We start from the raw sequence: 57,671 nt of genomic DNA, 5'->3' as shown, positions 1-57,671 counted from the left end.
GGGCCCGCGCATGGGAGGGCGCCGCCACCCCATGAGGGATGGCGGCGCCTGGGTGATGCAGGGGGGTGCTTACGGGGTTCTTTCAGCCGGTCATCCGGTCGGTCAGCCGGTCACCAGGGTGAGGCCGTAGACCGACAGGATCTCGTTGACCGGCTGGAAGTAGGTGGTGCCGCCGGAGGAGCAGTTGCCGGACCCGCCGGAGGTGACGCCCTGGGCCTGGCTGCCGGAGATGAAGGAGCCGCCGGAGTCGCCGGGCTCGGCGCAGACGTTGGTGCGGGTCACTTCGTAGACCGTGCCCTGGGAGTAGGTGACGCTGGTGTTGCGCTGCTGGACGGTGCCGCAGTGCCAGCCGGTGGTCGAGCCCGACCGGCAGATCGACGCGCCGACGGCCGCGACGGTGGAGCCCTTGACCGTGACGTTGCCGTACGACACGATCCCCCTGGGCGTCCAGTTGCTGTTCACCGCGACCCACGAGTAGTCGTTGGTCGGGAAGGACGAGCCCTGGAAGGTGCCCTGCGAGACCTGGTTGTAACCGGTCGTGCTGTTGCCCGCCCTGCCGCAGTGGCCGGCGCTGACGAAGCCCGGCGTGCTGCCGCGCTTCACCGCGAAGCCGACCGAGCAGCGGGCGGAGTTGTTGATGTAATACGCGTCGCCACCGCGCACGTCGTAGAAGGTCTGCGGCGCCTCGTTCGACTGCTCGATCTTGACCATGGACTTGTCCACGCCGCTGGCGGCGACGAAGGCCTCGGCGTCCGAGGGCTTCGACGTCTGGACGACGACGCTGTTGCTCTGCACGTCGACGTACCACACCGGGCTCGACTTGGGCGTCTGGGTGGCGGCGGCCTTGTCGAGCGCGGCCTTGGCCGCGTCGAGCGTGGCGAGGCTACGGCCGACGACCTTGGCCTGGACGCCGGAGCCGGTGATGGCGGACGCGGCGGCGGCGTCGGTGGTGGCGACGGTCAGCGTGCCGGAGGTGGCTCCGCTGAGCCACGACCCGGCGAAGCTGTCGCCGAGCTGGCCCTTGACCTTGGCCTCGACGCCGGTGAAGCGGGCCTCGTTGAGCAGGCGGGACTCGGCCTGCTCCCTGCTGATGCCGAGGTCACGGCTCATCGCGTCGATCATCGCGGGAGCGGGTTGCGCTGTGACGCCGGTCGCGGCGGCTGGGGCGCGGTCTGCGACAGCTGGGGCGGCCATGATGGTGAGGACACTGACGGCTAGAGCGCATCCGGCGGTAACGGTGCGTCTGCGGAGCATGGGCTCTCCTCGGTGTTCGGGGGTGCCGTCACCGTAACTGCGCTCACGGCAGTCGCGGAGCTATCGTTTGGTCCCTATCGCCGCGTTATGGAACCCTCCGCCGCGATGCCGCGGTCTGTCCGGATTCGCCTGCCGGGCCCTCTCCCAAGATCGGGATCTCACCCGCCGCCGGGGCGTTGAGGGCGATTCACCGTGAATGGGATGGAAATTCGGCGGTCAGAAAAATAGCGGTGCTTTTTATGCTGACTTGCAGACGGAATGCGATTATGTCGCGAATCTGATCGTTGCGGTGGCCGGAGCGGAGCGGACACAATGTTCTGCCGCTTCAAAGCGAAATGCGGCCACTCTCTCCGCATCCCCCTTCCCGAGTTGGAGTAGAAATGTCAGGGTTCTCGATTCGTGCCCGTTATGCCGTGACCGCGCTGGTCATGGCGTTCTCGGGTGCTTCGATCGCCATTCTTCCGTCGGTCACCGCATCGGCGTCCACGACCGCGTCCGCGTCCACCGGCACGTCGGCACCGAAGCGCAAGCCCGCCGAGCTGGTGTTCCACGCGGATAACGTGGTGAACACCCAGCCGGCGCAGATCAAGCCGGGCGATTCATGGGTCACCTACTTCTCCCTTTCCGACGCGAAAAGGAAGCGAGCCGGTGATGGCAGTGCGCGCTGCTCGGCGGTTCAGGCGACCCCGCACGGCGTCATCGCGCAGTGCACGCGCGTGCTGCGCACGAGGCAGGGGCAGATCACGCTGCTGGGCATGGACGACTGGGCGGGCAACCCGCCGTGGACGAGCGGTGCCGCGATCACCAGCGGCACCGGGCACTACGCCGGCATGACCGGCTCGTCCCGCATCACGGTGTCCGGGCAGCACGTCATCTTCACGATCCAGCCGACGGGCTGAGGCTGGGCACGCAGAAGCGGTGCCGCCGTCCCGCGCCGGACGACGGCACCGCCTCATGCCTCGGGGCCTACGGCTTGCTCAGCCCGAAGCTGTAGGAGCCGGAGCCGCTGTAGGCGTAGATACGGTACTGGTAGTAGCCGGCCGTGCCCGAGTAGCTGATCGTCTCGTCCGGGGACGAGGTGGTGCCGCTCGCCACGTTGACCCAGGCGGAGCCGTTCCACTTCTGCAGGTAGAGGTCGAAGTCGGCGCCGGTGGGGCCGTCCAGGCAGGCTCTGTGGGTGCCGGAGACGGTCGACTGGTAGTACGTGCCGTTCGGCTGGTAGACGCTCTGCCCGCTGGTCAGGCTGCCGCTGAAGTTCTGCTGGTAGCCGCTGCAGCCGGTGGGGGGCGGGTTGCCGCCGCTGGTCTTCAGGGTCAGGCCGTACGCCGAGAGGATCTCGTTGACCGGCTGGAAGTAGGTCGTGCCGCCGGAGGAGCAGTTGCCGGACCCGCCGGAGGTGACACCCTGGGCCTGGCTGCCCGAGATGAAGGAGCCGCCGGAGTCGCCGGGCTCGGCGCACACGTTCGTCCGGGTCACTTCGGAGACCGTGCCCTGCGAGTACGTCACGCTGGTGTTGAGCTGCTGGACGGTGCCGCAGTGCCAGCCGGTGGTGGAGCCCGACCGGCAGATCGACGCGCCGACGACGGCGACGGTCGAGCCGCTGACCGTCACGTTGCCGCCGCTGCCGTTGTTGACCCACGGCTGGGGCGTCCAGTTGCTGTTGACCGCGACCCACGAGTAGTCGCTGCCCGGGAAGACCGAGCCCTGGAAGGTCCCCTGGGCGACCTGGTTGAACCCGCTCGTGGAGTTGCCCGTGCTGCCGCAGTGGCCCGCGCTGACGAAACCGTTTTGCGTGCCCTTCGTCACCGGGAAGCCGATGGAGCAGCGTGCCCCGCCGATGTAGTACGCGTCACCGCCGCGCAGGTCGTAGAAGGTCCGCGGCTGCTCGCTTGACTGCTCGATCCGTACGGCGGCCTTGTCGACGCCGCTGGCGGCGATGAACGCCTCCGCCTCCGCGGGCTGGGACGAGAGGACGACGACGCTGTTGCTCCGCACGTCGACGTACCAGACGGGGGTCGACTTGGGCGCCTGGGCGCTCACCTTGTCGAGGGCCTCCTTGGCGGCGTCGAGCGAGGCGAGGCTGCGGTCGACGACCTTGGCCTGCGCTCCCGAGCCGGTGATCGCGGAGGCGGCGGAGGCGTCGGTGGTGGCGACCGTGAGCGTGGAGGAGGTGGGCCCGCTGAGCCACGAGCCGGCGAAGGCGCCGGTGATGCTCTTGCGGAGCCTGGTCTCGACACCGCTGAGGCGCGACTCGTTGAGCAGGCGCGACTCGGCCTGCTCCGCGGTGATGCCGAGGTCCCGCTGCATCGCCTTGACGAGCTCGGGCGGGGGCTTCACGGCGGAGGTTCCAGTCGCGCCTGTGCGGGTGTGTTCTGCGACGGCCGGGGTGGCCACGAGGGTGAGAACGCTGATTGCCAGAGCGCATCCGGCGGTGACCGTGCGTCTGCGGAGCATGGAGTCTCCTCGGTGTTGGGGGGTGCCGTCACCGTAGCGGCGTCCATGCTGGTCGCGGATATATTGCTTTGCCCCTACCGCCGCGCTATGGAACCGCGCCGTACTCCGGGTTGGCGACGAGCCAGTCGGTGTAGCGGGAGCTGCGTCCTATGGCGTCCGCGTAGGCCTCCCGCGCGTGGTGCGCCAGCGAGGGGGCGGCGCGGGCGGCGATGGAGTCCGAATGCCAGCCCAGCAGGTGCCGCCACCGCAGTGGCGCCCCGGCGATCGGCATCATCACCAGCTCGGCGGTCAGCTCGAACGTCGCCTGGCACAGCGCCACGGCCTTGCCCACCTTGACCAGGTGCAGGCAGGTTCCCACGTCGGTCTCGTACATCGTCTTCGGGACGAAGCCCGCACGCGCGCACGTACCGGCGAAGCAGTCGGCGAAACAGCCGTCTCCCGGGGCCACCGCCCACGCCTCGTCCGCGAGGTCTGACAGCTCCAGCTCCTTCTCCCCGGCCATGGGGTGGTCCTTGCGGAGCAGGACGAAGACGGGGTCGGCCCCGACCACGCTCCACGTCATGATGTCGGCGGCGGGGGGCGGGGCGTCCCCGCACGTCCCGATGAGGGCGAAGTCGAGCCGGCCTGCGCTCACCATCGTGGTGAGCTCGCGTGAGGACCACGACGTACGGGTGCTGACGGGCGTGTTCGGGTGGGCGACCGTGAGCCGTTCGACCAGGCCGCCGAGTATGGGTCCGTGGGTGGCGCCGATCCGGAACCCGGGTATTCCTTCATAGGTGTTGGCGAAGCGCACCGCATCTTCTTGGAGTTCCCGCACTGCGGGCAGCAGGACGCGTGCCCGTGTCAGGACGAGTTCGCCGAGGGGGGTGGGGCGGGCGCCGTTGCGGTCACGCTCGAAGAGAGCGCCACCGAGCGTGCGCTCGATCCGTTTGAGCTGCGCGGTCAGCGATGGCTGGGCCAGCCCTAGCTGGGTGGCCGCCTTGGTGACGCTCCCTGCCTCGGCGACCGCGCGCACGATCTTGAGGTGACGGAGCTCCAGGTCCATACCGGGAACGTACGACTAACGTGTTATGTCCGCAATGCCGATATGTCACGAAATTTGACAGTAATTGGTCGGATCATGCCCAACATTTTTTCACCGTCCATGGACAGAGATGTGAGCCGCAGGACTGGAACGTGTTCCTCTCTTCTCCGCTGACGCGATCATGTTCGGGCGACCGGCAGGCCGTACCGACCAAAACTTCTAGCTAGAACGCGTTGCAGCCCTCTTCGCGGGAGCCGTACATTCGTGCCATGCGGACACGTGTCACCGACATGTTCGGGATCGAGTTGCCGATCTTCGCCTTCAGCCACTGCCGGGATGTCGTCGCCGCGGTCAGCCGCGCCGGTGGCATGGGAGTGCTCGGCGCCCTCTACTTCACTCCCGAAGAGCTCGAAATGGAGCTCAAGTGGATCGACGACCACGTCGACGGCAGGCCGTACGGCGTGGACGTGGTCATGCCCGCCTCGTACGAGGGAGCCGACCTCGGCGTCGACTCCCCAGAGGAGCTGGTCGCCAGGCTGCAGGGGATGATCCCCGACGGGCACCGCCGGTTCGTGGAGAACCTGCTGGCCGAGCACGGCGTGCCCCCGCTGTCCGGCGGGGCCGACGCGGGCAGGGTGCTGCTCGGCTGGACCGACGCCACCGCGCGGCCCCAGGTCGAGACCGCGCTGAAGCACCCGATCGCGCTGCTCGCCAACGCGCTCGGCCCGCCGCCCAAGGACGTCGTCGATCTGGCCCACTCCAAGGGGGTCAAGGTCGCCGCCCTCGCCTCCACACCGCGCCATGCCATCAAGCAGGTCGAGGTCGGCGTCGACGTGGTCGTCGCGCAGGGCACCGAGGCGGGCGGGCACACCGGCGAGATCTCCACCATGGTGCTGATCCCGCAGGTCGTGGATGCCGTCGACGTCCCTGTCCTCGCCGCGGGGGGCATCGGGTCGGGCCGTCAGATGGCCGCGGGGATGGCGCTCGGCGCCGAGGGCGTCTGGACCGGCTCGCTGTGGCTGACGGTCGAGGAGGCCGACACCCCCGAGCACGCCCGGCAGAAGATCCTGAAGGCCACCTCCCGCGACACCGTGCGGTCCCGCTCCTGGACCGGCAAGCCCGCGCGGCTGCTCAAGAACGAGTGGACCGAGGCCTGGGAGTCGGCCGAGTCACCGGGCACGCTGCCGATGCCCCTGCAGTTCATGCTGATCTCCGGGGCGCTGCGCAGGATCGGCGACTCCGACGCCGCCGAGCTGGCGACGTTCCCCGCCGGCCAGATCATCGGCTCCATGAACCAGGTGAAATCCGCCAAGGACGTGGTCTTCGGCCTGGTCGAGGAGTACATCGAGGCCATCGAGCGCCTGGACCGCCTCACGGGAGACTGATCGCGTCTCATCGAACACCAAGGGGAAGCCCTGGCCTTCGGGGCACACTTGTTCCGCGTCAGCCCGCCTGCCAGAGATACGACAGGGGAAGCGCGGTGAGCCGGTCCCCGAAGGACAGGGGGATGTCCCCGTAGTGCAAGACGTAACCGTGTACGAAGGCGTCGCCCAGCTTGTCGCGGAGCGCGGCCATGTGCTTGAAGCTCTTCGCGGTGACGGAAAGCCCTGACTTGACCTCGATGGCCACGATCCGCCCGTCCGGTGTCTCGGCTACCACGTCGATCTCGGCGTGCGTGTCTCTGAAGTGGTGAAGTTTGACGCGGCTCCGCGTCCAGCCGAGCTGTTTGGTCAGTTCATTGACCACGAAGGTTTCCGTCAGCGGACCGCGCCGGCGATCCTCCGGCCGGAGCAGTCCTCCTGGGTCCGCACCGAGAAAGTGGCAGGCGAGGCCCGTGTCCGTCAGGAAGATCTTGGGACGCCTCTTGGCGCGGGTCGCGTGGCTGGTCGACCAGGCCGGAAGCTCATGAACGAGATATGTCATGCGAAGGAAGCCGATGTAGTCATCGACGGTGCCACGTGCCAGCCCGGAGTCAGCTTGGACCTGGGAGACCACGACCTCGCCGGCAGTGCGGGCCGCGAGGAGGCGGAGTAGCCCGGGAAGTTCACTCGACCGCCGTGCACCGGTGACGTCGGCGATATCGCGCTGCGTGACCGTGCTCACCAGGCTGTCGAACCAATCGGCGCGGTCGGTTCCATCCATGCGAATGGCCTCGGGATAGCCCCCCGCGCAGATCATCGCCAGATAATCCTCTGGTTGCACCCCGGATGACCGGCCGGACCGCAGGGCTTCTGGATCGTGGAAGGCGAGGTCGAGGAAGCCGTCCGGGGCACCGTGAATCTCTCCTTGGGAGAACGGCCAGAGAGTGAAGAGCACAGCTCTCCCGGCCAAGGACTCGGAGATTCCCGGGACGGTGAGGAAGTCGGCCGAGCCCGTGAGAAGGAACTGTCCCGGAGTCCGGTCCGCGTCCACGTGCAGCTTGACCGCTCGGACGAGCGCGTCGCCGCCCAGCTGGAACTCGTCGATGGCGCGAGGAGGCGGGCCGTACCTGGTGAATCCCACGGGGTCCACAAGCGCTGCGGCCAGGAGCCTGTCGTCGTCGAGGCTTCGCAGCGCGCCGTCTCGCCCGTCCAGAACCTGTCCCACGAGTGTGGTCTTTCCAGACTGGCGCGGACCCGTGACGACGGTGACACGGAAGGCGGACAGGGCCCGGTCGATCCTGGTTCTGAGACGCCGGGGGATCTCGGGCACGGACTGGCCACCCTTCCTGATGTGAATTTCGCACAACTCCTATTGAGCATCCTGTCATAGGGATCTTGATAAAAATGTAGAATCTCTATTGTGAAAAGCGCAGATCTTGAAAAGTTCCGACCAGTACTCGCGGCCATCGAACGCCTGGACCGCCTCACGGGAGACTGATCCCGGCTTCTGGCTCGGCGTGCGGTTTACTGGCGGGTGTGACGCCGAGCGGAGGAGCTGGACGAATGCCGGAGACGATCGACGCGCCTCCCATCATGGGCAACGTGCCGGGCTCGTACGCCCTCGGGGTGTTCCGCGACCGGCATCCGGTTCTGTTGCGGCAGGTCAGGGAGGCGCTGCCGTACACCCCCGACCGGCACGAGGCGCTCGACCGGCTGGCGGACGAGGTCGCGCGCGATGTGATGGAGCCGCTCGGCGCCTCGGCGCACGACTTCGCCGCGTGGGCCGAGTGGGGGCGCGGCAAGCTCGGCGGCCGGTGGGTCGACGTGCCGTTCCTGTGGGCCGAGAGCTACTTCTATCGCAAGCTCCTCGACGCCACGGGCTACTTCGGGGACGGCCCGTGGCGGGGCGTCGACCCGTTCGGGCCGGTCAAGCAGGTCGAGCTGCAGGGCGCCGCGGTGGACGACGAGCTGTCCGCGCTGGACAAGGCCGCCACGCTCCCTGCGGAGGAGCGGGCGAAAGGGCTCCTGCTCGGGTCGCTCTGGGGCAACCGCGCCGACCTGTCGTTCAGGGTCACGCTGACGGACGAGCGCGAGCAGGTCTCCGCCCTGGTCGTCGACGACAGCGCGCTGCTGTGGTCGCTGATCCGCGACGGCGCCCCGGGGAAGATCTGCGTGCTCGCGGACAACGCCGGGCGCGAGCTGCTGCCCGACCTCATCCTGATCGACCACCTCCTGGCCGAAGGGCTCGCCGCCGAGGTGGTGCTGCACGTCAAGCCGCACCCGTACTTCGTGTCCGACGCCACGCCCGCCGACGTGGCGGCCTGCCTGCGGCGGCTCGCGGGCGCGCCGGGTCAGGCGGGCGAGGTCGGCGCGCGGCTGTGGCGGGCGGTGGGGGAGGGACGGCTCGCGCTGCGCGCCCACCCCTTCTCCTGCGCTCCGCTGCCGTACCGCGACATGCCGGACGACCTGCTCGCCGAATTCGCCTCGGCCGCCCTGACGATCACCAAGGGGGACCTCAACTACCGCAGGCTGGTCGGCGACCGGGAGTGGCCGCCGGCCACGCCGTTCCGGGACGTCACCGCGTACTTCCCGGGGCCGGTCGCCGCCCTGCGCACGCTGAAGTCCGACGTGCTCGTCGGTGTCGGCGAGCGTACGCTGGCCAGGCTGGAGGCGGCGGGAGAACCCTGGCGCACCACGGGCACGCACGCCATGATCCAGGCTCGGGCGTGAGCGCGGCGGGCTAGTCGCCCTTGTAGACGGGGGGACGCTTCTCGCGGAAGGCGCGGGAGCCCTCCTTGGCGTCGTCGGAGCCGATCACCGGCCAGCCGATGGCGTCGGAGACCTTGAGGGCCTCGGCCTCGGGCATGCCGAGGGTCTCGCGGTAGGTCCGCAGGATGGCCCGCACCGCGAGCGGCCCGCAGGCCGAGACCTGGTCGGCGATCTCGCGCGCCACCGCCAGGGCCTCACCGTCGGGCACGACGCGGTTGACCAGGCCCATCGACAGCGCTTCCTGCGCGGTGACGGCCCGGCCGGTGAGCAGCAGGTCCATGGCGAACGCGTAGGGGATCTGGCGCGGCAGCCTGATGGCGCTGCCGCCCATGGGGAACAGTGCGCGCCTGGCCTCAAACAGGCCAAGCGTCGCCGACTCCGCGACCACCCGCAGGTCAGTGCCCACCAGCAGCTCCGTGCCGCCCGCGACCGCGTAGCCCTCGACCGCGCAGATGATCGGCTTGGTGGGCAGGGTGTCGCTGTCGCGCAGCAGGCCCTTCCAGTGGAAGTCGGGGATCTCCTGGGCGCGCCTGAGCACGCGGGGGTCGCTGGACGGCGTGCCCATGGCCTTGAGGTCGGCCCCGGCGCAGAAGGTGCCGTTCGCGCCGGTGAGGATGCCGGCCCGCACGCCGGGCTCGGCGGAGATGTAGGCCCAGGCGTCGGCGAGCCCGACCAGCATGTCCGACGAGAGCGCGTTCCTGGCCTCGGGACGGTCCATGGTCACCACCACGACGTGGTCCTCACGCTCGACGCGGCAGTGTGGCGTGCTGATGGGCAGGAGCTCCATGGACACCGTCCTCATAGGTCAGGCGCCTGCCGGCCGGCCGGACGCTCGGTAGTCGTTAATCAAGCGCTTGCTCGGCTCGCGCCGGGCGGGTTAGTCTGCGGCTTGCGAACTAGAACAGATTCTTGTTCGTAACCCTCCCGTAGCGCCAGGTCTTGCCTGAATATCAGGAACGTGCTTCACTGCGGCGGATTCGGGGGACGTTGCGGACGTCAAGGCGGAACCGAACAAGGGAGTTCCGATGGGCTCGCTCGGCTTCTGGAGGCTTGCGCAGGCGGATCCCGGCTGGATCGCGGCGGTGGATCCCGACGGCACCGAATACACGGCCGGGGAGCTGCTCGCCCGGGCCAACCGCCTGGTCCACGGCCTGCGCGACCTCGGCCTGAAGGCGGGCGACGGCATCTGCGGCCTGGTGCCGAACGGAGTCGACGGCCTCACGGTGTACCTCGCCGCGCTGCAGGCGGGCTGGTACTACACCCCGGTCAACTGGCACCTCACCGGGCCCGAGATCGCGTACATCGTCTCCGACAGCGAGGCCAAGGCGTTCTTCGTCCACGAGCGGTACGCCGAGGAGGGCGCGCGGGGCGCCGAGGCGATCGAGGCGGACCGGCGGTTCTCCTTCGGCGCGATCGAGGGGTTCCGGCCGGTGTCGGAGCTCACCGTCGGACGGCCCGCCACGCTGCCGGACGAGCGTACGGCCGGCGCCACCATGCACTACACCTCCGGCACGACGGGCAGGCCCAAGGGCGTCAGGCGGCCACTGAACGGACTCGACCCGGACGACGCGGCCGAGCTGATGTCGTTCCTGCTCTCGCTGTTCGGGGTCACGGCGGGCAGGCCCAACGCCCACCTGGTCACCTCGCCGAACTACCACACGGCGGTCACGCAGTTCGGCGGCACGGCGCTGCACATGGGGCACACGCTCGTCTACATGGACAAGTGGGACCCCGAGGAGACGCTTCGGCTCTGCGAGAAGTACCGGGTGACCAACTCCCACATGGTGCCCACGCACTTCAAGCGGCTGCTCGGCCTGCCCGACGAGGTCAAGCACAGGTACGACCTCTCCTCGCTGAAGTGGATGATCCACGCCGCCGCGCCCTGCCCGGTCCCGGTCAAGTGGGCGATGCTCGAGTGGTGGGGCGACTGCATCTACGAGTACTACGCGGCGACCGAGGGCGGCGGCACCATCGCTACGCCGGAGGGGTGGAAGAAGCACCCGGGCACGGTCGGGACGGCGTGGCCGATCAGTGAGCTGCTGATCGTGGATGACGGCCACGAGCCCGTCCCCACGGGAACCCCCGGCACGATCTACATGAAGATGGCCGGCCTGCGCTTCGAGTACAAGGGCGACCCCGCCAAGACCGAGGAGAACCGGCTCAGGGACCACTTCACCGTCGGGGACATCGGCTACCTCGACGAGGAGGGCTTCCTCTACCTCTGCGACCGTAAGGCCGACATGATCATCTCGGGCGGCACCAACATCTACCCGGCCGAGATCGAGAACGAGCTGGTGATCCATCCCAAGGTGGCCGACGTCGCCGTCTTCGGCATCCCGGACGACGAGTGGGGCGAGCAGATCAAGGCCGTCATCGAGCCCGCCGCCGGCGTCGCTCCGGGGCCCGAGCTGGCGAGCGAGATCCTCCGGTCACTCGAAGGGCGGCTGGCCAGGATGAAGTGGCCGCGCTCGATCGACTTCATCCAGGAGATGCCGCGCGAGCCGAACGGCAAGCTCCTCAAGCGCAAACTCCGTGATCCCTACTGGGAGGGCCGCGACCGTGCCATCTGAACCGCTCATCGCCGAGCATGTGCTGGAGTTCCCCGGGGGGTACACCCGCACGACGGGACCGGTGATCGGGCGTTTCCTCACGGAGTTACGCGACGGGCGGATCGTCGGGGTCCGCACGGCCGACGACCGCGTGCTCGTACCGCCCCTGGAGTACGACCCGGCCACGGGCGAGGCCGTGACCGGCACGTTCGTCGAGGTCGGCCCGGCGGGCACCGTGCTCGGCTGGGCCTGGGTGGAGACGCCGCGCAAGGGACACCCGCTCGACCGGCCGTTCGCGTGGGCGCTGGTCAAGCTGGACGGCGCGGACACCTCGCTGGTCCACGCGGTGGACGCCGGTGACGTCAAGGCGATGCGGCCGGGCCTGCGGGTGCGTCCCCGGTTCAGGCCGGAAGCCGACCGGGTCGGGCACATCACCGACATATCGTGCTTCGTTCCAGAGGTCACCACGATGGTGTCGCACGTCCGCACCGAGTACCGCGTCCAGCCTGGCCGATCGCTCGCCCGCTTCCTCGAAAGCGTCCGCGAAGGCGTCTTCCTCGCCGGGCGCTGCACGCACTGCGACAAGGTCTACGTGCCCTACCGGACCACCTGCCCGCAGTGCGGCTCCTCCATCAGCGAGGAGGTGGAGCTGCCCGACACCGGCACCGTCACCACCTTCGCCATCAACAACCTGCCCGACCCCCGCGCGCCCGAGGTGCCGTTCGTCTCCGCCTACATCCTGCTCGACGGCGCGGACGTCCCGATGATCGCGCTGATGGGCGACGTGCCCGCCCACGAGGTGCGGCAGGGCATGCGCGTGAAGGCCGTCTGGGTGCCTCCCGAGGAGCGAACCCGGTCCATGACCAACATCAGGTGGTTCGCCCCCACGGGCGAGCCGGACGCCGAGCTGTGAGCGGGCCAATTTTATGTGCACGAGCTGTGAGCGAGCGAGCTGTGAGGATCGACGGCGCGAGCCGCGTGAGGGGAGGGTCGCGTGCGTGAGGTAGCGGTGGTCGCGTTCGCCCAGACCAAGCACACCGACCACGACGAGGGGCTGATCGAGCCCGAGCTGATCTCCCCGGTGATCCAGGAGGTCAAGAGGCTCTCCGGCCTGACGAGGTTCGGCTTCACCTGCTCGGGAAGCTGTGACTACCTGGCCGGGGCGCCGTTCTCGTTCGTCTCCGCGCTGGACGCCATCGGCGCCTGGCCGCCGATCTCCGAGAGCCATGTCGAGATGGACGCCGCCTGGGCCCTGTACGAGGCGTGGGTGCGCCTCCAGCACGGCGACGTGGACTCGGCGCTGGTCTACGGGTACGGCAAGTCCTCCCAGGGCGACCTGCGGGAGATCATGACGCTCCAGCTCGACCCGTACTATCTTGCGCCGCTCGGCCTCGACCAGGTCTCCTTCGCCGCCCTGCAGGCCGGCGCGCTGGGCGCCGACCCGGCCGCGCTCCGCGAGATCGTACGGCGCAGCCGCGCCGACGGCAGGGCCAACCCGTACGCGCTGGACCTTCCCGAGCCCGGCGAGGAGGGGTACGAGGTAGAGCCGCTGCGCCCGAGCGACGCCGCGCCCATCACCGACGGCGCGGCGGCGGTGGTGCTGGCCGCCGGGGACCTGGCCAGGGAACTGGTCGAACGCCCGGCGTGGATCACCGGCATCGCCCATCGGATAGAGCCGCACTACCTGGGCATGCGAGATCTCGCCCGGTCGGCCTCCGCCGCCGACGCCGCACGGGCCGCGGGGGTCGGCAAGGGGCCCGTCGAGGTCGCCGAGCTGCACGCCCAGTTCAGCCACGAGGAACTCATCCTCCGCGAGGCGCTCGGCCTGCCGCCGGACACGGTCGTCAACCCCTCCGGCGGACCTCTGGCCGCCAATCCCGTCATGGCCACCGGGCTGATCCGCATCGGCGAGGCCGCCCGGCGCATCATCGACGGCGGCGCGAGCCGTACCGTAGGCCACGCGTCGTCGGGCCCGTGCCTCCAGCAGAACCTCGTCACCGTGTTGGAGGCCTGACCATGGGAAACCGCTGCGCCGTCATCGGGGTCGGGCAGACCAAGTACCAGACCAAGCGGCGGGACGTCTCGATCGCCGGGCTGGTGCGCGAGGCCGCCCTGCGCGCCCTGGAGGACGCCGAACTGACGTTCAAGGACATCGACGCGGTCGTCATCGGCAAGGCGCCCGACCTGTTCGAGGGCGTCATGATGCCGGAGGCCTACCTCGCCGACGCGCTCGGCGCCGCGGGCAAGCCGGTGACGCGCGTCCACACCGCCGGCAGCGTGGGCGGCTCGACCGGGCTGGTCGGAGCCTCGCTCATCCAGGGCGGCGTGCACGACCGGGTGCTGGTGGTCGCCTACGAAAAGCAGTCGGAGTCCAACGCGACGTGGGCGCTGTCGACGCACCTGCCGTTCAACGCCTCGCTGGTCGTGGGCGCGGGAGGCTACTTCGCCCCGCACATCCGCGAGTACATGCGGCGGTCCGGCGCACCAGACCACATCGGCACGCTCGTCGCCGTCAAGGACCGGCGGAACGCCCTCAAGAACCCGTACGCGCACCTGAGGATCCCCGGCATCGACCGGGCGATGGTCGAGTCGACGCCGATGCTCTGGGAGCCGATCCGCTACCTGGAGACCTGCCCGTCCTCGGACGGCGCCTGCGCCATGGTGCTCGCCGCCGAGCACAAGGTGACCGGCACGCCGGCCTGGGTCCACGGCACGGCGATGCGCTCGGAGCCCATTTTCCGCGCGGACCGCGACACGGTGAACCCGCAGGGTGGCAAGGACTGCGTCGCCGACGTCTACCGCCAGGCCGGCATCACCGATCCCCGGCGCGAGATCGACGTCGCCGAGGTGTACGTCCCGTTCTCCTGGTACGAGCCGATGTGGCTGGAGAACCTGGGTTTCGCCGGGGAGGGCGAGGGCTGGAAGCTGACCGAATCGGGGGCCACGGCGCTCGACGGGGACATCCCCTGGAACGCCTCCGGTGGCGTCCTCAGCTCCAACCCCATCGGCGCGTCCGGACTGATCCGCTTCGCCGAGGCCGCACTGCAGGTCAGGGGCCTCGCGGGCGAGCACCAGGTGGACGGGGCACGCCGCGCGCTCGGCCACGCCTACGGCGGGGGCGCCCAGTTCTTCGCCATGTGGATGGTCGGGAGTGACAGACCGTGAGGGCCTTCAGCCGCGACTTCTAAGGAGTGTCCCCGATGGAGTTCAACCACGCTGATCTGTTCGAGGGATTGGCCGACGCGATCGGGGACCGCGTGGCCGTCGTCTGCGCTGACACCCGCATGACCTACGCCGGGCTGGAGGCGCACGCCAACCGCCTCGCGCACTTCCTGCGCGACCGGGGTGTGGAACCCGGGCAGCACGTCGGCATCCATCTGTACAACGGCATCGAGTACATCGCGGGGATCCTCGCGGCGCTGAAGATCAGGGCCGTGCCGGTCAACGTCAACTACCGGTACGTCGAGTCCGAGCTGCTCTATCTGTACACCGACTCCGACATCGTGGCCCTGCTGTTCGACGTGGAGTTCGACGACAGGGTGGGCGCCACCGCCCCGCGGTGTCCCAAGCTGGAGACCCTGATCGCCGTCGGCGGCACCTCGCAGGTCGAGGGCGCCGTGCCGTACGAGCAGGCCGTCGCCGGGCGGCCGGAGGGGCGTGACGGCTTCCCCGCGCGGTCGGGCGACGACGTCTACATCATCTACACCGGCGGCACGACCGGCATGCCCAAGGGCGTCATGTGGCGCACCGAGGACCTGTTCATGGCCTTCGGCGGCGGCAACCCGTACGGGGAGCCGCACCGCGAGCCGGGGCAGGTCATCGAGACGGCGAGGAACTCCGGGCCCATCGTGATGATGCCCGCCGCGCCGCTGATGCACGGAGCGGCGCAGATGGCCACGTTCATCGCCTGGTGGATGGGGGCGACCATCGTCTACACGCCGAGGTTCGACGCCTCCGAGGTGCTGCGCGCGGTCGAGCGCGAGAAGGTGCTGACCATCAACATCACGGGCGACGCGATGGCGCGCCCCCTCGCCGACGAGATCGCCGCCGGGACGTACGACCTGTCGTCGCTCATGGTCCTGAGCTCGACCGGGGCCATCCTCACAGGCGCGGTGCGCGAACGGCTGCAGGAACTGCTGCCGAACGTGATGATCATCGACAGCTTCGGCTCGACGGAGTCCGGCTACACCGCCTCGGCCGTGGCCGGCTCGTCCCCGGAGTCCGGGCTGAAGTACCAGCCCAACGCGAGCGCCACGCTGGCCGTGCTGAACGACGCCCTCGAACCCGTGAAGCCGGGGTCCGGCGAGATGGGGACCGTGGCCAAGACGGGCAGCATCGCCTTCGGGTACTACAACGACCCCGACAAGACGAACAGGACTTTCGTCACCGACGCCGAGGGGACGCGCTGGCTGCTCACCGGGGACCTCGCCAAGATAGAGGACGACGGGACGATCCTGGTCTTCGGGCGCGGCTCGCAGTGCATCAACAGCGGCGGCGAGAAGGTCTTCCCCGAGGAGGTGGAGGCCGTGCTCAAGGGTCACCCCGCCGTGTTCGACGCCGTCGTGACCGGGATCCCGGACGAGCGCTGGGGCAGCCGCGTCGCCGCCGTGATCGAGCCCAGGGAGGGGGCCCAGCCGACGGTCGAGGAGCTGGACGCCCACTGCAGGGGCAAGCTGTCGGGATACAAGGTCCCGCGGACCTACGCCTTCGTGGACCGCATGGTCCGCTCACCCGCGGGCAAGGCCGACTACCGCTGGGCCAGGGAGACCGTCCAGGCGGCGCTCTCCTGAGCCTGCCGGTGCCATCTGGTCTAGTTCGCCGCGCTGGGTCGCGCTCTCAGGCCTTGCGCACGCCGTCGCCGGCGAACGCCGCCACGGCGCCGAGGCCGATGGTACTACCGGCCGGTCACGACGGTTTCTACCACTCACCGGTCACGGCGGCTTGTCGCGCGGTGTCGGCCAGGGCGCGGAGAAGGGCGGCCGTCGCGGGTGGGTCGGGGGGCTCTCCGTAGGTGGCCGCGAAGACGTGCCTGGTGGAGCCGGGGAGCTCGCGGACCTCCACGCCGGCGTGGCGATGCGCGGACAGCGCGAGCCGGGGGAGCGCGGTCACCCCCAGCCCAGCCGCGACCATCGCCTGCACAGCCACGTAGTCGTCGGTCGTGAACGCGATCGCGGGCTCGAACCCCACCCGCGCGCACAGCTCCAGGAGGTGGAGGCGGCACCGGTCGCATCCCGCGATCCACTTGGATCCGGCGTGGGCCGCGAGCGTGCCCGCCGTGGGCGTCGCCGACGAGGTGACCAGGAAGCTCGGATCCTCGAACAGCGCGGTCAGGCGCACCCCTTTGTCCTCGGGCGCCGCTCCGGCGTAGCGAAGCCCCTCGTCGTCGTGCGGGCTCCCGGCGTAGTGAAAGGTCACCGCGACGTCTACCTGCCACGCCCGGCCCGCTGGACGAGCTTCGCCCCGTCTCCGCTTCCAGCCGGGCCAGATGATGGCTCACCGAGGGCTGGGAGTAGTGCAGCTCTCTGGCCGCCGCCGTCACCGAACCGTTCCTCGCCACGGCATCGAGGACGCGCAGACGCAGGACATCGAGCATCCATCAACCGTATCTATGGAACATGGCGCGTGTTGGCATTGGACCTATGGATGACGGTGCCCGAGCGTGGTATCCGTGCATACGACATCGCCATCCATCACCGACGTCCTCGACGCCGCGCGGCTGATCGCTCCACACCTGCCGGAGACCCCCATGTGGTCGTATCCGGTGCTGGACGAGCGGCTGGGGACCGAAACGCTCGTCAAGCACGAGAACGCCCAGCCCACCGGCGCGTTCAAGGTGCGAGGAGGGATCAACCTGCTCGCCCGCATGCCCGAGGACCAGCGGGCGGCCGGCGTGCTGACCTACTCCACCGGCAACCACGCCCAGTCGATCGCGTACGCGGCCCGCATCTTCGGCGCCCCCTGCACGATCGTGATGCCCGAGAACCCGAACCCCGCCAAGGTCGCGGCGGTCGAGGCCCTCGGCGCGACCGTGGACATCAAGGGCGCCACGATGGTCGAGGCGGGCGAGTACGCGGTCACGCTCGCCGCGGACCGGGGGAACCGCCTGATCAGCCCCGCCGACGAGCCCGGCCTGATCGCCGGGGTCGGCACGCTTTACCTGGAGATGCTGACCCGGCGGCCGGACCTCGACGCGATCTTCGTCCCGGTGGGGTCGGGTACGGGCGGGGCGGGCGCGTGCCTGGTCGCCAAGGCGATCGCGCCCCGGTGCCGGGTGATCGCCGTGCAGTCGTCGCTCGCCCCGGCCGCTCACGACTCGTGGCGGGCGGGCGAGCCGGTCAGGCGGCCGGTGGGGACCGTGGCGGACGGGCTCGCCACCGGCTCGGCCTTCGCGCTGCCCCAGGCGATCATGCGGGATCTCGACGATTTCACGCTGGTCACCGATGACGATCTCCGCCTCGCCCAGTGGGTGCTGCTCTCGGAGGCGCACACGCTCACCGAGCTTGCCGGGGCCGCCGCTCTGGCGGCTCTCATCAGCCGGAAGGAGGAGTTCGCGGGACGCAAGGTCGGGGTGGTCTGCAGCGGTGCCAACGCCGGCCCGGCCGAACTCCAGCGCGTGCTCTCCGGGGGCTCTTCCTCGCCTGCGGCCCACGGCTGACCGGCCATGTCCGTGCCGACGGCACGGGGGCTTCCGGCGCGACCGGCCGCGCCCTCCGAACCAGCTCCGAACCGGCTGCAAACAGCTCGCGGAACCAGAGGAGCGACCGGTCTTCGGAGCGGAACCGGTCAGATGGCGCCGTACTCCGCCAGGAACAGGGCCTCGGCGGTGGCGGCGCGGCGCAGCTCCTCCAGGACGAGCCGCTCGTTCGGCGCGTGGATCGACGCGCCGTCGTCCTCGGCGCCGAACAGCAGGATCTCAGCGGCGGGGAACTGCCTGACCAAAGTCGCCACCAGCGGGATGGATCCGCCCGCGCCGATGTCACGCGGCGCCCGGCCGAACGCGCGCTCCATCGCGCGGTTCAGCGAGGCCCTGGCGCGGCCACCGGTGTCGGCGAGGTAGCCCGAGCCGAGCACCCGGTCGGTGACCGACACCTGCACGCCCCACGGCGCGGCCCGGCGCAGGTGCTCCACCACGTCGTCGGCGGCGGTGCCAGGGTCGCCCGCCGGGGGAACCCGGACGGTGACACGGGCGCGGGCCACGGCCTGGACGGCGTTGATCGCACCGTGGACGGTCGGCGCGTCGATGCCGGTGACCGTGATCGCGTACGAGGCCCAGAGGCGGTCGGCCAGCGAGCCAGAACCGACCAGGGACACGCCGTCGAGCACCCCGGCGGTGGCACGGAACTCCTCGTCGGAGGGGCCGGCGCCCAGGAAGACGCCGCGCGGCAGGCCGGGGACCCGGATGTCGCCGTTGTCGTCGTGCAGCGCGGCGAGCATGCGGATCAGCGCGGCCAGGGCGTCGGGGCTGGCGCCGCCGAACGAGCCGCTGTGCAGCGACTCGTTCAGGGTGCGGACCTCGACGGTGAACGCGGCGAGGCCGCGCAGGGACGTCGTCACGGCCGCGTCGCCCACGCTCGGGTTGCCGGTGTCGGCGACGACGATCGCGTCGGCGCGGAACAGCTCGGGGTTCTTCTCGACGAACGCTTCGAGGCGCTCGCCGGCGTACTCCTCCTGGCCCTCGATGATGACCTTGATCCCCACGGGGAACCGGCCCTGGAAGGCCCGCAGCGCGAGGACGTGCGCGATGACGCCCGACTTGTCGTCGGCGGCGCCCCGGCCGTACAGCGCCCCGTCGATCAGGGTCGGCTCGAACGGGGCGGTGCGCCACAGTGCGAGGTCACCGGCGGGCTGCACGTCGTAGTGCGCGTACAGGAGCACGGTGGGCGCTCCGGGAGGCGCGGGCGCCTCGCCGTACACGGCGGGGAAGCTGCCCTCGACGGGGATCTGCCGGACGTGGGGCAGACCCACGCTGCGCAACAGCTCCTCGGTCATCGCGGCGGCCGCGTACACCGGCTCCTCCGGGTGACCGGGGAAGGCGACCGACGGGATGGAGACCAGCCGCCTCAGCTCGTCCACCGCCCGAGGCATCTCGGCTGTGACGGTGTTCTCGATTTGCTCAGGTGTCACGACTATCTGTTCCCCGCATCGTGTGTGTTCTGATTCGACACATTGCATCACAGGCGTGGTACCGACCGTGCCACCAGCGGCGAACCCGTGATCGTCGGCGTTTCGGCGCGCCATCCCCGACGTCTTCGGGGTTGCGGTGAGCGGCGCGAAGCACGACACACTCAAACGGATTTCGTCGTTGTTACATAGCGATATCACGGATTCCGAAGTTCTTGCATAGTGTCGCCACGTAACCAGTTGTAATCCCCGGTGTGGAGCATGCACACTGAGGGCAGTCGAGATCACTGAGGGAAGATAGCCATGACGCGACCTGAAACCGACACGGCCGCCGTCCTGAGGGCAGCGCAGGACAACCTGTGGATGCACTTCACCCGGCACAGCTCCTACGACGCCGGCGAGGTCCCGACGATCGTGCGGGGCGACGGTGCCCATATCTACGACATTCACGGCAAGCGCTACCTGGACGGCCTTTCCGGGCTGTTCGTCGTGCAGGTGGGGCACGGGCGCACCGAGCTCGCCGAGGCCGCCGCGAAGCAGGCACAGGAGCTCGCCTTCTTCCCCCTGTGGTCGTACGCCCACCCCAAGGCCGCCGAGCTGGCCCAGCGCCTCGCGGAGCTCGCCCCCGGTGACCTGAACCGTGTGTTCTTCACCACAGGCGGCGGCGAGGCGGTCGAGTCCGCCTGGAAGCTCGCCAAGCAGTACTTCAAGCTCACCGGCAAGCCGGGCAAGCACAAGGTCATCAGCCGCGCGGTCGCCTACCACGGCACCCCGCAGGGCGCCCTGTCGATCACCGGCATCCCGGCGTTCAAGCAGCCCTTCGAGCCGCTCGTGCCGGGCTCGGTGCGCGTGCCGAACACCAACTACTACCGCGCGGACGAGATCACCGGCTTCGCCGACCTGTCGCCCGAGCAGTTCGGCCGGTGGGCCGCCGACCAGGTCGGCAAGGCGATCGAGATGGAGGGCCCCGACAGCGTCGCGGCCGTCTTCGTCGAGCCGGTGCAGAACGCCGGAGGCTGCTTCCCGCCGCCGCCCGGATACTTCCAGCGCCTGCGCGAGATCTGCGACCAGCACGACGTGCTTCTCGTCTCCGACGAGGTCATCTGCGCCTTCGGCCGCCTCGGCACGATGTTCGGCGGGCAGAAGTTCGACTACGTCCCCGACATCATCACCTGCGCCAAGGGCATGACCAGCGGTTACTCGCCGATCGGCGCGATGATCGCCTCCGAGCGGCTGTTCGAGCCGTTCAGCTCCGGCACCAACAGCTTCTCCCACGGCTACACCTTCGGCGGGCACCCGGTCTCGGCGGCGGTCGCGCTGGCCAACCTCGACCTGTTCGAGCGCGAGGACCTCCTCGGCCACGTCCAGAAGAACGAGCCCGTCTTCCGCGCCACGCTGGAGAAGCTGCTCGACCTGCCGATCGTCGGCGACGTGCGCGGCGCCGGCTACTTCTACGGCATCGAGCTGGTCAAGGACAAGACGACCAAGGAGACCTTCAACGACGAGGAGTCCGAGCGCCTGCTGCGCGGCTTCCTCTCGCAGGCCCTGTACGAAGCGGGCCTGTACTGCCGCGCCGACGACCGCGGCGACCCGGTCGTACAGCTCGCGCCGCCGCTCATCTGCGGCCCCGAGGAGTTCGACCAGATCGAGTCGATCCTCCGCTCCGTCCTCACCGAGGCCTGGGCACGCCTGTAGATCCCGTTTCCCGCGTTTGTGCTGGTAGGGGCACGTCCGCATACCATCACTCGAGCCATTCTGAAAGGATTCCGCGATGAAGATCGGCGTGCCCGCCGAGGTGAAGAACCACGAGTACCGCGTCGCCGCCACTCCGGCGGGTGTGCACGAGCTCGTCCGCCACGGCCATGACGTCCATGTCCAGCGTGACGCGGGCCTCGGCTCGCAGATCCCCGACGAGGACTACCTCTTCGCCGGGGCGAAGATCGTCGAAAGTGCGGACGAGGTGTGGGGCGAGGCCGACCTGGTCCTGAAGGTCAAGGAGCCCATCGCCGAGGAGTACCCCCGGATGCGTGAGGGGCAGGTCCTGTTCACCTACCTGCACCTCGCCGCCTCCCGTGCGTGCACCGACGCCCTTCTCGACCGCAAGGTCACCGCGATCGCGTACGAGACCGTGCAGGTGGGCAACTCCCTGCCCCTGCTGGCCCCGATGTCGGAGGTGGCCGGCCGGCTGGCGCCGCAGGTGGGCGCGTACAACCTGATGCGGTTCAACGGCGGCCGCGGCGTGCTGCCGGGCGGTGTCCCGGGGGTCGCCCCTGCCAAGATCGTCGTCATCGGCGGCGGCGTCTCGGGCCTGAACGCCGCGCAGATCGCGGTGGGCATGGGCGCCGACGTCACGATCCTCGACGTCAACATCGACAGGCTCCGCCAGATCGACGCGATCTACCAGGGCCGTCTCAAGACGATCGTCTCCACGCGGTACGCCATCGAGCAGGCCGTCGTGGAGGCCGACCTGGTCATCGGAGCCGTCCTCATCCCGGGCGCCAAGGCTCCGACCCTGGTGTCCAACGAGCTCGTCTCCCGCATGAAGCCGGGGTCGGTGCTGGTCGACATCGCCATCGACCAGGGCGGCTGCTTCGAGGACTCCCGGCCGACCACGCACGCCGAGCCCACGTACAAGGTGCACAACTCGGTGTTCTACTGCGTGGCCAACATGCCCGGGTCGGTGGCCAACACCTCGACCTACGCGCTGACCAACGCGACGCTGCCGTACGCGGTCAAGCTCGCCAACCTCGGCTGGCAGGAGGCGCTGCGCGGCGACGCCCCGCTCGCGCTCGGTCTCAACACCCACGCGGGGCAGCTCACCTACGAGCAGGTCGCCCAGGCGCACGGCCTGCCGTTCGCGCGGGTCGCCGACCTGCTCGGTTAGCCGCCGCCGGCATCGCCCGCGACGCGCCTCGGATGTCAGGACAATCCGAGGCGCTTGCGGAGCTGCCGTGAGGTGGCGAGCACATGCTCGATCTCGCCCGGGGTCGGCCAGGGGGCGGTGCCTGGCCTCAGCAGGGTCATGCGCACCGAGCTGAGATGCTCGACGGCGGCCGCGTGCAGGCCGCTCTTCTCGGTCAGCCAGGCGATCACGTCGATGGGCTCTCTGAGCCGCCGGGTGAGCAGGTCCCAGGTGCCGAGGATCTCGGTGAGGTCGGCCATGCGCAGCATGGTGCCGCCCCGCCTGCCCGCCGCCGCGACGGCCAGCTCGGCGCGTGCCACCAGCTCCGGCTCCACGGGGCGGTCCCACACCGTCACCACCTGGTCGGACGTCCACCGCGAGGTGTCCGCGGGTCGCGCGCCGACGACCGGCTGCGGCGTGTCCGCGGGCCGGACGCCGATGACCGACTGCAGGGTGCTCAGCTCCGTCGCCGCACCCTGGTGCCCGTACATGGCGGCCTGGCGGAACCAGTGCTGCCCGCCCCGCAGGTCGTTGTGCTCGGCGATGAGGAGTAGGCCGAAGTTGTAGGCCGACTCGGGGTCGCCGCTGGCCGCCGCGCGGCCGAACCAGTGGCTGGCCGCGCGAGGGTCCTCCAGTTCGACGCAGACGAACCCCGCCATGCGCTGGTCCTCGACCCTGCCGAAGTGTGCGGCGCGCTCGAACCAGGCCCGGGCCGTACGCAGGTCGCGGCGCGCGAGGGCGAGCCTGCCGAGCTGCGAGGCGGCGGCCGGATGGTCGACCTTGGCCGCGAGGCGGTAGAGCGTCTCGGCGCCCTCCGGATCGCGGTCGGCGTGCAGGAGCCGCCCGAGGTAGTACGCGGCGTCGGCGTGCCCGCCCCTCGCGGCGTACTCCCACCACGCGCGCGCCTGCCCCTCGTCGCCCGCGGCGTAGCTCATGAAGGCGAGGTCGTGCGCGGAGGAGAGGTCTCCCGCCGAGGCCGCGCGGTGGTGCCAGTCGCGGGCGACGACGGGGTCGCCGACGTCCTCGCAGAGCAGGGCCAGCCTGCGGGTGGCCGGGCGCGACCCGGCGCCGGCGGCGCTCTCGAACCAGTGGCGCGCGCCGAGGACGTCTCCCCGCTGCTCCAGCAGCAGGGTGGCGAGGTTGACGGCGGCCTCGGCGTCCCCGGCGCCCGCGGCGAGCTCGTACCACGTGATCGCCTCGTCGAGGCTGCCGTGTTTCTCGTGCCAGACGCCGAGGTTGTAGGTGCTGTCGATGTTCCCGGCGCCCGCCGCCCGCTCCCACCAGTGGCGTGCCGCCGACCGGTCGCCTCTCTGGGCGTACAGGCGGCCGAGCCGGTGCGCGGCCCCCGAGTCGCCCGCCTGGGCGGCGCTCAGCAGGTCGGCCTCGCTGGGTTCCCGGAGTGACGCTTCGGGCGCACGGGGCATCGGCACGGCGGGCCACGCGACCGCCGCCTCCGGTTCACCATGCCACCACGTCATGGGGGACAGAGTCGCACGTGATCCAAAGAGATGGAACATAATCGACAGCTTCTTGCCGTCCGGCGGAACGCGTTTGACCCGCCCGCCACCAGGGATGTCACCGTCCCGGCACGGTCGCCGTGCCAGCGGACGGCGGTTTGCTTATGTTGATAAATCCGGCATACATCCCCATCCCGCATACGTAGCGGAGCCTGCCGGGGACCTGCGGCGCGAGCCGTACGGTGGCCGCGCCCGTCACCGGGAGCGTGATGTCCCGGCCCTGGATCGTCAGCGTGCGCGTGCATCCCTGGTTGTCCAGGGTGCGGAAGACGATGTCCGCGGGCCGCCCGGCCTCGATGGAGATCACGCCGGGACGGTAGCCCCGGGTCGTCGACCAGACGGTGACGACCTGGGTGCCGTCCGCCCTCGTCTGCGCGCCGGCGGTGGCGGTGGGGGGAGCGCCGAGATCGGGCAGCCACCCGCCGAGCCGCAGCCCCGCGAAGACGGTCACCGACCCGGCCACGAGCGCCGCCGCCGCGGCGAGGACCACGAGCCTGGTAGTGGCGATGCGGCGGACCAGCACGCCGAGCAGGGCGAACGCCGGGGCGGTGCCGGCCACGAACCCGGCCATGGCCGCCGCGCCGCCGAGCCAGGATCCGCTGGAGACCGCGATGACCTCGGTGCTGAGCGTGACCCCGCAGGGGATGAGGATGGTGGCCGCTCCCAGCAGCCCGGCTTTCATCCAGGGCGCCAGCCGCCCGAGGACCCCGGCCGGCGGTGACGGCGGGGGTGCCGGTGACGGTGCCGGCGAGGGGGGCGGCGAAGGTGACGGCGCGTGGTGTGAGGAGCATGCCTGGGCCCGGCCGGTGTTCCTGATGAGCCGGACGGCGAAGACGATCACGGCGGCGCCCGCCCCCACGAGGAGCACCGCCCTCGCCCCCGGCGGGATGCGCACCACGCCGCCCAGCAGGCCGAGCAGCGCCCCCGCCACCGCGTGGGACGCCAGCCGCCCCCCGATGAACGCCGGCACGACCGCGAGACCCGACCGGCGCTCCGAGCCGCCCCGGCGGCCGGTGAGGCCGATGAGGAGGCCTCCCTGCACCGCCGTGCACGAGGCGGTGCCCGCCAGCAGCCCGGCGGCGAGCCCCCCGGCGAAGAGCGCGGCGGGCGTCACGCTCGGCGGACCGGGGTCGCTCCGGCTCCGCGCGGTCGTACGGTCGGCTCCACGTGGTCCTCCTCCGTGAGTGTCTCCTCGCGGAACGTAACGGAGGGGGCGGGCCGGAGGCCAGTGACACTTCGCTAACCACCGCCCCTTTTTCCGTCACGACCGGCCACGACGACCCCCGGAGCCTCCGCCGCGGCCCGCCCGCTACTCCCAGGGGCGTACGCACGGCAGGGGACAGGGCATGCGAGGCCGAGCGGGTCGGCCCGCGCTCCGCGGGGTCAGAACCAGCCGGGCTTGACCAGGCCGGACTCGTAGGCGATGACGACGAGCTGGGCCCGGTCGCGGGCGTGGAGCTTCATCATGGCCCGGCTCACGTGGGTCTTGGCCGTGGCGGGCGCCATGAACAGCTTGGCGGCGATCTCGTCATTGGTCATACCGGTGGCGACCAGCGTGAGGACCTCGCGCTCGCGGTCGGTGAGCTGTTCGAGCCCGGCCGTGATGTGCGGCTCCTTCGCCCGCGAGGCGTACTCGGCGATCAGCCGGCGGGTCACGCTGGGCGACAGCAGCGCCTCGCCCACCGCGACGACGCGCACGGCCTGGATCAGCTCGGCCGGCTCGGTGTCCTTGACCAGGAAGCCGCTGGCCCCGCCCCGGAGCGCCTCGAAGACGTACTCGTCCAGCTCGAAGGTGGTGAGGATGATGACCTTGATGTGGTCGGGCATCTCGCGCGTCGCGGTGAGGCCGTCCATCCCCGGCATGCGGATGTCCATCAGCACCACGTCCGGCCGGTGCCGCTCGGCCAGCCTGACGGCCTCGGCGCCGTCGGACGCCTCGGCCACCACGGTCATGCCATCCTGGGCGTCGAGCAGGGCGCGGAAGCCCGCCCGCACGAGAGCCTGGTCGTCCGCCAGCAGGATCTTGATCACTCGGTTTCCTCGGGGGGTTCGGCGTCCGCCACGGGCGGGATCGGAAGGCGGGCCTCGACGAGGAAGCCGGCCTGATGGGCATGGGCGGTCAGCGAGCCGCCGAGGGCGGCGGCGCGCTCGCGCATCCCGGGGATGCCGTTGCCGCCCCCCTCGCCGGTCAGCGCGCTCGGCACGGTCGCGCCGCTGTCGGTGACGCGGACGCACAGCTCCTCCGGGCCGTACGCGATCGTCACCGTGGCCCGGGAGCCGGGCGCGTGCTTGGCGACGTTGGTGAGCGACTCCTGGATGATCCGGTAGGTCGCCCGCTCGACTCCGGCGGGCAGCGGGCGGGGAGTCCCCACGGTCTCCCTGGTGACGGACAGGCCCGTCCGCTCGATCAGCTCGTCGAGCTGGCCGAGGCCCGCCGCCGGCGATCGGGGGGCGCCGTCGCGCAGCACGCCGAGCACCGACCGCATCTCGGTGAGCACGTCCTTGCTGGCCTGCTTGATGGTCGCGAGAGCGGTGCGCGCCTGCTCGGGATGCTCGTCGATGAGGTGCAGGGCCGTGGACGCCTGGACGTGTATGAGCGAGATGCTGTGCCCGAGCACGTCGTGCAGCTCCTGCGCCATGGTCAGGCGCTCCTCGCTCGCCTGCCGCCTGGCCTCCTCCTCTTCGACCCGCTCGCGCTCCATGCGCTGCTCGCGCCGGGCGCGGGCCATCTCGGCCCCGGTGAGCACGACCAGGATGATCGCCCCGACACTCCCGTGGTGGAGCCAGCCCTGGGAGTGGGGGAGCAGCCAGGTGGCGTAGGCGAAGAAGAAGAGGAAGAGGACGCCACCCGCGGCCCACGCGGCCCGGCGATGCCCGGTCATGACCGCGTTGACGATCGCGAAGATGGGGCTGATGAACACGGGCCCGTAGGCGAAGCCCCCGTAGACGTAGACGCAGGTCGCCACGATCGTCACCCACAGCGTCGCCGCCGGGTGCGCACGGCGCGCGACCAGCGCGGCCGGGCCCACTGTGAGCAGCGCCAAGCCAAGGGTGTCGAGCGGGACCCGGGTGCCGGGGTCGGCCGGGTGGATCTGACCCCTCTGCGCGGCCATCGAACCCCAGACCTGCCCCATGGCCGCGAGCAACGGGAGCGTGGAGTCGAACCATTGGGGTCGTTTCGTGCGCACGTCCAGAACGGTACGTCAGCCCGCTGACCAGCGCATCGTCCCAGCGTGGCAGTCCCGCCTACGTTGCCCGGCGTACCGTGCGCCGCGACGGGAGCCCTGCGTTACACTCTGAACACTCCATGTGAACACCTCTGCCCGGCGGCATGGCCGCATGCGGACACTTTGATCACAATTGACCACGGTTGTGAAGCTATGAGTCAATGCTGGTGCGATCTAGGAATGAGGTCCAGCATGAGCTTTCGCCGCCTGGCCGTGCCCTTCGTAGGGGTCGCCGCCTCTCTGGCATTCGTCATACCGCCCGCCGCCGCCCGCGCGCCGGGCGACCCCGGTGCCCAGGGGCACGGGCAGCCGGCCAAGGTTCCCGTCGCCGAGGGGTACGGCGGAGCCGTCTCCACCGTCGACCTCGACGCGAGCAAGGCGGCGCTGAGCGTCCTGAAGCAGGGCGGCAACGCCATGGACGCGGCCGTCGCGGGAGCCGCCACACTGGGCGTGACCGAGCCGTACTCCGCGGGCCTGTCGGGCGGCGGGTTCCTGGTCTACTACGACGCCCGCCACGGCAAGGTCGTCACCTTCGACGGCCGCGAGAAGGCCCCCCAGGCGATGACGGAGACCTCGTTCCAGCAGAACGGCGTGGCCATCCCGTTCGACACCGCCGTGACCAGCGGCCTGTCGGTGGGCGTGCCCGGCAGCGTCGCGCAGTGGGAGCTGGCGCTGCGGCGCTTCGGCACCCTCTCGCTCAAGCAGGCGCTCCAGCCGGCGGTGGACGTCGCCACCAAGGGCTTCACGGTCGACCAGACCTTCTATGACCAGACCGCGCAGAACGCCGCGCGCTTCGCGGACTTCACCTCCACCGCCTCCCTCTACCTGCCGAACGGCGCGCCGCCGCCCGTCGGCTCGGTCTTCCGTAACCCCGACCTCGCCGCGACCTACCGCGAGCTGGGCCGGCGCGGCGGCGACTGGCTGTACGGCGGCAAGCTCGGCGAGGAGGTCGTGGCGACCGTCAAGTCGCCCCCGGTGAGGCCGGGCTCCACGCGGGTGGTGCGGCCGGGCCTGATGGAGGTCTCCGACCTGCGGGCCTACCGTGCGCTTGAGCGCGCTCCGAGCAAGATCGGTTACAACGGCATGGACGTGTACGGCATGGCGCCGCCTTCCTCCGGCGGTTCCACGGTCGGCGAGGCGCTGAACATCCTCGAAGCCCTGCCCAAGGTCGGCGTCCACGAATACCTGGAGGCCTCCCGCCTCGCCTTCGCCGACCGCAACAAGTTCGTGGGCGACCCGGCCTACGTCGACGTGCCGCTCAAGGGGCTGCTGTCCGACGGGTTCGCCAAGGAGCGCGCCTGCCTGATCGGCGAGGTCGCGATGCCGAACCCCGCCGCGCCCGGGTCCCCCGACGGCTCGTACGGCGGGTGCCAGATCGAGGGCAAGCCGCTGGCGGCCGACGAGGCCGCCAAGACCGGAGGATCCGGCGCCGCCGAGAAGCCTGAGGGGCCCGAGACCACCCACCTGGTCGTGGCCGACCGCTGGGGCGACGTCGCGGCGTACAACATCACGATCGAGCAGACCGGCGGCAACGGCATGGTCGTCCCCGGCCGGGGCTTCCTGCTGAACAACGAGCTGACCGACTTCACCTTCGGCCCGGCCCCCGGCGACCCGAACCTCCCGGCCCCCGGCAAGCGGCCCCGCTCGTCCATGGCCCCGACGATCGTGCTGAAGAACGGCAAGCCTCTCCTCGCGGTGGGCTCGCCGGGCGGCGCGACGATCATCACGACGGTGCTGCAGATCCTCGTCAACCGCTACGAGTTCGGCATGTCCCTGCCCGACGCGATCGCCGCGCCGAGGGGCAGCCAGCGCAACGCCGCCGCGACGCAGGCCGAGCAGGGTTTCATCGACCGCTACGGAGCCGAGCTGACCGCCAAGGGCCACACCCTGACGATCGCCCCCGGCCCGCCGGTCGGGGAGATCGGCGCGGCCACCGGGCTTGAGTTCCTCGGTCGTGGCAAGGTCCAGGCGGCCGCGGAGCCGTCCCGCAGGGGCGGGGGCAGTGCCCTGGTGGTCTCCGCGCGGCCCTAGCGGATCAGCTCGTAGGCCTCCGGCTTCACGTTCCGGGTTCGCGCCCAGAACTCGAACGTGAAGCCGGGCCACAGCGTGCGGTTCCTGCCCTTGTCGTCGAGGTACCAGCTCACGCAGCCGCCCTCGGACCAGACCAGGCGCTCCAGCCGTTCCTGGAGCCTGTCGTTGTACGCCCGCTGCGCCTCGGGCCGGACGTCCAGTGCCCTCGCCCGGGTGGACGACAGCAGGCGCAGGCAGGACATGACGTACCGCACCTGGGCCTCGATCATGAAGACGACCGAGGTGTGCCCGAGCCCGGTGTTCGGGCCGAGCAGGAAGAACAGGTTGGGGAAGCCCGCCGTGGCGGTGCCGAGGTAGGCCTGGATGCCGTCGCGCCACGCGTCCTGGATCTTCAGCCCGTTCCTGCCGATGATCCGCTGCTCGGCCAGCGCTTCGGTGACCTTGAAGCCGGTGCCGTAGATGATCACGTCCACCGGGTGCTCCCTGCCGGTCGCGTCGACGACCGAGTGCTCGCGGATCTCGGTGATCCGGTCGGTGACCAGCTCGACGTCGTCGCGGCAGAGGGCGGGGTAGTAGTCGTCGGAGAGCAGGATGCGCTTGCAGCCGATGGTGTAGCCGGGCGTCAGCTTGGCGCGCAGCTCCGCGTCGGGCACTTGGGCGGTCAGGTGGCGTTCGGCCACCGCCTGGTGGACCTTCATCAGGCGCGGGTCGACGGTGAACCCGAGGGCGCGGGTCTCCAGGAGCCAGTAGACCCCGGTGCGCAGCGCCCGCCCGGCCAGGGGCAGTGTCCTGAGCGCCTTGCGGGTCCGCTTCGAGAGCGGGATGTCGGGCTTCGGCTGGATCCACGGGGCGGTCCGCTGGAAGACGTGCAGCCGCTCGGCCCGGCCGGCGATCTGGGGGACGAACTGGACGGCGGAGGCCCCGGTGCCGATCACCGCGACGCGCTTGCCGGTCAGGTCGCAGGAGTGGTCCCAGCTCGCGGAGTGGAACGACGGTCCGGCGAAGGTCTCCCGTCCGGGGATCTCCGGGAGGGACGGGACGTGCAGGGCCCCGATGCCCGAGACCACCGCGTTCGTCGTGAAGGTCGCGCCGTCGCCGGTGCTCACCCGCCAGCGGTTGGTCTCGTCGAGGTATTCGAGCCCGCTGACTTCCTTCCCGAAGCGGAAGTGGGGCGCGAGGTCGTACTTCTCCACGCATGCCCGCATGTAGTCCCAGATCTCCTGCCGCGGGGCGAACAGCCGCGTCCACTCGGGGTTGAGCTCGAAGGAGAAGGAGTACATCGGGGAGGGAACGTCGCAGGCGCATCCGGGGTAGGTGTTGTCGCGCCAGGTGCCGCCGAGGTCGGAGTCCTTCTCGAGGATGACGAAGTCGTGGTACCCGGCGTCCTTGAGCTTGATCGCCATGCACAGCCCGGCGAAGCCGGAGCCGATGATCGTGATGCCGGGGCCCGTGGCCGCCATGCCATCTCCTTCACCCCGTATTGGACTCAGGTCTAATTTAGACACCGGTGTCGTCCTGGTCCATCCCCACCTTGAATCGGCCTTACAGGGATATTTCCGGGTACGGGAAAAGCGCCGACGGCGCGAGGCCGGCGGCGCGGGCTGCTACGCGCGGCCGGGCCCTACCGGAGGAGCAGGAAGACGACCACGGCGACGACGATGACGGCGGCGACCACGGCGATCGCGGGAACCAGGTAGGACCGCTGCGGCGCGACGGGCTCGGGCTCCTGGCGCTGCGCGAAGGCCTTGAACTGCTGGGTGTTTCCCGCAGGGTCAATCTGAGGTTCGGACATGGGCATGACTTTATCGACCACGGAGGTGACTTGACGCTGTTTATGCCACTTCGGCCTCACTCCGTGGAACCGATCCCCGATCGGCTGTGCCCGCCGTGCCTGAGCAGGACCGGAGACGGGACCACGGGGCAGGGCGGATAGCGTGGGGGCATGCTCCGGACGTTGTTCTCGCCCCGCCTCGTGGGCCTCCACCTGGTGACGATCGGGGTGCTGATCTCGTTCACCTTTCTCGGGCGCTGGCAACTGGGAGTGTTCGAGGAGTCCGGGCGTCCCCACGTCGTGATGGACCCGGCGCCGGTCGCGCTGTCCACGCTCGTCGAGGCCGGCAGCCGCGTGCCCGTGGAGGCGATAGGCCGCAAGGTCACCGCGCAGGGCACGTTCGACGCGTCACGTCAGCTGCTCGTGGCGGAGCGCGCGCCCACCGTGGAGGCAGGCGGCGGCGCGAGCAAGGACGCCGGCTACTGGCTGCTGACCCCTCTGAAGCTGGCCGGCGGCACTCTGGTGCCCGTCGTGCGCGGGTGGGTCGCGTCCCCGGCCGACCCGGCGACGGCCGTACCGGCGGGGACGGTCAGCGTGAGCGGGCGCCTGCAGCCGTCCGAGCCCACGGACTTCGCCAGGAGGCGGACCTCCCCGCTCCCGGCGGGCCAGGTGGCGACCGTCTCGACGTCAGAGCTGATCAACGTCTGGCAGGGCGTCCGGCTGCAGGACGGGTTCGTGGTGGCCACGGCGCCGGTCTCCCGGGCGCCGGCCTCTCGTCTGGTGGACGCCCCCCCGCCCACCGAGGGGGGCGGCTTCGCCTGGCGGAACCTCGCCTACGCCGCCCAGTGGTGGATCTTCGCGGCGTTCGCCGTCTTCATGTGGTTCCACTTCGTACGGGACGCCGTGCGTGCCGGCCGGGCCGCCGGCGCCCCCGCGCCCGAGCTCAGCGCGTCCCCGCAGGGCTGACCACCCCCATGCCCGGATATCGTGTGGTGACCGCTCTCCAAGCGAGGTAATGATCACTGTGGAATCCGCGCTCAAGCCCTTCCGGGTGATGGCCTACATCGTCGGCTGCATGCTGCTCGCGCTCGTGGGCGCCATGGTCGTGAAGTACGTCTTCGGCAACGCCACGCCCGTCGCCGTCGTCGGCCCCGTGCACGGCTTCATCTATGCCGTGTATCTCCTGACCGCGCTGAACCTAGGGCTCAAGGCACGCTGGTCCTGGCCGTACATCCTGGGCGTGCTGCTGGCCGGCACCGTGCCGTTCCTGTCGTTCTTCATCGAGCGCAAGGTGACTCAGCGCGTGCAGGAGCAGATCGCCGTCGCCCCTGCCTGACCGCGCTTCGAGCACCAGCCCGGCTGATCGCGGACGACCGCGTGCGCGGACGGTCGTCCCGTCCCGTCCGGTCACGCGGTCGTCGTGCCGGTGATCAGCGGCCGATCTGCCGCCGCCGGATCCGGCGGAGCCGGGTGCGCTGCGACTCGTCCAGCATGAAGTACACCACCACGGGCCCGGCCAGCACGGCCAGGACCAGAACCCATGCGACCAGGGACGGCAGCAGGAGAAGGGCGAGTACGGAGGCGATCCCCGCGCCCACGTAATACTTTGCGACTGGCGACATGGCCGGGCCTTTCTCTTCGCCGAGCGGGGGTGGTCCCCACCGCCCATTCTGCGTCGTCCCTCCAACGTGTGGCCGCCCGGCCCGAGTTCCATTCGCGGCGCCGCCGGGATTCGGGGGCCGGTGCCGTGTGGGGTGGCTAGTCGGCGAGGGCCTTGAGCGTCGCCTCGCCGCAGGGGTCGGCGTCGGTGCTGACGGGCACGAGCGCGACCTCGTCCACACCCGCCTCCGCGTAGGCGTCCAGGCGGTCCATGATCTCGACCGAGTCGCCGATCAGCGCGACCGACTCCAGCAGGGCGTCCGGGATCGCGGCGAGCAGGTCCCGGGGGTGCGGCAGGGTCCGGGCGTACCGGACCACGTCCCCGAAGCCGGCCTCGGTGAACATCTCGCCGTACCCCGGGGCGGCCAGGTAGGGCACCACGCCGCGCCGGATCTGCTCGATCGCGGCCGGGCCGGGATCCACCGCCGCGGTCACCCAGGCGGCGGCCCGCGTGGCGGGCGTGAGCAGGCGCAGGTCGGTGATCAGGCGGGCGGCGGAGGCGGGGGTGAGGAGGTTGAGCACCATGCGATCCGCGAGCGCGGCCGTGGCCACCGCGCCGGGGCCGAAAGCGGCGACGGTGAGCTCCGACCGGGGTGCGGGCAGCCGTAGCCGGTAGCCCTTGCTGGAGACCCGGGTACCCGGGAAGTCGGACCTCTCCCCGTCGAGCAGAGGCCGCAGCGCCTGGACGGCCTCACGTAGCGCCGTGCCCGAACCGGCCCTGGACCGCCCGTGCCACTCCTCCACGACCATCGGGCTTGAGGTGCCGAGCGCGACGTTGACCTGCCTGCCCGTGAGCTCCGCGACCGAGGCGGCTCCCATCGCGATCATCATGGGGTCCCGCACGCTCACCGCCAGCGGCCCCACCGTGAGCGCGGCCCGGCCGGTACGCGCGCCGATCGCCGTGGCGAGGGCGAAGGCGTCGTACGTCGCCATCTCGCCGACCCATACCTCGGGGTAGCCGAGCTCGTCCGCGATCTGAGCGGTCCGAACCGCCTCGTCCGCCGGGCGGTCCTGCCACAGCCCGAGGGAGACGCTGAGCCTCATGTGTAATGCTCCTGCCATAGCCCGGGGGAGCCGTCGTGCCTCGTACGGCATGCCCCCGACACCGTCCTTGCGAGACGCTTAGTCAACCTCATACGGGACACTCCTCACCACTTCCATTTGATTCCGTTTTATGGGTCATATACGTATCTGCTTGGTTACTCCGGCTCAGCGCAGCTGGTCCGATCTGACCCAGGTGGCGTGGAAGCCGAGGGGGACGCGCCGCGGGATCAGGACCCGCGCGATCGGCCCCGCCGTGAGGTCGGAAGCGGAGAGGATCTGGACCTCCGAGGTGCCCTCACGCTCGTCGGTGACGAAGGTCACGAGATAGCCCTCGTCCTCACCGGTCGAGCCGTCGCGGGGAGCGAACGGCGCCTCGCTGCCGTAGCGGTGCTCGCCGAAGCGGTGCACCTGCTTCTCGCCGGTCACGTTGTCGTAGCGCACGAGGCCGTCGAACAGGTTGGTGTCGGCGTCCATCACGGACACGTTGTACGCGTATCGCGTGGCATATCCGGTCTGCCGGGCGTCGATCGACGGGAACTCGGTGTTGTGGCCCTCGTCCACGAAACCCTCCGAGGTCCGCCCGGTGCGCAGGTCGAAGCGGTACCGGTACATCCGGGCGTCGAGCTTGAGGTACGACAGCATGCGCGCCAGGGGGCCGCCGTCGCCGCTGGGAGCCGGGCGCGACACCCGGCAGACGTCCATGGTGATCTCGTCCACGGACTCCCAGGCGTTGACCACGTGGTAGATGTAGCAAGGCTTGGCCTCGAACCAGCGGATCTCGTTCGCGAGGCCCCGGCGGGGTATGACGCCGAAGCGCGAGGGCAACTCGCGGTCGAAGGTCAGCCTGTACCTTCCCTGCCGCGCGGCGTCGAGGTCCTGGTAGAGCGGCAGGTCCATGAGGACCGCGTGGTTCTCGGTGATCGCCATGTCGTGCGGCAGCCGGGCTCCGGGGAGGTCCGGCTCCACGCAGTGCTCGACCTCGCCTCCCGCGCCGACCACCCCGTACCTGAGGTACGGCTTCCGCGGCCCGTAGTCGAACCAGAACAGCTCGCCCGTGCGCTCGTCGACCTTCGGATGGGCCATGAAGTCGCCGGTCAGCGTGTCCAGGAAGGTCTGGGCGCCGAGGGTCTCCAGCGAGAGCGGGTCGAGCGAGTACGGCGACCCGCACAGGTACCACGTGGCGAGCACCTTGCCCCGGTGGAAGATCACATCGGTGTTGGCGGAGTCCTTCAGGTTGAGCCCGCGGGTGTTGCCGAACGGATTGCCCTTCGGGCTCTCCATGACACCGGTCCACAGCGACCTCCCGGCGGCGGACTCGGCCTCGAAGGCGCTGGTGCGCACGTAGCGGTTGCGGTAGCGCGCGCGGCCGTTCTCGAAGTGCATGGCGTGGACCATGCCGTCGCCGTCGAACCAGTGGTAGCGGCCCCTCATCGGGTGGCGCGCGTTGGGCCCGTTGCGCAGGTAGACGCCGTTCAGGTCGCGGGGGATCTCGCCGATGACCTGGAGATCATCTGCGGTGATCTCGTCGTGTACCGGTGCGTAGACACCGAGGAGATACGGGTTCGGCTCGCCCGACTCGTCCATCACCGTCGCGACCGCCGTCGGCTGTTCCCTCATCACTGGAAACTACGATAGAAAAAGTCAGCTAGTCAACGCGCCTGCCAGGCCTCCCGTCCGGGGAGCGCTGTTCAGAGTCGGCGCGGTGGAGACGAAGGAGCCGCCGGTGATGGCCGCAGGCCGCGATCAGGACGGCGGGGACAGCGCCGATCTCAATACCGATCTCAGCGCCATAGGGCGTGCGCTGGGCATCCTCGGCGACCGATGGGTCCTGCTCATACTCCAGCGGGCCTTCCTCCTGCGGATCCGCACCTTCGCCGCGTGGCGCGACGAGCTCGGCATCTCCGAGTCCGTGCTCGCGGCCCGGCTCAAGGAACTGGTGAAGCACGGCATCTTCGAGACGGCCGCCTACCGCGACGGCCGCATCCGCTACGAGTACCGGCTGACCGGCAGGGGGCTGCGGCTGTGGGCCTTCCTCGTCGCGATCCACAGCTGGGAGCGCGACTGGGCCGACCGTCCCGACCTGCTCACGCTGACCCATGACGCCTGCGGGAACGACGCGCGGCCGTACCTGGCCTGTGGGGCGTGCCGCGAGCCGATGTCCGCCCGGGACACCCACACCGAGCGCGGCCCCCTCGCGACGTTCGCCCGCGTCGGGGTGCCGCGCCACCACCGCCGCACCGTGCGCGGCGACGACAGGGCCGACTTCCTCGGCTACTGCCCCCACTCGATGGAGATCCTGGGCGACCGCTGGAGCACCACGATCCTGGCGGCGGCCTTCCTCGGCATCCGGCGCTTCGTCGACTTCCAGGGCGAGTTCGGCATCGCGCCGTCGGTGCTCACCGAGCGGCTCAAGCGGTTCGTCGAGCTCGGGGTGCTGCGGACGGATTCGTACCGGCTCTACCGGCTCACCGACAAGGGGCTCGCCTTCTTCGAGGTCTTCGCCTTCCTCACCGACTGGGCCCAAAGGGAGCTGCCCGCTCCGGAGGGGTCCGGCCTGACCATCACGCACAAGCCCTGCGGCGCCGCGCTGCGCCCCGTCCTGCTGTGCCGGGCGTGCCACCAGGCGCTGGAGCGCCGTGAGGTCCACTTCGACGTGCCGGAGCACCTGCGCCCCCCGCCTTTCACCGCTTCCTCCGGCGAGGATGTGCCCGCCCGCCATTGACCTGCTGGCTTCTGTCTTCGTAGTGTCGCTCCATCCACGATGGGAGTCGCGATGAGGCTGCACCCCCCACAGCGTGTTGAGCGCTTCACTTCGGGTGGATGGTGGACCGGCGACACCGTCGACGGGCTGTTCAGGGAGCAGGTGAGCACGCGGCCGGACGCCGTCGCGATCGTCGACCCGCTCAACAAGCCGAGCCTGATGGACGGCCCGGCCCGGCGGCTGACCTGGGCCCAGCTGGGCGCGGAGGCCGACAGGATCGCCGCGGTCCTGCTGGAGACCGGTGTCGTCCAGGGTGATGTCGTGGCCGTCCAGCTTCCGAACAGCGTGGAGCTCGCGGTGACGTTCCTCGCGGTGGCCAGGATCGGCGCCGTGGTCACCCCCCTTCCTGTGCAGTACCGCGAGTACGAGCTGGCGCAGGTCATCCCGCCTGCGGCGGTCAAGGTGTTCGTCACCGCCGAGCGCGTCGGCGACCGGGACAACGCCGAGATCGTCCGCAGGCTCGACGTGCCCTCGCCCCCGATCGTGCTCGCCTGGGGCGATCCCGCCCGGGACCTGGAGACCGCGATCGCCGACCCCGCGATGCTCGCCGCCCACCTCAAGGGCCTCGACACCGACCCGAACGACCGCGTGACCATCTGCTGGACCTCGGGCACCGAGGCGACGCCCAAGGGTGTGCCCCGCTGCCACTACGACTGGTTCGCGGTCGAGTCGAACACCACCGCCGCGCCCGCGCTCACCGGGGACGACGTGGTGCTCAACCCGTTCCCGATGGTCAACATGGCCGGCATCGGCGGCGTCTTCCTGCCCTGGCTGCGCACCGGGTTCCAGATGGTCCAGCACCACCCGTTCGACCTGCTCGTCTACCTCGACCAGATCACCGACGAACGGGTCACCTACACCCTGGCCCCGCCCGCGCTGCTCATGATGCTGCTGCAGAAGCCCGAGGTGCTCGACCGGTATGACATCTCCTCGCTGACGCGCATCGGCTCGGGGTCCGCTCCGCTGCCCCCGTGGATGGTGAAGGGCTGGCAGGAGCGGTACGGCGTCGCCGTCATCAACTTCTTCGGCTCCAACGAGGGCATCGCGCTGCTCTCCGACCCGGTGAACATCCCGGACCCCGAGGAGCGCGCACGGTTCTTCCCGCGGCCGGGCGTCCCCGGAGGCGCCTGGCCCGGGACCCTCGCCGCCACCCGCGTGAAGCTGGTGGACCCCGTCTCCGGTGAGGAGATCACCGAGCCGGGCCGGCCGGGAGAGCTGCACCTCTCCGGGCCCACCGTCTTCGCCGGCTACCTCGCCGGCACGGCCGGCGCGGACCCCTTCGACGAGGAGGGCTACCTCGTCACCGGTGACGTGTTCGAGATCGACGGCCCGGACGGCCGCTACCTTCGGTACGTCGACCGCGCGAAGGATCTGATCATCAGGGGCGGCATGAACATCGCCCCCGCCGAGCTGGAGGCCATGCTGGCCGGGCACCCCGCCGTCGTGGAGGTGGCGGTCATCGGGTACCCGGACGAGGTGCTGGGCGAGAGGGTGTGCGCGGTCGTCGCGCCACGGGACGACGTCGACCTGCGCTCGCTCGTGGACTTCCTCAAGGAGAAGGGCATCGCCTCCTACAAGCTCCCCGAGCGGCTGGAGATCGTGGAGGGCCTGCCGCGCAACGCCGTGGGCAAGATCCTCAAGCGGGACCTGCGCGCGCGGCTCTGAGGTGAAAGATTCAGCTCCTTTCCGCGCCGTCCGAGGTCGGTGACGGCCGGGCGGCGACGTCGTTGACACCTGGACGCGCGCGGAGAACCATCGGCGGTCGAGCGCAGCAGAGCGATCCCGGTCCGGCGTATGGGAGCGCTCCCATTGCTAGAGGGCCTCCGTAGAAAGCGAGCGATCCATGAGTGCTCCCGTCCCCGGCCGTCCGTTCCCACCGCCGAGACCCGTGCCCACGCGGCCGGGCCGGCGGAGCGCGAGGCGGGAGATCCTCGCCATCGTCGCCATGCTGGCCGCCGTCGCCGCCGTGCTCCTGCCGGTCCGCGCCGCCTCTGCCGCGGACCCCGGCTGCCGGGTGGACTACACCGTGAACCAGTGGAGCGGCGGGTTCACCGCGTCGGTCAAGGTGACCAACCTCGGTCCGGCCGTCACCGCCTGGGAGGTGCGGTGGACGTTCGGCGGCGACCAGAAGGTCACCTCGGCGTGGAACGCGAAGCTGACGCAGACCGGAGCCGCCGTGAGCGCCGCCAGCCTGGCGTACAACGGCTCGCTGCCGACCGGCGGGGCGGCGGACTTCGGCTTCCAGGGCACGTGGGCGGCGTCGAACCCGGTCCCGGCGGGCTTCACCGTCAACGGCGTCCCCTGCAACGGCTCCGGCACGCCGACGCCCACCCCCACCGTCACGCCCACCCCGACCGTCACCCCCACGCCTACCCCGAAACCGACTCCCACCCCGACTCCCACCCCCACGCCTACCCCGACACCCACGCCCTCGGTGCCCGCCGGGTGCTCGGGTGCCGTGGTCTGCTCGGGGTTCGACGACCAGGCGGGCTCCACGCCCAGCGGTGACTGGCAGGTCGTGACGCCCAACTGCCAGGGCACCGGAACGGCCACGATCGACGCGTCCACCGCGCACAGCGGCGCCAAGTCCCTCCGGGTGAACGGCGGAGGCGGGTACTGCAACCACATCTTCGTCGGCACCACCAAGAACGTCTCCACCGTCGGGCCCGTGGTGTACGCGCGGATGTGGGTGAGGCACACGACCGCTCTTCCCCCATCGCACGTCACCATGATCACGATGGCGGACGCCGCCAACGGCAACAAGGACCTGCGCATCGGCGGGCAGAACAGCGCTCTGCAGTGGAACCGCGAGTCCGACGACGCCACCCTGCCCGAGCAGAGCCCCACGGGTGTCGCGCTGAGCACGCCGCTGCCCACCGGTCGCTGGGTCTGCCTGCGCTACCAGATCGACACCACCAAGCAGGCGATGAGCACGTGGGTGGACAACCAGGAGGTAGCCGGCCTGCACCTGGACCAGACGCCCACCCGCGACGTCGACTCCCAGTGGCTCAGCCGTACGACGCCGCCGCGCCCGGCGACCCTGCGCCTCGGCTGGGAGAGCTACGGCGGTGACGCGGACACGCTCTGGTTCGACGACGTCGCGTTCGGCTCCGCACCGATCGCCTGCTGACGTGGGCCGGGCCCGGAACGGTGGCCGCGAGCCGTTCCGGGCTTTCAGGCGGAGCCCGCGAGCCACTTCTCGTGCGCCTCGTTCAGCCGCTTCCACAGGCCGGCCTTCGCCTGCGGGGTGACGTCGTCCAGGTGCAGCCCGAAGACGTCGGCCAGCGCCTCGAAGTAGTCGCGCCGGCTCGACACGATCGACGTCCCCTCCTCGGAGCCGAGCCGGGACAGCACCAGCCCGCGCATGGAGTCGACCCCCGCGGCGTCGCGCCGCTGCGCGCACAGCACCTGGCGGAACCCCGACTCCGGCGAGGTCGACAGATACCGGTGTTTCTCGGTGAAAGCCGACATCGGCGTGGCCTCCGGGCGGAAGTCCATCCCCAGGAAGCTGCCGCGCGGATCGTGGTCGAACCGCCAGCCGCCCGGCTCGGCCTCGGAAGGCCGCAGGCCGTACACGAAGGGCCCCTGCCGGTAGACGCCCTCGACGAGGGGGAGCGGCTCGTGGATCCCGTCTCCCAGGCCGAGGTCGATGAACCAGACGCCATCTGGGCATTCGGCCGACGGCAGCCCCGACACGGTAAGCGCGAGGTGGTTGCCGACGGCCCCCGCCGGGTTCTCCGCGGAGCTCTGGACACCCCCCATGTGCCGCGTGACCTGGTAGCCCAGCTCGGCGAGCAGCAGCGAGAACGCGCCGTTGAGATGGAAGCAGTAGCCGCCCCGGCCGCCGAGGACGCGCCCGGCCGACTCCATCGGGTCGACCGTCGTCGGATGGTCCAGCCAGATGTGGAAGAACTCGTACGGCACGCGCTCGACGTGGGCCGTGTGCAGCCGCACCAGTGACTCCACGCTCGGCGGGCCGGCGGGCACGTCCAGCCCGATGCGGCGGAGATAGGCGGGTACGTCCAGAGATCGTGTCACGGGCCAAGCTAACCAATGCTGCATCGGATCTGCACATATCAGCCCGGTTTGTCTGCACGAGACCGTTCTAGGCTTCCGAGCGTGACAGACCAGCGGCGCATTCTCGTGGTCGAGGACGACGGCACCATCGCGTTGGCCCTGCAGAGCCGGCTCGTCGCCGAGGGCTTCGACGTCCGCATCGCGGGGGACGGCGAGGCGGCGCTCGCGGCGTACGCGAGGGCGGAGCCGGACCTCGTCGTGCTCGACAGGCTGCTTCCGGGCCTCGACGGAGTGGAGGTGTGCCGCCGCATGCAGGCCGCGCGGCCCGTCCCGGTGCTGATGCTGACCGCGCTCGGCGAGGAGACCGACCTGCTCGTCGGGCTCGGCGTCGGCGCCGACGACTACCTCACCAAGCCGTTCAGCATGCGCGAGCTCGTCGCGAGGATCCACGCGCTGCTGCGCAGGGTCGAGCGGGCGGCCCAGCTCGCGCACGAGGACACCGTCATCCGGGTCGGCGACGTCGAGATCAACACCGCCGAGCGCAGGGTGTTCGTACGCGGGGTCGAGGCCCAGCTGACGCGCACGGAGTTCGACCTGCTGAGGCGCCTCGCGGAACGTCCCGGCCACGTCTTCGAGCGCGAACGGCTGCTCTCCGACATCTGGGGCTTCTCGGAGGCCGCGGCCACCCGCACGGTCGACAGCCATGTACGCGCCCTGCGCCGCAAGCTCGGCGCGGGGATCGTCCGTACGGTCCACGGCGTCGGATACGCACTGGTCAAGCCGTGAGGCCGCTCGACTTCCTCGGCCGGATCAAGGTCAAACTGGGGCTGGTCATCCTGCTGGCGGTGGCCACGGCCTTCGCCCTCAACGAGTACGGCCGCCTGCTCGGCATCGTCCCGGCCGTGCGCATGGGCCTCGCGGCGTTCCTCAGCCTCGGCATGGTCCAGCTGATCGGCCGGGGCATGACCGGGCCGCTGCGCGAGATGGCCGCCGTCGCCCAGATCATCGCCAAGGGCCGGTACGGGATGCGGGTCAGGGCGACATCCCGGGACGAGGTCGGCGAGCTGGCGCGGGCCTTCAACGCGATGGCGGCGGACCTGGAGGAGGTGGACCGGCAGCGCCGCGAGCTGGTCGCCAACGTGAGCCACGAGCTGCGTACGCCCATCACCGGGCTGCAGGCCGTGCTGGAGAACGTCGTGGACGGCGTGTCACCGCCCGACCTCGCCACGCTCAGCACGGCCCTGGCCCAGACCGAGCGCCTCGGCCGCCTGGTGGCCCAGCTGCTCGACCTGTCGAGGCTGGACTCCGGCGCCCGGCCCATCGAGCCGGAGCTGGTGGAGCTCGGACCGCTGTGCGGCCAGGCCGTACGGGAGGCGAGCCTCGCGCGTGACGACGTGTCGCTGTCGAGCGCGGTGTCTCCCCGGCTCGGCGTCCAGGCCGATCCCGCGCTGCTCGGCCAGGTGCTGGCCAACCTGCTGGACAACGGCGTACGGCACAGCCCGCCCGGCGGAATGGTCTGGCTCGAAGCACGGCCGAAGGGGGCGGGCGTACGGCTCAGCGTGACCGACCAGGGGCCGGGCATCCCCGAGCCGGAGCGACCCCGGGTGTTCGAGCGGTTCTCCCGCCTCGACACCGCGCGGGCGGCCGACGCGGGCGGCGCGGGCCTGGGCCTCGCCATCGTCAAGGAGATCGTCGAACTGCACGGCGGCTCGATCAGAGTCGCCGACTCCCCGGTCGGCTGCCGCATGGTCGTCGACCTTCCCGGAAGGACGACTGCCATGAGTGACGCGCCGGACGAGCTGGGAGAACCGCCCCAAGCCGACCAGACCACCGCCGCACCGGCCGCACCCAGGGCGAGCCGCGACGCCGAACACCTCCCCGAGCCCCAGCCGACCCCGGTGAAAGAGCTCCTCCCCGAGGCGAAGGAGAGCCCTGTCAAAGAGCTCTCACCCGAAAGGGAGGTGAGCGGTCGCGAAGAGGGCTCACCTGAACCCCCCCATGCCGCTGAGCGTGAGCCCCTTCAGGTCCGGAGCGAGGCTCTCCACGCCGAAGCCCCTTCTGCCGCTGAGCCGCTCGCAGTGAAGGCCGAGTGGGACCGCTCCGGTATGGACCCGCTCACCTACGGGGGCGAGCGGGTCCGTACCGAAGGCGTGCCGGTCCCCACCGGGGCGGGGCGGGACACGTTGGTGCCGGACGTTCGTGCCGAAGGCGTGCCGGTCCCCACCGGGGCGGGGCCGGACACGTTGGTGTCGGACGTTCGTGCCGCCGCGCCCCCGGCCCCGCAGATGTCTTCAGGCATGGGCGCCGGGATCGCGGGCGGGCTGCTGGGGCTCCTCTGCGGGTTCGTCGTGGGGCTGTGTATGGCGTTCTTCGTGGGGTTCTTCTTCGGCGGGCTCTACGGGGTGGCGACGATGCTGCTCTTCACCGCGGGGGGAGCCGTGCTGGGCGCCCGCCTGGCAACCGTGACCGCGCACTCGCGGCCCGTCCCCCAGCCGATGCCCGGCTCGCAGCCGGGATACGGGCCTGTGCCCGCTTCCCAGCCTGGGGATGGACCGGCCCCCGGCTCCACACCGGGGGCGCAGGTGGTGTCGCGGCCGGGGGCGGAGTACGTGCCGCCGCCGCTGTTCCCGCGTCCGGACCTGCCCGAGACGCCTCGCAGGCTGCTGTTCCTGGCCGCGGCGGTCGGGCTCCTGGCGGCTGTCGCGCTGCCGGACAGCAGGCCGGGGCTCGGGACCGTGCTCGTGGCCGTCGCCGCCGGCGCGGCCGTGCTTCCCGCGGCACGTCACCGGATCACTCCGTGGACGGTGGGGTTCGGCCTCCTGGCGTACGCGCTGGTCGCCGTCGCCCTTTTCCGGGACGCGGACTGGATGGTCGCCCCCATGCTCCTCGCCGGCTTCGGGGTCGCCGCGCTCGCGGTGTCGGGAGGCGGTCGCGGCTGGCTCGGAGTGATCAGGGGAGGGCTGTCGGTCGTCCTCGCGGTGCTGCCGCTCCCGTGGTTCCTCGCGGCGCCGCTCAAGGGGTTCAACCGGCGCCGCGTCGGGCCCGTACTGGCCGCGCTCGGCCTGACCGCGGTGCTGATCGTCGTGTTCGGGCTGCTGTTCGCCTCCGCCGACGCGGTGTTCTCGTCCTTCGTCGCGGACCTGTTCACCGTCCCGGCGTGGGCCTCGTCCCTGCCGTTCCGGATCTTCGTGTTCGTGGTGTTCGCCGCGCTGGTGGGGGCGGCGACGCTCGTCGCGCTGAGGCCCCCGGTCGAGCCGCCCACGCCCAACCTGCGGGGGAGCGTGAGCAGAACCCTGTGGATCACCCCGCTGGTGGCGCTGAACCTACTGTTCGCCGCCTTCGTCGGCGTGCAGATCACCACGCTGTTCGGCGGCAACCGCAAGGTCGTGGAGACGGCGGGCCTGACCTACGCGCAGTACGCGAGGTCGGGCTTCTTCGAGCTGGTCACAGTCAGCGTGTTCGTGCTCGGCCTCGTCGCCGTGGCCGCCGGCGTGCTCGCGCCCAGAGGCAGGGAGCGCTGGCTGCTCGCCGGGCTGCTCGGCCTGCTGTGCGGCCTCACGCTGGTCATCCTCGCCTCGGCACTGCACCGGCTCGGGCTCTACACCGACGCCTACGGCCTGTCGCGGCTGCGGGCGTCGGTGGGGGCGACCATCTGGTGGCTCGGCGCGGTGTTCGCGCTCGTGATCGTCGCCGGGGGCATGCGGCTGGCGGGCGAGAGGATCGGCTGGCTCCCGCGCGCGATGGTGCTGCTGACGGGACTGTCGCTGGTGGTCTTCGCCGTCTGGAACCCCGACCTGCGGGTCGCCGAGACCCAGCTGCACAAGCGCGGCGTGGAACAGCTCGACGTGAACTACCTCAGCGACCTCGGGGCCGACGCCGTGCCGGTGGTGGACGCCCTGCCCGAGCCGGCGCGCAGCTGCCTGCTGTCGAAGATGGCCATCGTGGAAAGCCTGGAAGACTCCGAACCGTGGAGCGGATGGAACCTCGCGCGCCAGAACGCCCGCGATCTGCTCCACGCCCTCCCGCCGGCGGAGCCGACTCTGCTCACCTGTCAAGATATAGGGTCGCCTGGGACATAGGTCATTCACAGCGGGCTCCTTGAAAGGCACGGCTGCGTTGGACGGTTCGGTTTACGTCTATGTCGAGGACGTGCGAGACGAGGGCGTCGGCCGGGTCCTCGACCGGATCGCCGGGTACGGCGTGCGCGAGGTGACGGTCGCCGCCGCCTACCACGGGGCCCGCGACGTCACCCCGCACGGTGCCTCGCGGGTGACCGTCCGCGCCGACGGTGTCCACTTCCCGCCGCCCGCCGACCTGTTCGGCGACCTGCGCCTGGTGCCGCCCGTGCAGGCCGGTGCCGCCGAGGAGCCGCTCGTCGCGCTGCGCGAGGCCGTGGCCGACCGGGGGATGACCCTGCACGGATGGGCGGTGTTCCTGCACAACGTCACGCTCGGACTGCGCAACCCGGACGTGACCGTGCAGGACTGCTTCGGCGGGCGCGGCTTCCCCGCCGCCCTGTGCCCGGCCCACCCCGACGTCCGCCTGTACGCCGTCGCGCTGGCGAGGTCGGTGGCCCGGCAGGGCGTGAGCAGCGTGGTCGCCGAATCCCTGCACTTTGGGGCGTTCGCCCAGGGATACCAGCAGGAGAGGTGCTTCGTCCCGCTCGGCCCGATGGACGAGTTCCTGTTCGGCCTGTGCTTCTGCTCGTGGTGCATGCGGCGCGCGGCCGACCTCGGGGTCAAGGCGGAGGTCGCGCGCGAGGAGTGCGCCCGCATCGTCGGCGGGGTGCTCGACGGCGATCCGCCCGCGCAGGGCGAGGTGACGCGCGCGGCCCTCACGGCCTACGCGGGCCCCGAGGTCGTCGCGTACGCGCGAGCCCGTTCTGAGACGGTGACCTCGCTGGTCAGCGAGGTGTCGTCGGCGGTGGCGGCGGAGGGCTCCAGGCTGACCTTCCTCGACGGCACCGGCCACGGGAAGGGGTACGCCGACGGCCTGCCCCCGGCCGGTCTCGCCGCGCACGACGCCTGGCAGCTCGGCGTGGACCTGGTCGCGCTCGGCGACCTCGTGCCGTCCTTCGGGGTGCTCGCCTACGCCAGGGACGCCGCCCGGGTGGCCGACGACGTGGGCGCCTACCGCCGTTCGGTCGGCAACGACAGGGAGCTGCGCGTGGTGCTCCGGCCCGGCCGTCCCGACACCGACTCAGAGGACCGGCTGGCCGCCAAGGTGCGCGCGGTCAGGGCGGCGGGCGGCGACGCGGTCGACTTCCACGCGTACGGACTCGTGCCGTACAGCGTCCTGAACCGCATCCCGGGGGCCCTCGGCCACAAGGCCTGACCCCCGGGGAGCGGTGCGCTCAGGCGGACTCGCGGATGACCAGCTCGCTGGGCAGGATGATGTGATCGGTCGTCCGATCCTTCGCCGGGGTCAGCAGCAGCCGCACCATCGCGGTCGCCTGCTCGGTGATCGGCTGGCGGACCGTGGTGAGCGGCGGATCGGTGTACGCGGCGGCCTCGATGTCGTCGAAGCCCACCAGGGCCACGTCGTCGGGCACCCGGCGCCCCGCCCGGCGCAGGGCACGCAGCGCGCCGATCGCCATCTCGTCGTTCGCCGCGAACACGGCGTCGAGCGCGGGGTCGTCCTCCAGGAGCTGCCGCATCGCGTCGGCGCCCGAGGCGCGGGTGAAGTCGCCGACGGCGACGATCGACCGGCGGTCGGAGTTGCGCAGGGCGTCGCGGTAGCCGGTCAGGCGGTCCTGACCGCCGATCATGTCCTGGGGGCCGGCGATGGTCGCGATGCGTCGCCTGCCGGTGGAGAGCAGGTGCCGCACGGCCGCGCCCGCGCCGCCCACATTGTCGTTGTCGACGTACGGCAGCGCCACGGCCACCGCGGGCCTGCCGTACGACACGACCGGCACCCCCATGCGGTTGAGGGCGGCGGGGAGCGGGTCGGCGCCGTGCATGGACAGGAGCAGGACCCCGTCGACGTGCCCGCTCGAAATGTAACGCTCCACCCGCTCGTGACCGCGCGGCGAGCTCGCCAGCATGAGCACGATCTGCTTGTCGGAGGATTCGAGCTCGCTGCTGACCGTGCGGACCACCATGGAGAACAGCCGGTCGTCGGAGAACACCCTGGTCGCCGGCTCGGAGATCACCAGTGCGATGGAGTCGGTGCGCTGGGTGACCAGGCTACGGGCGGCCGAGTTGGGGACGTATCCCAGCTCGCTCACGGCCCGCAGCACCGTGTCCCTGATCTCCGGGGTCACCGTCGACTGGCCGTTGACGACCCGCGAGACGGTCGCCCGGGAAACGCCCGCTCGCGCGGCGACCGCTTCCAGGGTGGGTCGTTTCATTCGCAGCGCCCTGTCTTCCTCGGGTCGATCATGGGGCGAGGCCGTTCCGCCGGATGACATCCCGGTAGCCCAGCCCGCTGTCCTTGGGGAGCCGGCGCCGAGTCTCGCAGTCGGCGTACACGATCCCGAGCCTCCGGCGGTACCCATCGTGCCACTCGGAGTCGCCCGGTCGCGACCTTACGCGACACCCCCGGATATCCGCATCACCCTGGGGCGCGGCGGGGTCGCCGGGTGACGCCGGCTCCGGGGGGCCCGCGTCGGTGGTCGTCGCCCTCCGCATGTGCTCCTCCGATGATCTGCCTGCCGGGGCAGGACGAAGCCGGGCGCCGGCGGAAAGGCGCCACCGCCGCCGCTCGGGCGAGCGGTCCAGAACGCCCGGGGAACCCTCTTCCCGTGATCTGAAAGAGAGCGCTCTCGGTTCGGGGCGGAGTCGGAGCCTATCCGTGCCGGGAGGTGTCCCCATGATAAAGGTTCTTTCCCATTACCCCGGACACCCACGGCGATCGGGTCCAATATCCGGTTTAGTCCCTGGTGGGGAGGTCGGCGGCGCGGCAAGCCCTCACAACGGGCCCCGATAAATGGTGGAGAGCGCTCTCATGATCTTCGAGAAACATTCTCTGGCTGTTGACACGGCTTGTCAGCACATCTAGCGTCAGCGGCGCCGAGAGCGTTACACGCAAGTTACGTCGACGCGAACACCTGGATCCCAGCGCTGTGCGGGCCTCGAACGGCCGTCGGGCCCGCGGTAGGAGTTGTCGCCGGCCATCGCCTCGTCGAGGCGGGCCGGTCCCCCCCCACGTCGAAAGTCACGCCGCATGACCTCCGTTCTCCCCTGGACCCCCTCCTCGAGACGACGGTCCGCCGGGTTGGTCGCCGCCACCCTGCTGGCAGGCCTGCTCGCCGCCGTCCCCGCCACCCCCGCAAGCGCCGCCACCGTCACCGTGGGGGCCGGCAGCTACACGACCGACCTTCCCGCCGGAGCCGTCGGCCCGTCCAACAACACCGGCGCGCCGGTGACCCCCAAGATCACCTCTGCCGTCACGGCGAAGGTCCCGACGAACGACTGGTGGTCCTCGCTGGCCTTCCAGCGGTATGCGGGCAACCCCTACTCCGAGAACATGTACGCCCACCCGCTGACCTTCCACGCCGTGGCGGGAGGCCTGGAGGTCAGCTACCCGACCGCGCCCACGATCTCCGCGTCGCAGTACGACTACACCCACGCCCGCGACCTCACCCTGGGCGTGACCGGCCTCAACGCGCCCCGCACCGAGGTGGACGGCTGGTCCGACTGGACCGTCACCCCCTACTGGTCCGACGGCACCCGCACCCTGCGCGCCACCATCGGGCACGGGCTGCCGTTCGTCTACGCCACCCCGGCCGGCGGGAACGGGCAGGTCAACTTCGTCGCGACGCCCACCATCTGGGCCGACCGGGGCAACGTGCTCGGGGCCACGGTCAACGGGCACGACTACGCCCTGTTCGCGCCGACGGGCACCGATTGGACGATCGCCGGCACGGCGGCGACCGTCGCCCTCGGCGGCAAGAACTACTACTCCGTCGCGGCGCTGCCCGCCCGGGGCGCGCTCGACCTGTTCGCCAAGTACGCCTACTCGTTCGTCACGGGCACCAAGGTGAGCTGGTCGTACGACGAGGCCGCGGCCCGGCTCACGACCACCTACACCGCGACGACCACGGCGAAGGAAGGCACCGAGACGGGGACGCTGCAGGCGCTCTACCGTCACCAGTGGCTCGCGACCACCGACCCGCTGACCGCCTACACCTACGTGTCGCCGCGCGGCACGATGAAGCTGCGCGAGGGCGCGTCGTTCAGCACGAGGCAGACCTTCCACGGCGTCCTCCCCGCGCTGCCCGACCTCGGCGCCTACGACCGGGCGCGGCTCGGCGACTTCGTCAAGCAGGGGGCGGAGGGCGACCCGCTCGCGGGCACCGGCGACACCTACGGGACGGGCAAGACTCTCGGACGGCTCGCGCAGCTCGTGCCCATCGCCGACCAGCTCGGTGACACCGCCTCCCGCGACAAGCTGCTCGGGATGCTCAAGACCGAGCTGCAGGGCTGGTTCACCGCGGGTGGTGAGCAGTTCCGCTACGACGGCACGTGGGGCGTCCTCACCGGCTACCCCGCCTCGTACGGCAGCGACTCCGAGGTCAACGACCACCACTTCCACTACGGCTACTACCTCATGGCCGCCGCCACCGTGGCGCGGTACGACCGGGCGTGGGCGGCCGACGGCCAGTGGGGCGGCATGGCGAAGCTGCTGGCGAAGGACGCGAACAACTGGGACCGCACGGACACGCGCTTCCCGTTCCTGCGCAACTTCGACCCCTACGCGGGCAACGGCTGGGCGTCCGGCCACGCGGGCTTCGCGGCGGGGAACAACGAGGAGTCGTCCTCCGAGGGGATGAACTTCGCGGCCGGAGCCCTGCTGCTGGGCGCGGCCACCGGCGACAACTCCCTTCGCGACCTCGGCATCTACCTCTACACCACGCAGGCGGCCACCATCGGGCAGTACTGGTTCGACGTGGACAACGCCGTGTACCCGGCGGGGTTCGGCCATGACACCGCAGGCATGATCTGGGGCGACGGCGCCGCCTACGGCACCTGGTGGACCGGCAACCCCGAGGAGATCCACGGGATCAACTACCTGCCCATCACGGGTGGTTCGCTCTACCACGGGCTCTACCCGAACAAGGTGAAGGCCGGCCTGGCGGAGATGGAGGCCAACAACGGCGGTCCCGCCGTGGAGTGGCGCGACATCATCTGGGAGTACCGCGCGCTCGGCGACCCGGCCGCCGCCAAGGCCAACTGGGACGCGGGCTGGAACGCCTACACCCCGGAGGCGGGGGAGACCAAGGCCCACGAGTACCACTGGATCTACAACCTCGCCAGGATGGGCACGGTCGACGCGGCGGTGACCGCCGACACCCCGACGGCCGCGGTCTTCAGCCTCAACGGCACGCGGACCTACGTGGCGCACAACTACGGGACCGCCGCCCGTACCGTCACCTTCTCCGACGGCAAGAAGCTCACGGTGCCCGCCGCGTCGACCGCCACCAGCGCGGGCGGCTCCACGCCCACGCCCACCCCCACCCCGACCCCCACTCCCACGGTGACCCCCACCCCGACGCCGACTCCCACGGTGACGCCGACGCCGGGTTCCCCGACCCGCTACCTGCTGACCGGCGGCGCGTTGTCCGCCACCAGCGGCGCGGCCGGAACGGACACGATCTCCTCGGCCGGGGGCACCAACCACGACGGCACCCCCTACAACCCGCTCGTCTACACCTCGACGGGCCTGACCATGTCCTACACCGGCGCCGCCACCGCGTTCGACCTGTTCCTGGACGCGGGAACCTCGGTGGGCAACGGCGTCCAGGCCCGCGTCTCGTACGACCTGACGGGCGACGGCACCTACGACCGGGTGGAGACCTACAAGTACTTCGCCACCGATCCGGTCGCCGGCTGGGAGCACTCCACCCAGGCGGCGGGCCTCGCGTCCTCGTCGGGCACGCTCGGCAACCTCACGAACGGCCGCGTGAAGGTCGAGATCTGGAGCGCGATCGGGTCCAACCCGACCTCGCTCGGGGTCGGCAACCGCTCCGTGGTCACCATCCCGTTCAGCTGACAGTGGCGGCGCCGGCCCGGTCCCTGGGCCGGCGCCCGTCCTCGCGGAAAGTGTGTGATCTGCCCCCACAGAGATGAGGTTCATCATGTCCACCGGTCCAGTGCCGAGAGGCCGTCCCCGGCTTCGCCTCCTGCTGGCCGCCATCGGCGCGGCCCTCCTCCCCGCGATCGCGCTGACCGCCACCGGCGGCACCGCCGGCGCGGCCGTACCCTCCACTCCAGGCGGCTGGAGCCTGGTGTGGAGCGACGACTTCAACGGCTCCGCCGGCTCGCTCCCGTCGTCTGCCGACTGGATCATCGACACCGGCCACGCCTACCCCGGCGGCCCGGGCAACTGGGGGACCGGTGAGATCCAGAACTACACCGCAAGCCCCTCCAACCTCAGCCTCGACGGCGCGGGCAACCTGCGCATCACCCCGATCAAGAGCGGCTCGGGCGAGTGGACCTCCGCGCGCATCGAGACCCGCCGGGCCGACTTCAAGCCCGCCGCCGGGCGCGTACTGCGCATCGAGGGCCGCATCCAGATGCCCAACGTCACAGGGAACGAGGCGCTCGGCTACTGGCCGGCCTTCTGGGCGCTGGGCTCGCCGTACCGGGGCAACTACTGGAACTGGCCCGGCACCGGCGAGTTCGACATCATGGAGAACGTCAACGGGCTCAACGCGGTGTGGGGCGTGCTGCACTGCGGCGTGAACCCCGGCGGGCCGTGCAACGAGACCACCGGCATCGGCGCCAACCGGCCCTGTCCGGGCGCCAGCTGCCAGTCGGCCATGCACACCTACCGCTTCGAGTGGGACCGCGCCGTCAGCCCCAACCAGCTGCGCTGGTACGTGGACGGGCAGCAGTTCCACAGCGTCGCCGAGAACCAGATGGACGCCGGCACGTGGAACAACATGACGAGCCACGCGGGCTACTTCCTGCTGCTCAACGTGGCCATGGGCGGCGCCTTCCCCAACGCGCTCGGCGGTTCCACGCCGACGGCGGCCACCGTGTCGGGACGTCCCATGCTGGTCGACTACGTCGCCGTCTGGCAGAGCGGGTCCGGCCCGACCACCTCGCCGACGCCGACGCCGACGCCTCCGCCCGGCGGCGGGTTCGACGCGCGGTCGACCATCCAGGCCGAGAGCTACCAGGCCCAGTCGGGCACCGGGCTGGAGACCACGACCGACAGCGGAGGCGGCCAGAACGTCTCGCAGATCGGCAACGGCGACTGGCTCCGCTTCGACGGGGTGAGGTTCGGCACGTCCGCCGCCACGCAGTTCGTGGCGCGGGTCGCGTCCGGAGCCGCGGGCGGGGTCAGCGGCCTGATCCAGGTGCGGCTGGACAGCCCGACCGCCGCGCCGATCGGTGACTTCGCCGTCGGCAACACGGGCGGCTGGCAGAGCTGGCGCACCGTGCCGGCCAACATCGCGGGGGTCACCGGCACCCATACCGTCTACATCACCTTCTCCAGCGGGCAGCCCGCCGACTACGTCAACCTCAACTGGTTCACCTTCGGCAACTGATTGGCCTGTGGCCCGCGTCCTCGACGGGGCGCGGGCCTCGCTGGCGTTAACCTGGGCGGATGAAGATCGTTAAGCTCGGTGTGGTCTGCGGCGGCCTCCTGCCGGCCCTCCTCGCGGGATGCTCGTCCGAAGGCGCCTCATCCGCCGGCGAGGGTGCCTCGCCCTCGGCCGGAGGCAGCTCGCCCTCGGTGGGCATCAAGATGAGCAGCCCGGCCTTCGCCGATGGGGCCGCGATCCCGAAGAAGTACGCCTGCGCGGGCCAGGGAGGTCAAAACATCTCGCCTCCCCTGGCCTGGAGCGGCGTCCCCGGGTCGGCGCGCGAGATGGCGATCGTGGTCGAGGACACCGACGCGCCCGGCGGGTCGTACATCCACTGGATCGTGACCGGCATCCCGGTCTCCGAGAGCGGCGTCGGCGAGGGCGGCGCCCCGGGCAAGGTGGCGCCGGGCAGCGACGGCAGGCCCGCGTACGCGGGTCCGTGCCCACCCGGCGGCGTGCACCACTACCACTTCATCGTGTACGCCCTGCCTGGCCCCATCAAGCCCGCAGGCGATGCCCGAGCCGTGCACAAGCAGATCAAGGACGCGGCCGTCACCTCCGGCGAAACGGTCGGCACCTGGGGAAACTGACCCCTTCCGGCTCAGCTCGCGGACGCCCGCCTGGTACGGCCGGCGACCGATCAGCGGGTGCGACCGCAGTGTTGATCAGCGGGTGCGGCCGCCGGCCAGCGCGGTGGCGACGCCCAGCCCGAGGTAGACGCAGCCGCTGAAGTACCTCAGCGGCTTCTGCCTTCCACGCAGCAACCGGCTGAGGGTGCCCGCGCCGACGGCGTAGACCATGTCGCTGGCCAGGCCGAGCAGCAGCAGGGTCATGCCCAGCACCACGATCTGCAGCGCGGGAGACCCGGCCGCCGGGTCCACGAACTGGGGGAGGAAGGCGAGGAAGAAGAGGATCACCTTCGGGTTGAGCACGTTGACGACCACGCCTTCGAGGAAGATCCGGTGGAGGGGCTGGCCGGTGGCGGTCCTGGCCGTCGCCTCTCGCCCGCTGGTCAGCGTCCGGATCCCCAGATAGACGAGGTAGGCGGCGCCCGCCCACTTCACGACGGCGAACGCCGCCGCCGACCTGGCGATCAGGTACGACAGCCCGGCCGCGGCGGCGGCGATGTGGACCAGCGTCCCCGTCTCCACCCCGACGGCGGACGCGACCGCGGCCGCCCTGCCCTGGGAGATACCCCTGGCGGTGATGTAGAGGTTGTTGGGGCCGGGAACGACGACCAGCGCGATCGAGGCCAGGGAGAAGATCAGCAAGGTCGAGGGGGAGATCATGGCCTCGACCATAGGACCCTTTCCATCCGAAACAGAGGGCCATTCACGGCCCCTTTCAACGTCCACTCTGGTGGTGATCGCCCGTTCGGGCTGGCTGGGGGATCTGTCGGGCGGGGCCGGCTCCGCCTCCTCGGGTGTCTCTTCCGCATCCTCCTCGGCATCGGGCGCTGCCCTCACCACACTGACCAGCCGCGAGCAGGAAGTGCTCGCTCTGGTCGCCACCGGCATGTCCAACCGCGAGATCGCGGAGCGGCTCTTCATCGCCCAGAAGACCGTCAGCGTCCACGTCTCCAACATCCTCGGCAAGCTGGGCGTCTCCTCCCGCACCCAAGCCGCCGCCTACGCCCACCAAGAAGGCCTTCCCTCTTAACCCCCGGTGGCCCGTGTGCCTTAACCCGGCGGCCCGTGTGCCGCATGCTCGCGAACCGAGCTAGCCGAGTTCTATGCCGACGGAGCTGTGAGCGTACGGGCCGCGAGGAAGAGCTCCAAGTCGAGGGAGCCGCTGCGAACGGGGTGTGAGGGAGACAGCTCCGGTTCGCCGGTCAGGCGGTGGGGGTACGGGCGGCTAGGGCGAGGTCCCGTACCGCCTGGATCAGCTCGGCCGGGTCGAACGGCTTGGTCAGGTAGGCGTCGACGCCTATCCCGAGGCCCCTTTTCTTGTCGTCCTCCTGGGCCCGGGCCGTGACCATCATGATCTTGATGTGCTTGGTGCTCTCGTCTGCGCGAAGCTTCGTCGCCGTCATCCAACCGTCCAGGCGTGGCATCATCACGTCCAGCGTGATCACGTCAGGTTGAACGGAATTCACCCGCTCCAGGCAGTCTTGCCCGTCGGTCGCCGTCTCGACCTGGAAGCCCTCCAGGCTGAGATTCACGGCGATGAGCTGCCGGATTACCTCGTCGTCGTCCACGACCAGCACGCGTCCCAGAACCTCGTCCACGGCCGCGAGGCTAACCCCTACAGCGAAGTCTGGCGAGCCTTTTCCCGAAGTTCCCCAAGCTCCCGTCGATACGGGTCCCCTTCCCCGACCGCCACCCTCTCTCCTGAGGCGAGGCCGCCGGTCGATACGGGTCCCCTTCCCCGTCCGCCACCCTCTCTCCTGAGGCGAGGCCGCCGGACCAACGTCTTGATACGACCCTCGCTCCTGACCGTGAACCCTGGCGCGTTCAACGCGGTCCATGTCGGCCTCGACCGCCTTCCGAGGTACGGCCCACCACCGGCTTATCCACAAACTGCACACCTCGGCTGTTCGGACGCTCCTCTCACCGCAGATCAGAGGTTGCACATGAAAGGGCACTACTTATCCACAGGCTCGGGTTATGCACAGAACCCAATTCGGTCCGACGGGCTTGAGCCCGGCCAACTGATCCTGGGGCCTCGATTCTTCATCGAGCCCAAGGAGGGCATCCGTGATCACGATGCTCGTCACCACCGTCCTCGTCACGGGGGCGGCCCTTTCCAGCGGAGCCGGCGAGGGGATTTCGCGCCTGCCCGCCAGCCGATGCGCGCAGGTCCGCTGGCTTCCCGGCCTCGCACCCCATGTGGGGCCGCGAAGTCTCCACCCGGTCCGCCGGCTTCACACTCCCTCATCAGAGCGGTTCCCCACTCCTTCCTCACAGTGGTTCCACGCCGCTCCGACGGGCTGGTTCGGCACTTTCCTGCCGCGCCGGCTCGATCCGGCTCTGATGAGGAGGTGGCTCGACGCGGTCCCCGCGAAGCTGCCCGACAAGCTGCCCGCCCACTGGCAAGAGACCGTCCCGGCACAGTGGTCGGAGACCGCCTCATCCTGGCTCCGAAGCCTCGCCGGCAGCCCGGTAGCCACCATCTGCGAAGACGAAACCGCCACTCCCCATCTCCACGCGAACCCCTCCGTCCTCTCGGCTGAGCAGGGCGATCTCCGTCCCTCCGGCCAAGCTTCTGAACCACCACTCTTCGCACCAAAAGGATCTTTTGGGCCCACTCCCTGGGCACCTGGACACCAGATAGATCCACACGGCTCACCGGGCGCACGCATGTGGACTTGGCCCGCTCATGGCCTCAGCTCCAGCGAGATCGACGGACGCGCGGGCGACGACGGGGCCCTCACCCGCATCCACCAACCCGCAGCTGCCGAGGAGCACCAGCAGCGTCCCTCCACCTCCAGCGAAGTACGTTCCCCGGTCATGACCCGCAGGGATCAGCAAGAAGACCCGACTCAGGGCCATACCGACGAGCACCCCAGCAAGCCCGGCGAGAAGAAGCACCCCGTCCACGACAATGCCAACGAGCACATCAGGCGAAACGACCACCGCAACCAGACAGTGGTCCCGCCCGTAGAACGAACCGCGCGCGACCAAGGTGCGGGTGACCGAGCTGTCCATGACCGAGTCGCGCTCCCCGTCGGCGCCGCCGACAGGGCTTCCGGGCAGGTGGTCGCCAACAGGTCCAAGCCGTTAGGCGGTCCGGCTACTCGCTCCACCGCCCGGTCGCGCGCCCGGTCGCGCCAGGCGGTGTCCGGGACGACGGCCGCGAATGCCGCCTCCACCTCTCGGTCGCGCCAGGCGGTGTCCGGGATGATCGCCGCAGCCGCCGCGCTTCGCCAGCTCGGTACGCCGTACGTCTGGGGCGGAGGGTCGGGGGCGGGGGCGACACGTGGTGGCTTCGACTGTTCCGGGCTGGCGCTCTATGCCTGGGCTCGGGCAGGTGTCTCGCTTCCTCACTACACCGGCAGCCAGTTCACCAAAGGCACCAAGATTCCCTTCTCGCGGCTCAGGCCAGGAGATCTCGTCTTCTTCGGCGGCGGCAGCGGCGATCCCACCCACGTGGGCATCTACCTCAAGGACGGCGTGATGGTGCACGCCCCCAAGTCCGGTGACGTGGTGCGCAAGGTCGACTTCGCCCACTCCGCCTACTACCGCTCGCGCTACCGAGGCGCGATCCGACCAGGCAAATGAACCCCACCCACAGACCAGGCATGGTGCCGCTGTACGAGGCACGGTGCGACCCGCGAGGTGTGCTGCAACCCGGCGTCATGTGACCCGGGAGACGTCGGGTGAACCGTGAGGCGCTTTGTGACCCGGAGGCATGGTGCGTCATTGAGCCGCTAGGCATGGTGAGGGCATGGTGCGCCGTTGAGCCGCTGGGCATGGTGCGCCATGCCTAGCGGGGTATCACGTGTCCCGGAACCCCGTCACCGGGTACTTGATCGCTAGCGGGCTTCCGAGTAACCGAAGACCCTCGGATGCTGGTAGCCTTACCACTCGTTGAGCCCCCTTAGCTCAGGGGATAGAGCACCGGCCTCCGGAGCCGGGTGCGTAGGTTCGAATCCTACAGGGGGCACCAGATCAAGACCGGCTCGCATGTTTCGTGAGCTGGTCTTTTTCATTTCGTAGGGCTGTCGCGATCTTGCCGCGTCGCGACGGAGTTCGACACCGGTGACGCGTTCTGCGGGCTGGAAACGGGCAGCGATCATGACGCAGGTCCATAGCTCGGCAGGCGGTGAGCACGACGGGCAGCTTGACCGCACAGCGTCCGACACCGTGAAAGAAGATTCGGGGTACCGCTCGGGAGCAGTGAAGTGCCCGTCCAACGAGGTTCTCGGAAACGGTCCCGTTACAGCTTCCTCAGTTCTCAACCCCGGAGTTCTGCGGCGCCCGAGCGCCGGCGCTCGGGTCTACAGCGTCCGGTGGAACATCACCTTGTGAACCCTCCTGTCTTTGGCGCCATCGACGGCGAGCTGCTCCTAGGGATCGACGGGCTGGGCCCTGTACTTGGCGACCACTCCTAGCACCTCCTGCGGCGAACCCGTCATCTGCGGTCTGCGGCCGTGGGCCCGATGGGGCCCAGCGGCCAGCAGTGAGTGGGGGAGCCGGGCGCGGCTTATCTGGTGTTGCCGGGGGTCGCCGGACCTCATTGGTGAAGGCGTTGGGGTGTAATTTTCATCGAGATGTTTCGGCCCATTGTGGCGAGACCGCCGCAGCATTTCTACAGGCCGGGGCAGATGTCGCATTACATATGGAGACGTGTACGCGAGGCGGAACTCTCGAAACTTTCAAGACGGTCTTGACACATTTCGGAGAGGTTTCCACACTGAGTCCCCGAGGCGGTCTTTCCCTGCCAGATCGGTGGTGTGGCGGCAGGGACCTCCGTCTGCGACGTGCTCGTGGTGTGCGTTCCTGGTTATGGGGCCGGGCGTCGATCCGCAGGCGTCGCCCCGGTTTTCCGCTATTCCGTGACTCAGTTGTGGAGGCTCAGGCATGAGCACAAGCGCCACCCCCCCGGATCGACCCCGGCGACTACGCAGTGGCCCCCGCCGGATGCTGCTCGCTGGTGCCCTCGGCGTACTCGGCACGATCACGGCGCTGTCGGTGACGGTTCCCGCCGGTGCCGCGGCGAGCACGCTCGGCGC

General features: G+C 70.5%; 45 protein-coding genes, 1 tRNA gene and 2 pseudogenes. 26 read left to right on the top strand and 22 right to left on the bottom strand.

Annotation, left to right across the window (positions count from 1 at the left end):
• Window positions 1-102: 102 nt before the first annotated feature.
• Complete coding sequence (locus AB0O34_RS15505; protein WP_363916021.1) at window positions 103-1,254, bottom strand: S1 family peptidase; 1,152 nt, start codon at window positions 1,252-1,254, stop codon at window positions 103-105.
• Between the two features lie 380 nt (window positions 1,255-1,634).
• On the opposite strand from AB0O34_RS15505, the gene AB0O34_RS15500 reads away from it, so the two are divergent.
• Entirely contained in the window at window positions 1,635-2,153 is a 519-nt protein-coding gene (locus tag AB0O34_RS15500; RefSeq protein WP_363916020.1) for a hypothetical protein, read from the top strand.
• Between the two features lie 67 nt (window positions 2,154-2,220).
• Here AB0O34_RS15500 and AB0O34_RS15495 read toward each other — a convergent pair whose 3' ends face one another.
• Both AB0O34_RS15495 and AB0O34_RS15490 read right to left on the bottom strand, forming a co-directional pair.
• The gene (locus AB0O34_RS15495) at window positions 2,221-3,708 is read right to left on the bottom strand and encodes a S1 family peptidase (RefSeq protein WP_363916018.1); all 1,488 of its coding nucleotides are present in this window, start codon (window positions 3,706-3,708) and stop codon (window positions 2,221-2,223) included.
• Between the two features lie 85 nt (window positions 3,709-3,793).
• Window positions 3,794-4,753, bottom strand: coding sequence for a LysR family transcriptional regulator (locus AB0O34_RS15490; protein ID WP_363916017.1), 960 nt, complete (start codon window positions 4,751-4,753; stop codon window positions 3,794-3,796).
• 248 nt (window positions 4,754-5,001) lie between these two features.
• Here AB0O34_RS15490 and AB0O34_RS15485 point away from each other — a divergent pair, with 248 nt between their 5' ends.
• Window positions 5,002-6,117, top strand: a complete 1,116-nt coding sequence (locus AB0O34_RS15485) for a nitronate monooxygenase family protein (RefSeq protein ID WP_363916015.1) — start codon at window positions 5,002-5,004, stop codon at window positions 6,115-6,117.
• Window positions 6,118-6,175: 58 nt separating this feature from the next.
• Here the strand turns inward: AB0O34_RS15485 and AB0O34_RS15480 are convergent, their stop codons facing one another.
• A complete protein-coding gene (locus tag AB0O34_RS15480; RefSeq protein WP_363916014.1) occupies window positions 6,176-7,423 on the bottom strand; it encodes an ATP-binding protein in 1,248 nt (415 codons plus the stop codon).
• Between the two features lie 233 nt (window positions 7,424-7,656).
• Between AB0O34_RS15480 and AB0O34_RS15475 the strand changes: the two genes are divergently transcribed.
• A complete protein-coding gene (locus AB0O34_RS15475; RefSeq protein ID WP_363916013.1) occupies window positions 7,657-8,823 on the top strand; it encodes a damage-control phosphatase ARMT1 family protein in 1,167 nt (388 codons plus the stop codon).
• Window positions 8,824-8,833: 10 nt separating this feature from the next.
• Here AB0O34_RS15475 and AB0O34_RS15470 read toward each other — a convergent pair whose 3' ends face one another.
• Window positions 8,834-9,649 carry a crotonase/enoyl-CoA hydratase family protein gene (locus AB0O34_RS15470; protein WP_363916012.1) on the bottom strand — a complete coding sequence of 272 codons (816 nt, stop codon included), beginning with the start codon at window positions 9,647-9,649 and terminating at the stop codon, window positions 8,834-8,836.
• 238 nt (window positions 9,650-9,887) lie between these two features.
• On the opposite strand from AB0O34_RS15470, the gene AB0O34_RS15465 reads away from it, so the two are divergent.
• The 5 genes from AB0O34_RS15465 to AB0O34_RS15445 all read left to right on the top strand — a co-directional run bounded on the left by AB0O34_RS15465 (window position 9,888) and on the right by AB0O34_RS15445 (window position 16,201).
• The gene (locus AB0O34_RS15465) at window positions 9,888-11,432 is read left to right on the top strand and encodes an acyl-CoA synthetase (RefSeq protein WP_363916011.1); all 1,545 of its coding nucleotides are present in this window, start codon (window positions 9,888-9,890) and stop codon (window positions 11,430-11,432) included.
• Window positions 11,422-12,324, top strand: coding sequence for an OB-fold domain-containing protein (locus AB0O34_RS15460; protein ID WP_363916010.1), 903 nt, complete (start codon window positions 11,422-11,424; stop codon window positions 12,322-12,324). Before AB0O34_RS15465 ends, AB0O34_RS15460 begins: the two co-directional genes overlap by 11 nt.
• An 81-nt stretch (window positions 12,325-12,405) precedes the next feature.
• Window positions 12,406-13,425: a thiolase domain-containing protein gene (locus AB0O34_RS15455; RefSeq protein WP_363916009.1), complete on the top strand. Its 1,020-nt coding sequence runs from the start codon at window positions 12,406-12,408 to the stop codon at window positions 13,423-13,425.
• Window positions 13,426-13,427: 2 nt separating this feature from the next.
• A complete protein-coding gene (locus AB0O34_RS15450) occupies window positions 13,428-14,576 on the top strand; it encodes a thiolase domain-containing protein (RefSeq protein ID WP_363916008.1) in 1,149 nt (382 codons plus the stop codon).
• Window positions 14,577-14,611: 35 nt separating this feature from the next.
• Window positions 14,612-16,201, top strand: coding sequence for an acyl-CoA synthetase (locus AB0O34_RS15445; RefSeq protein ID WP_363916007.1), 1,590 nt, complete (start codon window positions 14,612-14,614; stop codon window positions 16,199-16,201).
• A 127-nt stretch (window positions 16,202-16,328) separates the two neighbouring features.
• Here the strand turns inward: AB0O34_RS15445 and AB0O34_RS15440 are convergent, their stop codons facing one another.
• Together AB0O34_RS15440 and AB0O34_RS15435 are read right to left on the bottom strand one after the other, a co-directional pair.
• Window positions 16,329-16,826 carry a LysR substrate-binding domain-containing protein gene (locus AB0O34_RS15440; RefSeq protein WP_363916006.1) on the bottom strand — a complete coding sequence of 166 codons (498 nt, stop codon included), beginning with the start codon at window positions 16,824-16,826 and terminating at the stop codon, window positions 16,329-16,331.
• 100 nt (window positions 16,827-16,926) lie between these two features.
• A pseudogene (locus tag AB0O34_RS15435) lies at window positions 16,927-17,004 on the bottom strand (hypothetical protein); the annotation flags it as partial.
• Window positions 17,005-17,079: 75 nt separating this feature from the next.
• Here AB0O34_RS15435 and AB0O34_RS15430 point away from each other — a divergent pair.
• Complete coding sequence (locus tag AB0O34_RS15430) at window positions 17,080-18,066, top strand: pyridoxal-phosphate dependent enzyme (protein ID WP_363916005.1); 987 nt, start codon at window positions 17,080-17,082, stop codon at window positions 18,064-18,066.
• Between the two features lie 128 nt (window positions 18,067-18,194).
• Here AB0O34_RS15430 and AB0O34_RS15425 read toward each other — a convergent pair whose 3' ends face one another.
• Window positions 18,195-19,535 carry a M20/M25/M40 family metallo-hydrolase gene (locus tag AB0O34_RS15425; RefSeq protein ID WP_363916004.1) on the bottom strand — a complete coding sequence of 447 codons (1,341 nt, stop codon included), beginning with the start codon at window positions 19,533-19,535 and terminating at the stop codon, window positions 18,195-18,197.
• A gap of 300 nt (window positions 19,536-19,835) precedes the next feature.
• Between AB0O34_RS15425 and AB0O34_RS15420 the strand changes: the two genes are divergently transcribed.
• Both AB0O34_RS15420 and ald read left to right on the top strand, forming a co-directional pair.
• Window positions 19,836-21,227 (top strand): aspartate aminotransferase family protein, encoded by a 1,392-nt coding sequence (locus AB0O34_RS15420; RefSeq protein ID WP_363916003.1) that lies wholly within the window; start codon window positions 19,836-19,838, stop codon window positions 21,225-21,227.
• A 76-nt stretch (window positions 21,228-21,303) separates the two neighbouring features.
• Window positions 21,304-22,416 carry an alanine dehydrogenase gene (ald, locus tag AB0O34_RS15415; protein WP_363916002.1) on the top strand — a complete coding sequence of 371 codons (1,113 nt, stop codon included), beginning with the start codon at window positions 21,304-21,306 and terminating at the stop codon, window positions 22,414-22,416.
• A gap of 35 nt (window positions 22,417-22,451) precedes the next feature.
• Here ald and AB0O34_RS15410 read toward each other — a convergent pair whose 3' ends face one another.
• The 4 genes from AB0O34_RS15410 to AB0O34_RS15395 form a co-directional block, all read right to left on the bottom strand.
• Entirely contained in the window at window positions 22,452-23,912 is a 1,461-nt protein-coding gene (locus AB0O34_RS15410) for a tetratricopeptide repeat protein (protein WP_363916001.1), read from the bottom strand.
• A 97-nt stretch (window positions 23,913-24,009) separates the two neighbouring features.
• Window positions 24,010-25,065: a sulfite exporter TauE/SafE family protein gene (locus AB0O34_RS15405; RefSeq protein WP_363916000.1), complete on the bottom strand. Its 1,056-nt coding sequence runs from the start codon at window positions 25,063-25,065 to the stop codon at window positions 24,010-24,012.
• Window positions 25,066-25,334: 269 nt separating this feature from the next.
• Window positions 25,335-25,982: a response regulator transcription factor gene (locus AB0O34_RS15400; protein ID WP_363915999.1), complete on the bottom strand. Its 648-nt coding sequence runs from the start codon at window positions 25,980-25,982 to the stop codon at window positions 25,335-25,337.
• On the bottom strand, window positions 25,979-27,139 hold the full coding sequence (locus tag AB0O34_RS15395) for a histidine kinase (RefSeq protein WP_363915998.1): 1,161 nt from the start codon (window positions 27,137-27,139) through the stop codon (window positions 25,979-25,981). Before AB0O34_RS15395 ends, AB0O34_RS15400 begins: the two co-directional genes overlap by 4 nt.
• Window positions 27,140-27,370: 231 nt before the next feature.
• Here AB0O34_RS15395 and ggt point away from each other — a divergent pair, with 231 nt between their 5' ends.
• Window positions 27,371-29,209, top strand: a complete 1,839-nt coding sequence (ggt, locus tag AB0O34_RS15390; protein WP_363915997.1) for a gamma-glutamyltransferase — start codon at window positions 27,371-27,373, stop codon at window positions 29,207-29,209.
• Here the strand turns inward: ggt and AB0O34_RS15385 are convergent.
• Window positions 29,206-30,669: an NAD(P)/FAD-dependent oxidoreductase gene (locus AB0O34_RS15385; RefSeq protein WP_363915996.1), complete on the bottom strand. Its 1,464-nt coding sequence runs from the start codon at window positions 30,667-30,669 to the stop codon at window positions 29,206-29,208. The genes ggt and AB0O34_RS15385 overlap by 4 nt on opposite strands.
• Before the next feature lie 161 nt (window positions 30,670-30,830).
• Entirely contained in the window at window positions 30,831-31,001 is a 171-nt protein-coding gene (locus AB0O34_RS15380) for a hypothetical protein (protein WP_363915995.1), read from the bottom strand.
• Window positions 31,002-31,151: 150 nt separating this feature from the next.
• Between AB0O34_RS15380 and AB0O34_RS15375 the strand changes: the two genes are divergently transcribed.
• Entirely contained in the window at window positions 31,152-31,946 is a 795-nt protein-coding gene (locus tag AB0O34_RS15375) for an SURF1 family protein (protein ID WP_363915994.1), read from the top strand.
• A 58-nt stretch (window positions 31,947-32,004) separates the two neighbouring features.
• Entirely contained in the window at window positions 32,005-32,316 is a 312-nt protein-coding gene (locus AB0O34_RS15370) for a DUF3817 domain-containing protein (RefSeq protein ID WP_363915993.1), read from the top strand.
• 94 nt (window positions 32,317-32,410) lie between these two features.
• Here the strand turns inward: AB0O34_RS15370 and AB0O34_RS15365 are convergent, their stop codons facing one another.
• The 3 genes from AB0O34_RS15365 to AB0O34_RS15355 all read right to left on the bottom strand — a co-directional run bounded on the left by AB0O34_RS15365 (window position 32,411) and on the right by AB0O34_RS15355 (window position 35,300).
• On the bottom strand, window positions 32,411-32,602 hold the full coding sequence (locus tag AB0O34_RS15365) for a hypothetical protein (protein ID WP_363915992.1): 192 nt from the start codon (window positions 32,600-32,602) through the stop codon (window positions 32,411-32,413).
• 136 nt (window positions 32,603-32,738) lie between these two features.
• Window positions 32,739-33,683, bottom strand: coding sequence for an LLM class F420-dependent oxidoreductase (locus AB0O34_RS15360; RefSeq protein ID WP_363915991.1), 945 nt, complete (start codon window positions 33,681-33,683; stop codon window positions 32,739-32,741).
• 165 nt (window positions 33,684-33,848) lie between these two features.
• The gene (locus AB0O34_RS15355; RefSeq protein ID WP_363915990.1) at window positions 33,849-35,300 is read right to left on the bottom strand and encodes a carotenoid oxygenase family protein; all 1,452 of its coding nucleotides are present in this window, start codon (window positions 35,298-35,300) and stop codon (window positions 33,849-33,851) included.
• A 109-nt stretch (window positions 35,301-35,409) separates the two neighbouring features.
• Here AB0O34_RS15355 and AB0O34_RS15350 point away from each other — a divergent pair, with 109 nt between their 5' ends.
• From AB0O34_RS15350 to AB0O34_RS15340, 3 genes are all read left to right on the top strand, one after another.
• On the top strand, window positions 35,410-36,405 hold the full coding sequence (locus tag AB0O34_RS15350; protein ID WP_363916036.1) for a helix-turn-helix domain-containing protein: 996 nt from the start codon (window positions 35,410-35,412) through the stop codon (window positions 36,403-36,405).
• A 51-nt stretch (window positions 36,406-36,456) separates the two neighbouring features.
• On the top strand, window positions 36,457-38,109 hold the full coding sequence (locus AB0O34_RS15345) for a class I adenylate-forming enzyme family protein (RefSeq protein ID WP_363915989.1): 1,653 nt from the start codon (window positions 36,457-36,459) through the stop codon (window positions 38,107-38,109).
• 178 nt (window positions 38,110-38,287) lie between these two features.
• Entirely contained in the window at window positions 38,288-39,574 is a 1,287-nt protein-coding gene (locus AB0O34_RS15340) for a cellulose-binding domain-containing protein (RefSeq protein WP_363915988.1), read from the top strand.
• A gap of 44 nt (window positions 39,575-39,618) precedes the next feature.
• On the opposite strand, the gene AB0O34_RS15335 is transcribed toward AB0O34_RS15340, so the two are convergent.
• Window positions 39,619-40,482 carry an arylamine N-acetyltransferase gene (locus AB0O34_RS15335; RefSeq protein ID WP_363915987.1) on the bottom strand — a complete coding sequence of 288 codons (864 nt, stop codon included), beginning with the start codon at window positions 40,480-40,482 and terminating at the stop codon, window positions 39,619-39,621.
• Window positions 40,483-40,563: 81 nt separating this feature from the next.
• Between AB0O34_RS15335 and AB0O34_RS15330 the strand changes: the two genes are divergently transcribed.
• Genes AB0O34_RS15330 through AB0O34_RS15320 form a run of 3 tightly spaced genes read left to right on the top strand, consistent with a single transcriptional unit; the run spans window position 40,564 to window position 45,795 of the window.
• A complete protein-coding gene (locus AB0O34_RS15330; protein ID WP_363915986.1) occupies window positions 40,564-41,247 on the top strand; it encodes a response regulator transcription factor in 684 nt (227 codons plus the stop codon).
• Window positions 41,244-44,540, top strand: a complete 3,297-nt coding sequence (locus tag AB0O34_RS15325; RefSeq protein ID WP_363915985.1) for a DUF4153 domain-containing protein — start codon at window positions 41,244-41,246, stop codon at window positions 44,538-44,540. Before AB0O34_RS15330 ends, AB0O34_RS15325 begins: the two co-directional genes overlap by 4 nt.
• Before the next feature lie 37 nt (window positions 44,541-44,577).
• Complete coding sequence (locus AB0O34_RS15320) at window positions 44,578-45,795, top strand: hypothetical protein (RefSeq protein ID WP_363915984.1); 1,218 nt, start codon at window positions 44,578-44,580, stop codon at window positions 45,793-45,795.
• Between the two features lie 19 nt (window positions 45,796-45,814).
• Here AB0O34_RS15320 and AB0O34_RS15315 read toward each other — a convergent pair whose 3' ends face one another.
• Together AB0O34_RS15315 and AB0O34_RS15310 are read right to left on the bottom strand one after the other, a co-directional pair.
• Window positions 45,815-46,810 (bottom strand): LacI family DNA-binding transcriptional regulator, encoded by a 996-nt coding sequence (locus tag AB0O34_RS15315; protein WP_363915983.1) that lies wholly within the window; start codon window positions 46,808-46,810, stop codon window positions 45,815-45,817.
• A 28-nt stretch (window positions 46,811-46,838) separates the two neighbouring features.
• Window positions 46,839-47,090 (bottom strand): family 1 glycosylhydrolase, encoded by a 252-nt coding sequence (locus AB0O34_RS15310; protein ID WP_363915982.1) that lies wholly within the window; start codon window positions 47,088-47,090, stop codon window positions 46,839-46,841.
• 535 nt (window positions 47,091-47,625) lie between these two features.
• Between AB0O34_RS15310 and AB0O34_RS15305 the strand changes: the two genes are divergently transcribed.
• The 3 genes from AB0O34_RS15305 (at window position 47,626) to AB0O34_RS15295 (ending at window position 52,587) form a co-directional block, all read left to right on the top strand.
• Window positions 47,626-50,454, top strand: coding sequence for a glycosyl hydrolase (locus AB0O34_RS15305; RefSeq protein WP_363915981.1), 2,829 nt, complete (start codon window positions 47,626-47,628; stop codon window positions 50,452-50,454).
• An 85-nt stretch (window positions 50,455-50,539) separates the two neighbouring features.
• Window positions 50,540-51,958 carry a glycoside hydrolase family 16 protein gene (locus AB0O34_RS15300; protein ID WP_363915980.1) on the top strand — a complete coding sequence of 473 codons (1,419 nt, stop codon included), beginning with the start codon at window positions 50,540-50,542 and terminating at the stop codon, window positions 51,956-51,958.
• 59 nt (window positions 51,959-52,017) lie between these two features.
• Entirely contained in the window at window positions 52,018-52,587 is a 570-nt protein-coding gene (locus AB0O34_RS15295) for a YbhB/YbcL family Raf kinase inhibitor-like protein (protein WP_363915979.1), read from the top strand.
• A 75-nt stretch (window positions 52,588-52,662) separates the two neighbouring features.
• Here AB0O34_RS15295 and AB0O34_RS15290 read toward each other — a convergent pair whose 3' ends face one another.
• Complete coding sequence (locus AB0O34_RS15290; protein WP_363915978.1) at window positions 52,663-53,298, bottom strand: LysE family translocator; 636 nt, start codon at window positions 53,296-53,298, stop codon at window positions 52,663-52,665.
• A 142-nt stretch (window positions 53,299-53,440) separates the two neighbouring features.
• Here AB0O34_RS15290 and AB0O34_RS15285 point away from each other — a divergent pair.
• Window positions 53,441-53,656, top strand: a pseudogene (locus tag AB0O34_RS15285) (response regulator transcription factor); the annotation flags it as partial.
• A gap of 172 nt (window positions 53,657-53,828) precedes the next feature.
• Here the strand turns inward: AB0O34_RS15285 and AB0O34_RS15280 are convergent.
• Window positions 53,829-54,224, bottom strand: a complete 396-nt coding sequence (locus AB0O34_RS15280) for a response regulator (RefSeq protein ID WP_363915977.1) — start codon at window positions 54,222-54,224, stop codon at window positions 53,829-53,831.
• Between the two features lie 1,072 nt (window positions 54,225-55,296).
• Here AB0O34_RS15280 and AB0O34_RS15275 point away from each other — a divergent pair.
• Together AB0O34_RS15275 and AB0O34_RS15270 are read left to right on the top strand one after the other, a co-directional pair.
• Window positions 55,297-56,217, top strand: a complete 921-nt coding sequence (locus AB0O34_RS15275) for a C40 family peptidase (RefSeq protein ID WP_363915976.1) — start codon at window positions 55,297-55,299, stop codon at window positions 56,215-56,217.
• Between the two features lie 313 nt (window positions 56,218-56,530).
• A tRNA-Arg gene (locus AB0O34_RS15270) sits at window positions 56,531-56,605 on the top strand.
• Window positions 56,606-57,671: the final 1,066 nt, after the last annotated feature.

Source organism: Sphaerisporangium sp. NPDC088356, assembly GCF_040685555.1.
GTDB lineage: Bacteria > Actinomycetota > Actinomycetes > Streptosporangiales > Streptosporangiaceae > Sphaerisporangium.
The sequence above is the reverse complement of the archived record's forward strand: the minus strand, read 5'-3'. Positions and strand labels throughout refer to the sequence as shown.

Excerpts from the sequence above, each read along its gene's own strand:
- AB0O34_RS15505 (WP_363916021.1), bottom strand. The coding sequence starts at position 1,254 with ATGCTCCGCAGACGCACCGTTACCGCCGGATGCGCTCTAGCCGTCAGT.
- AB0O34_RS15500 (WP_363916020.1), top strand. The coding sequence starts at position 1,635 with ATGTCAGGGTTCTCGATTCGTGCCCGTTATGCCGTGACCGCGCTGGTC.
- AB0O34_RS15495 (WP_363916018.1), bottom strand. The coding sequence starts at position 3,708 with ATGCTCCGCAGACGCACGGTCACCGCCGGATGCGCTCTGGCAATCAGC.
- AB0O34_RS15490 (WP_363916017.1), bottom strand. The coding sequence starts at position 4,753 with ATGGACCTGGAGCTCCGTCACCTCAAGATCGTGCGCGCGGTCGCCGAG.
- AB0O34_RS15485 (WP_363916015.1), top strand. The coding sequence starts at position 5,002 with ATGCGGACACGTGTCACCGACATGTTCGGGATCGAGTTGCCGATCTTC.
- AB0O34_RS15475 (WP_363916013.1), top strand. The coding sequence starts at position 7,657 with ATGCCGGAGACGATCGACGCGCCTCCCATCATGGGCAACGTGCCGGGC.
- AB0O34_RS15470 (WP_363916012.1), bottom strand. The coding sequence starts at position 9,649 with ATGGAGCTCCTGCCCATCAGCACGCCACACTGCCGCGTCGAGCGTGAG.
- AB0O34_RS15465 (WP_363916011.1), top strand. The coding sequence starts at position 9,888 with ATGGGCTCGCTCGGCTTCTGGAGGCTTGCGCAGGCGGATCCCGGCTGG.
- AB0O34_RS15450 (WP_363916008.1), top strand. The coding sequence starts at position 13,428 with ATGGGAAACCGCTGCGCCGTCATCGGGGTCGGGCAGACCAAGTACCAG.
- AB0O34_RS15445 (WP_363916007.1), top strand. The coding sequence starts at position 14,612 with ATGGAGTTCAACCACGCTGATCTGTTCGAGGGATTGGCCGACGCGATC.
- AB0O34_RS15420 (WP_363916003.1), top strand. The coding sequence starts at position 19,836 with ATGACGCGACCTGAAACCGACACGGCCGCCGTCCTGAGGGCAGCGCAG.
- ald (WP_363916002.1), top strand. The coding sequence starts at position 21,304 with ATGAAGATCGGCGTGCCCGCCGAGGTGAAGAACCACGAGTACCGCGTC.
- AB0O34_RS15410 (WP_363916001.1), bottom strand. The coding sequence starts at position 23,912 with ATGACGTGGTGGCATGGTGAACCGGAGGCGGCGGTCGCGTGGCCCGCC.
- ggt (WP_363915997.1), top strand. The coding sequence starts at position 27,371 with ATGAGCTTTCGCCGCCTGGCCGTGCCCTTCGTAGGGGTCGCCGCCTCT.
- AB0O34_RS15385 (WP_363915996.1), bottom strand. The coding sequence starts at position 30,669 with ATGGCGGCCACGGGCCCCGGCATCACGATCATCGGCTCCGGCTTCGCC.
- AB0O34_RS15380 (WP_363915995.1), bottom strand. The coding sequence starts at position 31,001 with ATGTCCGAACCTCAGATTGACCCTGCGGGAAACACCCAGCAGTTCAAG.
- AB0O34_RS15375 (WP_363915994.1), top strand. The coding sequence starts at position 31,152 with ATGCTCCGGACGTTGTTCTCGCCCCGCCTCGTGGGCCTCCACCTGGTG.
- AB0O34_RS15365 (WP_363915992.1), bottom strand. The coding sequence starts at position 32,602 with ATGTCGCCAGTCGCAAAGTATTACGTGGGCGCGGGGATCGCCTCCGTA.
- AB0O34_RS15360 (WP_363915991.1), bottom strand. The coding sequence starts at position 33,683 with ATGAGGCTCAGCGTCTCCCTCGGGCTGTGGCAGGACCGCCCGGCGGAC.
- AB0O34_RS15355 (WP_363915990.1), bottom strand. The coding sequence starts at position 35,300 with ATGAGGGAACAGCCGACGGCGGTCGCGACGGTGATGGACGAGTCGGGC.
- AB0O34_RS15350 (WP_363916036.1), top strand. The coding sequence starts at position 35,410 with ATGGCCGCAGGCCGCGATCAGGACGGCGGGGACAGCGCCGATCTCAAT.
- AB0O34_RS15345 (WP_363915989.1), top strand. The coding sequence starts at position 36,457 with ATGAGGCTGCACCCCCCACAGCGTGTTGAGCGCTTCACTTCGGGTGGA.
- AB0O34_RS15340 (WP_363915988.1), top strand. The coding sequence starts at position 38,288 with ATGAGTGCTCCCGTCCCCGGCCGTCCGTTCCCACCGCCGAGACCCGTG.
- AB0O34_RS15315 (WP_363915983.1), bottom strand. The coding sequence starts at position 46,810 with ATGAAACGACCCACCCTGGAAGCGGTCGCCGCGCGAGCGGGCGTTTCC.
- AB0O34_RS15310 (WP_363915982.1), bottom strand. The coding sequence starts at position 47,090 with ATGCGGAGGGCGACGACCACCGACGCGGGCCCCCCGGAGCCGGCGTCA.
- AB0O34_RS15305 (WP_363915981.1), top strand. The coding sequence starts at position 47,626 with ATGACCTCCGTTCTCCCCTGGACCCCCTCCTCGAGACGACGGTCCGCC.
- AB0O34_RS15300 (WP_363915980.1), top strand. The coding sequence starts at position 50,540 with ATGTCCACCGGTCCAGTGCCGAGAGGCCGTCCCCGGCTTCGCCTCCTG.
- AB0O34_RS15295 (WP_363915979.1), top strand. The coding sequence starts at position 52,018 with ATGAAGATCGTTAAGCTCGGTGTGGTCTGCGGCGGCCTCCTGCCGGCC.
- AB0O34_RS15290 (WP_363915978.1), bottom strand. The coding sequence starts at position 53,298 with ATGGTCGAGGCCATGATCTCCCCCTCGACCTTGCTGATCTTCTCCCTG.
- AB0O34_RS15275 (WP_363915976.1), top strand. The coding sequence starts at position 55,297 with ATGTGGACTTGGCCCGCTCATGGCCTCAGCTCCAGCGAGATCGACGGA.